We start from the raw sequence: 57,671 nt of genomic DNA, 5'->3' as shown, positions 1-57,671 counted from the left end.
CAATGACATTATCGAACTCATCTAATAGTGCGCGGTTGTTACTCTCAGGACTATACTCGATATAAGCTTCATCTAGTACCACCAAGACTGAGCTTGGTACACTAGCAACGAACTGATACAGCTCTTTTTGCTCTAGCTGCGTACCCGTTGGATTATTCGGATTGGCAATAAAGACAATTTTGGTATTCGGATTATCTTGTACCGCTTGGCTCATGGCTTTTAGATTATGGCCGAAGCGCTGAGCAGGCACTTCAATGCCCGTGGCACCTTGCATCTTCGCTAGCATAGGATATACCACAAAAGCATACTGACTATAGACGATGGCATCATCAGCACCCACAAAGCTGCGTGCTAAAATATCGAGCAAATCATCAGAGCCATTACCCAAGGTAATCTGATTGGCATTGACATCGTTAAAGTCAGCCAGCGCTTGCTTTAGATAGTAACCATTGCCATCAGGATAGCGCGACAACTGCCCTAACTGCTCAGTCACTGCTAGCGTCACTCGTGGGGAGCATCCCATTGGATTCTCATTGCTAGCCAACTTGACCACATCTGAGACACCATACTCACGTGTCAGCTCCTCAATTGGCTTACCGGTTTGATAAGGTGCCAATGCCAAAATACTGTCGTAAGCTGGCGTTAACGGCGATAGATCTGATGCGGTCAATTGAGTAGTCTGCATGGTTTATCCTTAGATGGTGTCTGTAAATGCTTTTTTTGAATACTATCTGTAAAAGCTAAGACCCATCTATTATGTATGAATACCAGTGAGTAAGCCTGTAATTATCTATAGGTGGTCGTCTATAGGACAGCTTTTGGATATGAGCCTAATATGCGCAAATCTTTGACCAATGGACGAATATCATTGATGGCAGCGCTAACGTTTGGATCATTAACATGACCATTCATATCAATAAAGAATACGTATGCCCACTTATTAGGACGCTCAGGACGCGTCTCAATACTGGTCATCGATACGCCATGATATGACAAAGGTTTCAATATTTCGATCAGTGCGCCTGCTTTATCATGAGCTGAGACGACGATAGAAGTTTTGTCTTGACCAGATGGTGCAATCGCTTCATGACCGATAATAAGGAAGCGTGTGGTGTTGCTTGGATTGTCTTCGATATTTGAGTAAAGCTTATGCAAGCCGTACTCTGCAACAGCGACGTCACCTGCAATCGCAGCTGAATGCCATTCGTTTTTAAGGCGGCGAGCGGCTTCACCGTTGCTTGATACAGCAACGCGTTCAACATTAGGGAAGTTTACATCTAGCCAATGACGGCATTGAGCAAGCGACTGCTGATGCGAATAAATACGGCTCAAGCCATCAATCTTAGTATGCTCAGCAACCAAGAAGTTTTGATGAATTGGCAGTTCAACTTCGCCAATGATTTTCAAAGTAGAAGATAAGAAACCATCTAGAGTATGGTTGACTACGCCTTCTGAAGAGTTTTCGACAGGAACCACACCGTACATCGCTGTACCCGCCTCGACTTCGCGGAACACATCAGTAATGGTTGTCATTGGCACAGTATCAGCGGCTTTACCAAAGTGCTTGAGCGCAGCGGCATGCGTAAAGGTACCGACAGGGCCCAAGAAGGCAATACGCTGCGGCGCTTCTAAATCCAAGCATACTGACATGATTTCACGGAATAAACGCGCCATTTTCTCATCAGCAATGGGACCCGCATTACGCTCCATGACAGCTTTTAGCACCTGTGCTTCACGCTCAGGGCGGTAAAAGATAGGATTGCTATTGTCATCAGCAGCGGTATGATTTTTCTTTACCATGGCTACTTGCTGAGCCAACTTTGCACGGTCGTTGATTAACGTTTGGATCTCACAGTCTACTGCGTCAATATTTTGGCGAATATTGTCTAAAAACTCTTTTTCAGTTGCGGTATCGCTAGCGCCTGTAGTGGTTTGATTTAGATTATCCATTGTTTGCTCTGGTGACTGCTCGCTCATTACCGCCCATCCTTTTTAGATTTTATCGCTGTTAGATATTACTATTATTTAAATATTGTTATTACATTGCTATTACTTAGGTAGCACTATTGCCAAATCTGACTGTTTTTTTTAGTTAGAGCCTGATAGTAGAAACTATATTCAAAATCAACCTCAAAACAGTCTATCAAAAACACCCTATATTGCTAGTGCCATTTGGCGTTAATGCTATATTTACTGCCAAATACAGCAGCTTGATACATAGCCGGCTCTACTATAGCAAAAACTAAGGTCAGTGCCCATGCGTAAATGCGTATAAATATACCAACTGTTATTAATATTAGCACAGTTGAGCCAGATAACAGCGACGCATAGCATAACTATGAGGCAACACCTGCCCAAAACTGTGTTACAGTTCCAGTTCAGCTCCCTACCCTGTTATATATAAGAGGAGCATCATGTGATTAATAAAAAAAAGGATACCTGATGAGCGCATTACAACAGCTACGCACTATGACTACGATTGTTGCTGATACTGGTGACCTTGCCGCTATCGCCCGTTTAAAACCTATCGATGCGACCACCAACCCGAGCCTTATCACCAAGGCTCTGATTCATCCTGACAACCAAGGCATGTTGTCAGAGACCATGAGTCGTCACAATGGTGATGTGGATGCCGTGATCGATGCGCTGACCATTCAAGTTGGCTGCGATATTTTAGAGCTGATTGAAGGCCGAGTCTCTACTGAAGTGGACGCTCGCTTATCTTATGATACTCAAGCGACGATAGATAAGGCACTGGCTTTTATGGATGCTTACCAAAAAGCGGGCGTCGATTCAGAGCGAGTATTGATCAAGATGGCGGCAACTTGGCAAGGTATTGAGGCGGCGCGCTATCTTGAGACTCAAAATATTCACTGCAACCTGACCCTACTGTTTGGACAACACCAAGCGATTGCCTGTGCAGATGCTGGTGTAACCCTGATATCACCTTTCGTCGGCCGTATTCTAGATTGGCAAAAACGACAACAAAGTCGTCAAAACATACCGGCTTCTGATGACATGGGCGTACAGTCAGTCAAGCTCATTTACCAGTATTACAAACAGCACGGTTACCAGACGCAAGTAATGGGCGCTAGTTTCCGCTCTACCGAGCAAATTTTGGCATTGGCAGGTTGTGACTTGTTGACGATAGCTCCCAACCTCATTGATGAGTTGGCAGCCATGGATACCGAGGTAACTCGCCAACTGTCTCCGAGTATGTCGATGGATATGAAGGCGATGACTCAGGTAAGCTTAACGCATGAAGAGTTTAGTGCTGCGTATCAGCAAGACAAGGTTACACAGGACTTGTTACCTAAGGGTATTGACGGTTTTATCGGGGCGCGTGACGAGCTGGCTAAGACATTAGCAGCCATTCGCGGACAATAATAGCCACACGACAGAGCGCGACGGATACTGAGCTGGCACAAAAGATATTTGCCTACTAATAGTAAGTTGGCTATCATTACCTACTTCAAATGACAAGAAGCAAGGCTTATATGAAACGGCTATCAATATTATTGGCAGGCAGTGCTTTAGCGATCAGCGCCCAGGCAGTCAACTGGGTAAAGGTGTCCGAGAGCGGCTCTGGATCAGTTTTTAGTATAGATTTGGATTCTATTGAAAGCTCTGACATCAGTATCATAGATGAAAAAGACGTCGAAAATATCACAGTATCTATCCTTAGAACCTATCCTAAAGACAAAGATGCCGATAAAGATGACTCGAAGGAAGAAAAAAACAGTATTGACCATAGTGAGCAACAACTACTCATTTCATGTAAAGACGCCAGTTACTATAGACGAGCCTTTGTTAACTACGATGCTGAAGGCAAAGTAACCAAATCATGGCAGTCAGAAAAACCAATATTGACTACAAAAGACTTTAAAGTCACTACCCCAAAGACAGTCGGTCGTACGGTGATAGAGCAGTCTTGTAAGGACTACGAACAAGACGAAGAGCAATAAACACAGCCTACTTAACACAATACTAAAAAACATTAATACAGTATCAAAAAAAGCGCCCTGACATAGTATCAGGGCGCTTTTTTATTTGGAGAATCGTTTAACTATAGTCAAAGAACTCTAAAATGGGTACAAGGCAGCCGACTGCAGATTGTACAAATAATACATCTAAGGAGGGTAACGCCGTAGCGATTTAGTAGTTCACCGACTATATATCGACTATATATCGACTATCCAACGTGTCTAGTAGTCAAAAACATAGCAATTCATTTTAAGCTTTTAGTACCGTATAAACAGGTACTGGGAACTCGCCATGCAAGTCGACCAAGTCCAGTAACACTAACGCACCGACCACAGTATGGTCAGCTGATTGACATAGCTCGTAAGCAGTGGTCAACGTACCACCAGTCGCCAAGATGTCATCAACCAATAGTACGCGCTCAGGCGGTAGGTTGTTTTGCATCTCAAGCGTGTCTTTACCATACTCCAGTGCATAGGCTTTGTTGGCAACTGGTGGCGGCAGCTTACCTGGTTTACGTAGCAAGATCATGCCTTTGCCCAGACGACCTGCTAGCATACTGGCAAATACAAAGCCGCGTGCTTCTACTGCGCCCAGACAATCTACCTCGTCCATAAGCCCTTCTGGCAATGCGGCAAGTAGCGCGTCAATGACAGCGTCAATATGACTGCGCAGTAACGGGGTAATGTCATAAAAATCAATGCCAGCTTTTGGAAAGTCTGGTACTGTGCGAATAATCTGCCAAAACGGATGGTCAGTATTGAGCACATGAGACGTCTCATTGTTGGTGGCGGATGTGGCGGCGGCATTGGTACTCATGATGACCCTTAACTTATGTATTTAGATGGTTTGGTTAGTTTAGATAAGACAACAACTGGATGATATATCAGCGATAAATGCTAAGCATTACTGTGAATTTAGCGGCGATTATTATAGCATAATTGGTTTTCGTATGGCGGGCTGGCGTCCAGTCTTGTTATCAAGCGCTAATAAGGTCACATATGTGATTGACTTGATAAAAGAAAAGTCATCTCAATATACAAGTGTAAACTTAACTATGAAAATTGCGGTTATATGCTAAACTACGTGCGTTTTTGCAGTCTAATATAATAGCTGTAATATTAAAAATGAGCGTTTATAGCACGCTGTAACTGTAATACTGGTAATGATCGATAGGACTATTTATGAAACGTTATGAATGTATTGTCTGCGGCTGGATATACGATGAGGCGCTTGGCTGCCCAGAAGAAGGTATCGCACCTGGTACTAAGTGGGAAGACATCCCTGATGACTGGACTTGCCCTGAGTGCGGTGTCGGTAAGCTTGATTTTGAGATGCTTGAGCTGTAGTAGATGACCCTCTAATTAGGACACTTCATGACAAAATCAAATGACATCAATAGTGCCAAATTGCCTGAAACGCTAGATAACAATCTAGAAGATCATCTGAATAACTACCCTACTCCTGAGTGGCGCAAGTTTGGGGAGCATCAATGGCGCGACTCTGACTTGAGTAAGCACCTTCGTCAAGCAATGATTGACATCGGTGATGGTATTGAGTTGTGTGTCGAAGCTGGCGGTAATCCTAATAATCCGCCGCTACTGATGATTATGGGGCTAGGCTCACAAATGATATTTTGGCCAGACAATTTTATTAAGCGCTTTATCGATGCTGGTTTTTTTGTGATTCGTTTTGATAATCGAGATATCGGCTTGTCTTCTAAAGTGCAGATAGAAGGCTTGCCGCGTATTAGCCAGCTCAAAATGATGGTACGTCTACAGACAGGGCTGTCTAATAAAAGCACGCAGGTTGCTTATAACTTGACGGACATGGCTGAAGACACCGCGCGTTTGATTAAAGCACTAAAGCTTGGTAAAACACACCTGCTTGGGGCTTCGATGGGCGGTATGATTGCACAAATCGTGGCAGCACGTTATCCAAGCTTAGTACAGCGAATGGCGCTCATGTTTACCACGACCAATCGTGCATTTTTGAAGCCACCCAAGCCCAAACAGCTATACACCCTTATCAATCGTCCAGAGAGTCACTCTGAGCGTGATATCGTGCGTCATAGTGTTTGGTTTATGAAGACCGTTGGTACACCAGGTCATGTGAATGTGCGTATGGTGCGTGAAATCGCTAAGATTCGCTATCAGCGTAATTTTCACCCGCTTGGTACAGTACAGCAGCTCAATGCTATCTTAGCGTCAGGTTCTATCAGCCGGTTTAGTAAGCAAGTCAAAGCACCAACGATTGTATTACATGGTAGCGCTGATGGACTCCTCCCTGCCTCGCAGGGCCGAGTGGTTGCCAAGACCATCCCTAACGCTACGTTCCATCTCATCGAAGGTATGGCACACGATATTCCAGAGTATTATCAGCCTTATATGGTTGACTTAATCAGCAATCATTTATCGAGCAACTAGCTTTAAACACATCAATGTCAAAAAAAAGAGTGTAAAACCTAGCGAAAAATCACGGATTTTACACTCTTTTTTATTGTCTATTTAATCCTAGGGCGTGTCCTCAATTCAATCGATAGTTATCTAAATGGGTTAAAAATGGCGTCAAATAGCTGACTAATATCTCGATATTATCTGCGCTATTTTCCTTGTTTGACTGCGATTTATCTCATTTTTATCACCACTTTTAAAATGAGGACACGCCCTAGTAATTGCATCAATCACAAGCAACACCAGCGCCTTCCTTATCAATACACATTTTATTCCCATTCTTTAGGTTACCAATCCACGCCTTACCACCGGTAAATACAAAGGATGGTTTGCCCTGATAGCTATCGTTAGCGTTCACACCATTATTAGCAAAGCGAAAAGGGATCGCTAGCTCACCGCCTAAATTGACAAAACCCCACTCTTCACCGATACGCACGCCAGCATATTCCTCAGAGAACGGACGCACTTCGTCAAATGAATACGTAATCATAGTGACATTATTGTCATCGACGAAACCCCATTTACCATCTTGCTGACGCGATTGAAGCGTCGTAAAACGCGTTGGTACAGACTCTAATGCTGCGCTAGATTTTTCGTTAGAAGAAGTAGATTTATTTACTGCCTGAGTGTCAGTCTGGGCATTTGGATCATTCGCTGCATTACCATTTCTATCTACCCAACTGGTTGCACGGCCTTTGCGTACACGCGCCACCCCATTACGATAATTGTCGATATCATCAATCGCTGCAGAAAATGAGACAACGGTACTATTGGCTGTATTAATCACACCATAGTTACCCTCTTTTTTTACCACGATACGCCCATCCGATACAGGCCGCGCCCAACCTTGACTCTCTGTCAATATATCGTACATGGCAGGCACGACTTCGCGGCCCTGCATATTGAGATAACCGACGCGACTGTTACGCAGTACAGGCAACAGACCGCCTGACAGTTTATCGGCATCGACTTTTTGATAACGTGACAAATCAACGACTCGTTTGCCTTTTTTATCGATTAAAGCCACTGGCGCACCAAAATCTTTGATCGCCAAAAAGTAACTACTACTGGCTGTGCAGGAGACGTTTTTGTAATAACTTTTTGGGATTTTACAGCTGGCGGCATGTGCGCTAGGCATCAAAAACAATGCGCTAGATAGCATCGTCACGACGATACTGTATTGCGATATTTTTGGTAGCAAGCCATACAATGTATGTGGCTGTTTTTTTGATAGCAATCGTTGAAGCATAAATAAACCTAGACAAATAATATAGATTGATTGGTATAACCAATCAGACGTTAAGTACATTATATCGTCAATCTACTATACATGTGTTGCATCGTTAATGTCGCTTAAAGTGTTACACACATATTCTCCGTACAGAAATATCACTTGCATACATTATGCTCTTTCCTACTCCTACGAATCGTCGCCCTGATACAAATATTTTGATATAAGTACTATTATCCAACTGTCATAAGCCTATTATGAAAAACGTAGCTATATCAGATACTTTGGTCATTTATTTGCGTCTAACGTGCCCAATAATTTTCCTTACAGCGATAGCATCTGCATTCAGCATAATAAATTGTGGTTTTGCCATTTCATTTTGCGTTTAAAACCACGACAATATGGCTCTATGTCAACATAAGTTCTGACATGATGCAATGATAATAAGAGTGCTGTTATTCAAATACTGTTATAAGGATAAATTATGGCTATTGCTTCAACGCGATCTGCACCTATTGGCTTAGTCATTGGTTGTATCATTTTTGGATTGGGCAGCTTAATTGTCGCTCACGTCGATATTGGTGGTTGGGCCATGTCGTTTTGGCGATTGGCTGTTTCTGGTATTGTATTTGCGGCATTGGCTAAGATAATGGGCCAACGAATGCCCAAATCAAGACGGGCTATTTTTTATGCGCTATTATCAGGAGCGTTTTTAGGATTAGATTTGGCGCTGTGGCATGAGAGTATTTATGCGGTTGGGCCTGGTATTTCGACGCTGCTTAATAGTCTGCAAATATTTTTCTTGGCCGCGATTGGGTTTATGTATTTCAATGAGCGTCAGTCTATCGTACAGCTTATTAGTTTGTTTTTAGCCATGATAGGCGTGGCAATGATAGGTAGCCCTGAATTCGCACACAACACCGCTGCGACTTGGGGCTTTGTCACTGGTATTGTATCGGGTGCCATGTTAGCGGCTTCAATGACATTTATCCGCAAAACGCACGACACTGAACCGACGCCTATATTTATGTTAATGCAGCTAATCAGTATCGGCGGCGTCTTAGCCATGATTGTACCGATGTTTGTATTTGATACAGGTAATATCCTACCCAATACATGGTCTGAGATTGGCTGGGTGCTTATCTATGGTACGGTAATGCAGTGCTTGGCATGGGGGTTGATTGCCTACTCTATTCCTAAGCTTTCGTTGGCACTGACTGGACTGCTATTATTGACTGAACCTATTGCAGCCCTTGTCATTGACTATAGCTGGCTGGACAAGCCGATTAACACTTTACAGTGGAGTGGCGCACTATTAACGATGTTTGCTATTTACTTAGGCTCATTGAAGCCAAAACCACGTGCACTTCGCCGCTATCGTTTTTTTTCAAGATTTTATAAGCGAGATTATAAATAGTTCCGATACTGTTGTTCTATACTACTGTTGCTCAACACTGCCATAAAAAAGCGCCCATGCTATCGGTAGCATGGGCGCTTTTTGTTAGATGAGATATGCTTTGACTATCTTTATTTGATAAGCTCAAACTTCAATCTCATCAGTATTACTTATTTCGCTTCAGAGCTTTGGTTAAACAAAGCATTCAACACGATAGCGGCTAAAGTAGCAGTACCGATACCGCCTAAATCAAAGCCGCCTAAGTGCAAGCTAAAATTACCAGTACCCATAATGACCGTCACTGCCGCGATGATTAGATTGCTGTTTTTACTAAAATCAATATGGCTATCGATCCAGATTTTTATCCCAGCAACCGTGATAAGCCCAAAGACAACAATAGAAGCACCGCCCAATAGAGCCGCTGGTATGGTCTGAATGATCGCACCAAACTTTGGTGACAGTCCCAATATGATAGCAACCAAACCTGCTACGACAAATATCGTCGTGCTATACACTTTGGTAACCGCCATGACACCGATGTTTTCAGCGTAAGTAGTAACACCTGTACCACCAAATCCTGCTGAAAAGGTCGTGGCTAAACCGTCCGCCAAAAATGCTCGGCCCATATAAGGAGTTACACGAGCCTTGGTCATGCCCTCTACTGCCTTAAAGTGCCCTAGATTTTCAGCCACCAAAATAAAGGCCACAGGTGCAATTAGGATAATAGCGCTCATCTCAAAGCGCGGCGTATGAATGCTTGGTAGTCCAAACCATGAAGCGGCGGCTACCGTACTAAAATCAATCGCAGTACCAAAGCCTAAAATATTGGTCATGACGAAATAAGCAACGTACGACAGAACCAGACCGACGAGTAGCAACAGACGACGCAACATACCGCGAGTAAATACTGCAACACCACTAATGAGCAATACGGTCAAGGTAGCCATCCAAGCATCAAACTGATTGGCAGACACGCCTTGAATGGTCACTGGCGCCAAGTTAAGACCGATAATCATGACAATCGCACCTGTCACGATAGGCGGCATCAAACGCTCAATCCAACCTGTACCTGTCTTCATCACTAGCAGACCAATCAATGCATAAATAATACCGCAGGCCATAATACCGCCTAGCGCAACATTTAGATTGTCATTGAACCCTGCCCCTGCATACGCAGTCACCGCAATCACTGGACCAATAAAAGCAAAGCTTGATCCCAAGTAGCTCGGCATACGCCCACCGGTAATCATAAAGAACATTACTGTACAGATACCGGACATCAAGATAGCTAAGTTAGGATCAAACCCCATTAATAAAGGCGCAAGCACAGTTGCACCAAACATGGCAAACGTATGCTGTATGCCGAGCAATACGCTTTTTGATGGAGGTAAATAGTCGTTGATACCGACTGGATCACGATCCAAGTCGCCCTTATAAGGACGCCATGTCGGAAACCAACGGCCGTTTTCAAAATCTGGATTGTGCGGATAATTGATAGCGGCTGAATCAATGCCTGCAGACTCCAAGGCATTTTGAGTCGATAGATCTTGAGCGCTATTGTCTGACGTTGATGAAGGGTCTTTTTGAGATGGCATGCGCGCTTGTCCTATGTGAGCTAAGCTAAAGTAATAGGCTAGAATAACTGATAAAATAAGTATATTAATAAATGGATATATTTCTAAGGGCTTGTATAAATAGCAAAACGTTAAGTCTTTCTATCTATAATATGTCATCCTAATTCATTCATTTATGTTGTAATATGACAAACCAAAAGTATTATTTGGTATGATAGCCATATCTTGCTAGATGTATGAATACGGATATGTCTGACTGAAAAATTTAGTCTTTTTTAATCCGTCTTATTTTACGATGATAACCAACTTACAGGATGTTACATAGTTGTTGACTGCGAGCATGATAACGGAGTTTCAAAATAAATAAAAGTTATTATTCGATTGCCCTCAGTGCTCATTTACCTTATAACCTTCATAAATAGTGTCTCGCGCCCACCTATCAATGGTGACTAGGAGCGATAGCTGTCTATTATATTTTTCATAAAAGCGCCCAATGCCATAGATAAAATAGGCTAAAGCGCTTAAAATTTTTGGTGACTTATTATGATCAGTGTTTTTGATTTATTTAAAATCGGCATCGGCCCATCCAGTTCGCATACCGTCGGACCGATGGTCGCTGCAAACTTATTTTTGACCTCGCTAACTGAGCAAATGGAACTGACTGCAGTTAAGACCATTGAGATTGAACTGTATGGCTCTTTGGCGGCGACCGGAAAAGGGCATGCAACAGATACCGCTATTTTACTAGGCCTACTTGGACATACACCTAGTACGATAGACACACGCATGACCAGTAGCTACCTATCTCCTATCTTCTCTGACAAAATTCTCAATGTATCAGGCACGCATACGATTGCTTTTGATACAGAGCAAGACATCTACTGGTATGACGATACTGTGCTGCCTTATCACCCCAATGCATTGACGCTACGCGCTATCTCAACTGAAGGTGTTCGCTATCAGCAGACTTATTATTCAGTTGGTGGCGGTTTTGTCATTAATGAAGAAGATGCAACTAACCCAGACGAAGATCATGCCAGCCCGACCATCGATAGAGTTCCCTACCCGTTCAATAACGCAGCAGAGCTACTAGAGCAATGTCGTGAGCATGACTTGAGCATCAGCGAATTGGTACTGGCAAACGAATGTCACTTCCATGCCAAAGAAGAAGTATTTGCTTACTTAGATAGCATTTGGGAAGTCATGCAAGACTGCGTCAAACAAGGCTGTGAAAATGGCGGTATCCTGCCGGGTGGATTAGATGTAAAACGCCGTGCTCAAGATTTGCATACACAGCTGTGCGCTGAAAAAGACCAACCTATCACCAAGACTGATAAGTTAGCCGCTATGGACTGGGTCGATTTGTACGCGCTCGCCGTCAATGAAGAAAACGCCAATGGCGGCAAAGTAGTCACAGCGCCAACCAATGGCGCAGCAGGTATCATTCCTGCCGTACTGCACTACTATCGTGATTTTTTGCCCAACTACAGCCAAGATGGTGTTCGTAAGTTTTTGCTAAACGCCACTGCTATCGGTAGCCTTATCAAACAAAATGCTTCAATCTCTGGTGCTGAAGTTGGTTGCCAAGGTGAAGTTGGTTCTGCGTGTGCAATGGCAGGCTCTGCACTGGCAGAAATCATGAATGGCACGCCAGCCAAATGTTTAAATGCGGCAGAGATTGGCATTGAGCATAATCTAGGCCTTACTTGTGATCCTATTGGCGGACTGGTACAAGTGCCTTGTATCGAGCGTAATGCGATGGGTGCAGTTAAAGCAATCAATGCAGCACGTCTAGCCTGTAGAGGGAATGGTCAGCACTTCGTCTCTTTAGACAAAGCGATAGAGACGATGAAGCAAACAGGTGCCGATATGTCTGATAAATATAAAGAGACGGCACGAGGCGGCCTGGCGGTTTATGCTGATAATAGAATCCCTACAGCAACGCGCGGCGTCAGTGTCAACTACAGTCAATGCTAATCCGACTTCTCGAGAAATAATTTACTAACAATAAACACGTAAAAAGGCCTCTAATTCGTTAGAGGCCTTTTTGTCATGTATAACTGCTTTTATAACTGGTTTATCGTCTATATATTGCTATCAATATTATTCAGCAGTTTTTGATACCACTTCGTTTAGAATCCATACTGGCTGCACTACGTTTGAGCCTTCTGCTGTTACTGCTTCTTGGCGTACATCTAGGACATAACGATAGTTCGGCTCATAGGTAAAGCCCTGAATATTACCGTTTAGCGTGGTGTAGTTTTTCTGATAGGTTTGGCGATACTGCAAGCACTGTGATTCAACCATGCTGCCATCAGTAGCAGTCAAGTCGCATACTGCTTTACGCGGTGCGATTTCTACTTCAAAACTTGGGATGTTTACTACTTTTACATTCATAGGTTGTCCTTCAACAACCATCGTGCGCTCATCATCCATACTCATCGTAGAGCAACCAGAAAGGGCAAAAGTCGTCATCAATGCTGCAAGTGCTAATTTCTTCATTATTCAATCCTCAGATAATTGTTATTGATTCTTTATTGATAGCTTAGTTACTGGCTTATTTATTGATTTAGCTAATAATTCATTGCTACTTAGATAAACTTATTGTTTTGAACACCTTATCTTGCTTTGCTACAGCTAACAAGGTCATTTGCTTTTTACTGAAACCAGTATAGGCCGCTATTCGTCTTACCCTCTATAACTGCTTTGTAAAGTAACGTCAGCTTTTGCAACTGATGTTAATGAAGCGTATTGAATAGCAGAGTTATTTGCTACTGAGCAGAAGTTTGACACTAAAGAGCCAGAACAATATTTGTTCTGGCTTTGATACAACTATGCACATTCTGTTTTGCTAAGAATGACTAGCTACGATAATCAGCGTTTATTTTGACGTAATCGTATGATAGATCGCAGGTATATACGGTATCGCTAGCATCACCACGTGCAAGATCGATATGAATGGTAATCTCAGGTCGGCTCATGACTGTTTTGCCCGCCTCTTCTGTATAGTCAGGTGCAACACCGCCATTTTGGCAAATCATTACCTCGTCTAGGTATACATCAACTTGCTCTGTGTCTAGATCTTCGATACCAGCATAGCCCACTGCTGCTAATATGCGTCCCCAGTTAGCATCACTGGCAAAGAATGCCGTTTTTACTAAGGGTGAATGTGCGACTGCATAAGCCACATCGCAGCATTCTTGCGTGGTTTGACCGCCAGTCACTTTGACCGTCATAAATTTAGTAGCGCCTTCGCCATCACGTACGATTAATTGTGCCAGACGGACAAACACATCAGCCAATGCATCGAACACAGGCTGATAATGTGGATGCTCTGGACTATCAATCACCTCTGAGCTAGCAGCACCTGTTGCGATTAATACACAACAGTCATTGGTTGAGGTATCACCATCGACAGTAATGCGGTTGAAAGACTGCTCATTGATAGCGCTTAGCATTTCTTGTAATAAGTCAGCAGCGATATTAGCATCTGTCGCCACATAGCCCAGCATAGTCGCCATATTTGGGCGTATCATTCCTGAGCCTTTAGACATACCAGTGACATGATAGCTAGTACCTGCCACATCAATCTTTTGGCTGGCTAATTTAGGAATGGTGTCTGTCGTGCGAATGCCATTAGCAGCGGCTAGCCAGCTATCAGACGCTAGATTAGCCAATGCATTATCCAGACCTGCGATGACCGCATCACTATTTAACGGCTCACCAATCACACCGGTAGAGAATGGCAATATCGTATTGGTATCTACACCGGCTTTGTCAGCTAATGCTGTACAGATATCAATAGCGCGGCGCTTACCATCAGCGCCCGTACCTGCATTTGCGTTACCTGTATTGGTGACTAAATAGCGCGGACTAACCTTAGCAAAGTGCTCACGCAATACTCGCACTGGCGCTGCACAAAAGGTGTTTTTAGTGGTTACAACCGCAGTAGTAGCTTTGTCAGATATTTCGATAACTACTAGATCATCGCGGTCCTTATAACGGACACCTGCCGCTGTGGCACTGAGTTTAATACCATCGATAGGATAGATAACGTCAGGTACTGATACATTTCCAACAGCCATAATAAAATCCTTATTTTTCAATTTTTATCGTTATTTACGGAATACTAAGTGATAAACACTACAGTCAGTTCAGATACAAGAAGAACTAGCTGCAGCACTACAATAAGCAGACTGAACAAGCTAATCATCGTATCTAATTGACATGATAATTGACTATATGTAGGTATCACGGTATATAAGTATTACGGTTTCTTTAGGTCAAATGCTGACCAAATCGGTGCATGGTCAGATGGTTTTTCCATAGCACGTAGCTCATAACTGATACCAGCATCGATACATTTATCGATTAAGTCTGAGGTACATAGAATATGATCAATACGTAACCCGCGCTTAGGTTCATCATTGAAGCCGCGACTGCGATAATCAAACCAGCTGTATAACTCGGTGCTCTCTGGATAATGCAGACGGTAAGTATCTGTCAGCTCACGTGACATCAATGCTGAATACCATTCACGCTCTTCTGGCAGAAATGAGGTTTTTCTATTTTTCAGCCAACGCTTAGCATTAACTTCACCAATACCAATATCGATATCTTCTGGTGCAATATTCATATCACCCATGACGATAATCGAACGACCTTCCGCTTTTAGCGTATCAATATAAGCCATCAAATTGGCATAATAAGCGCGCTTCATTGGAAATTTGGTCGGGTGATCTTGGCTCTCTCCTTGCGGAAAATACCCGTTAAGTACATCTACTTCACGACCTTCAAACTCATAACGTGCATGGATAAAGCGCTTTTGGGCTTCTTCATCTTCGCCAGGAAAGCCCTTTTGTATGAATACAGGTGCAGCTTTGGATAATAGTGCAACGCCGTAATGCCCTTTTTGTCCAAAGTACTCTACGTGGTAGCCTAGACTTTCGATATCGCTAAGCGGAAATTGATCATCATGAACCTTGGTTTCTTGTAGGCCCATGACATCAGGATCGATTACCTCGCGCACTGCCTCGAGCTGATGCTGACGTGCACGGATACCATTGATGTTAAAACTGACAAAACGGGTCATAAACTGTCCTATACTGATTGGTTAGAATATAGCGCTCTATAAATGGGTGAAATATAAACGACTATGATAACAAATGTAAGCGGTTCTAGCGGTTGCATGGCCTGATATCTTGAGCTAGAGTAACTCTATTATAAGCACTATCTATTATTGGTCTATCTGAAACACTTTTATTCAACAATACTTATTAAAAATATCGAGCATCGCTATGACAACAATTAAGCAAAAAAATACGACATCAGCCATGAATGATGACCCCAAACCATTATTTGCTAAAGATTATAACGTCTATATTAACCATACTGATGCTGGCGGTATAGTCTATCACGCCAATCACTTGGTGTTTTTTGAAAACTGCCGACGCGACTGGTTTACTGAGCTTGGCTTAAATGGCTATTTTTTGCAGACTGACAGTGGTGAAGTGCAGCATTTTGTCGTGAGTCAGGCCGACTTGCAATACAAAAGAGCCATTCTATTAGATGAGGTAATTAGCGTACGTATTGATAAAGTGGAGCTAAAACCTGCCAGCATCATATTTTATCAAAGTATCTATCGCAATCTACCAAATCATAGTACTAACGAAACAGATGATAGCCAGCTACTAAGCAGTACCAAAATTGTCATTGCCTGCGTACAAAACCTCGTCAAACCAGAGCCAATGAGTAATGACGAGATAGGCAGCGATAAACCAGATACTTCAGCGACAACCCCACCAATGCGTCCTATTCGTGTACCAAAAAAACTGCGCGTTACGATCGAACAGGCTATCGACGAGCAAGTAAATGGTCAGCAGTAGAATGCTATGAGCATAGATACGGATAGGGTGTTGTTTGAATTTGATAACCTATGGGTACATAGCCAACGGACGATAAATGCTCAAAGCATTAAAAATAGCAAAGAAGCCTCGAATAAAGTCTCTATGCCGTATAGCATTTATCAAAAATGGACAAGCAAGCTAACCGCAAACGCTTCACTGGATAAAGAGCCATCAACTCCTGATCGAATGCTAATAAGTGGTGCGAGCGGTACGCTATTGTCAGGGCAGGTCACTGTTTTGACAGGAGCGTCTGGTAGCGGTAAATCATTACTGCTGCGAGTATTGGCAGGATTATTGCCAATGAGCAGCGGCACTGTTCGTTTGAGCGATGACACGTCAAGTAATGTTTATCACGATATTCATGAGACTTCACCTGTACTGTGGCGCCAGCAAGTTGCCCTACTCGCTCAGCACCCACAGTTGTTAGACGGCAGTGTCCTTGAAAACTTACAAATGCCTTATCAATTGCACGCTCACCAGTCGCAGACTTTTGATAGAGACTGGCATATTGCTCAGCTTGAACATTTGGACAGAAGTGCAGACTTTTTGCAACAAGACGCCAAGCACTTATCTGGTGGCGAGCGTCAACTGGTCAATACATTGCGTCTATTGCAGCTTAGTCCACAAGTTCTATTGCTAGATGAACCAACTGCTGCTTTGGACATGGACACTTCAGCACAGCTAGTCAACTTACTTATCAACTGGTTGCACACAGATGCACAGCGCACACTCTTATGGGTGACTCACGACACAAAAGATATTATGCCTTTGGCAAATAGACATTGGCATATGCAAGCAGGTGTGCTCATTGCAGACTCTTGAAGAACTTTTATACAAGAATATCTAATCAAATGAGTAAGTCGTCGTATAGTTGCTCAGACAATTTAGCACGTTAATAACCTTAACCCTCACCTTGTATTATTACTATAATTACTTTCTAAATAAGCTCATATGAGTGGTACGAATGATATGCAAATATTTCTCACTTATAGTGATATTGCTCTTGCCAGTAGTTTAATTATTATCGTGTTACTCATCTCTTGGCGGTTACGTTTAAAGCTAAGCAAGACCCTTTTAATAGCGGCACTTCGTACGATTATACAGCTTAGCTTTATTGGGCTGATACTGGCGTGGATTTTTGCACGTGAACAATGGTATGAAGTACTACTTATATTAACAGTCATGACTTTAATTGCAGGAAGTGCCGCCAAAAATCGCGTTAAACGCAGTTATAAGGGGTTATTAACAGATACGTTATTGGCAGTCAGTATCTCAGCAATACTAGTAACCGCGATTGCGATTATAGCGATTTTGAATGTGCAGCCTTGGTATACACCGCAATTCATAATTCCTATATTGGGTCTGATATTAGGGAACTCTCTGACTGCCATTTCGTTGACGAGCAATCAATTGATCGAATCTTTTCATGAGCAATCAGGACGTATCGAGATGATGCTCAGTTTATCTGCTAAGCCACTCGAAGCCGTCCATGAGCAGATAAAAGCCGCTATTACTAATGGTATGACCCCAACCCTGAACTCTATGCTAGTCGTCGGTATTGTTAGCTTGCCAGGCATGATGACGGGTCAAATCCTAGCGGGCGCCGATCCCACTCAAGCCGTACGCTATCAAATAGTTACTATGTTCCTGATATGTGTCAGCAGCACGCTTGGCTGCACTATCAGTGCATTACTCATTTATCGACGTTTCTTTAATAAAAAAGATCAATTTATTTTACCGCAATAATTTTGGCATCTACATTCTTTTGTGTTTTATCAGCTCACCAATATTAATTATCTAATCCTTCTTTTGTCAGCCAGCAAAGTCACTATATTCTTATAAGTTAATATATGTACTGATCAGTATCGCTTACTGTTATTGTTTTAGACTAAATTCATGCTAATGTATTGCTCAAATGTATCGTTTTTTTGATACTCTATTTGTAAGCTATAGATAAATAGTTTTAGAACGAGCATTATTTTTATTACTGAACTTTTTATTTATTTGTTCTATTTAATGCTTTATATAAATACTCATTGAATAAAATGCTGTGACAGCAGCAAAAAAACTAGCTATTAATCAATAGACAGGGATGCTATTGAAGATGGTATATACCACCTAAATAAGTGGTGTTTTGTACTATTGATAAATTGACAACTACCTTTTCAAAATACTTTAGCCTATATCAAATCGCAAGGATGCTAACTATGATATCGAACAAACCTTGGCTTTCTCAATATCCAGCCGGTGTGCCAAAAACCATTAATCCCGATAGATATAGCAGCATCATGGAGCTGTACGAAGAATGCTTCGATCGTTTCCGTGGGCACCCAATGAGCATTTGTATGGGAGTGACTCATACCTATGGTGATATCGATAATGCTTCGATGGCAGTTGCTGCTTGGCTACAGAACCAAGGCTTGCCAAAAGGCAGTGTCGTCGCTCTCATGATGCCAAACGTTCCACAGTATCTGCCCACCATGATTGGGATACTGCGTGCAGGCTATGTATGCACCCCTGTCAACCCACTATATACTGGCCGAGAATTACGCCATCAGCTTAACGATTCTGGTGCTCAAGCAATTTTTGTGGTCGATAATTTTGCCCAAGCGCTTGAGCAAGTCATTGAAGAAACGGCTATCAAACGTGTCATCCTATCGAAGATGGGCGATATGATGGGTTTGAAAGGTATTTTGGTCAATACAATTATTCGTCAGGTCAAACGCTTAGTACCCAAGTACAACCTTAATGACCCTAAGTACCATGTCACTAAATTCCCTGAAGTATTGAAAAAAGGTAAAAACCTACCTTTTCAGCAACCAAAAATGTCTTTGGATCAAAAAGCATTTTTACAATATACAGGCGGTACCACAGGCCTTTCGAAAGGCGCTATTTTGTCACAGCGTAATATCGTAGCAGCAGCGATGCAATCAGAAGCATGGACTCGCCCTATCACATCAGAAATTAACGAAGTGTATATCAATATGGTGATGGCACTGCCGTTGTATCATATCTTCGCATTCATGCTTAGCCTACTTGGTATGCGCTCAGGCTATACTTTTATACTAGTACCTAATCCACGTGATATTCCTGGATTTGTTAAAACCTTATCAAAACAACCATTCCATATTTTCCCTGCAGTAAATACCCTCTTTAAGGGGCTGCTCGATAATCCTAATTTTAAAGATTTGGACTTTAGCTCTTTACGTATCTCACAAGCTGGTGGTATGGCGGCTACTGAGCAAACTGCGAATCGCTGGTTAGAAGTAACTGGCTGCGCGATGATCGAAGGTTGGGGTATGACAGAAGGCGTTGCAGTCGGCACCGCCAACGTTATTACCAATCGTGAGTTTAACGGTACTATCGGTGTGCCAGCACCTGGCGTAGATGTTATTATTATCGATGAAGACGGCAGGCATGTAGATCTAAACGAAGGGGGCGAGCTATGTATTAAAGGCCCTAACGTAACCTCTGGATATCTGAATAGAGACAGTAGTGCTGATTTTACTAGTGATGGTTATTTCCGCACTGGTGATATCGTCAGCATGGATGACAAGGGTTATATTAAACTGCTAGATCGCAAAAAAGACATGATCTTGGTTTCAGGCTTCAATGTATTTCCAAACGAAATTGAGTCCGTGATGCTTGATTGTGATGGTATTCTTGACTGCGCGGTAATTGGCATTCCTGATAGTCATCAAGGTGAAGCGGTCAAAATATACGTAGTACCTGAAGACAATAATGTTACCAAAGAAGTGATTACAGATTTTGCGTTAGACAATCTAACGGGTTATAAGTGTCCACGTCACATTGAGTTTGTGAGCGACTTACCAAAGAGTAATGTCGGTAAAGTACTGCGTCAAAAATTGCGTGAAAAACACAATGCAGACTACCCTCAAGTATAAATAGAGACAATTTTTAAAAAATTCTAAAAACATGAATTTATTTTTACTAAAGGCATCTTACAGTAATTGTAAGATGCCCTTTTTGTATATTTATTTTCTGTCATTCAACTATAAAATTTCTCTATTATAATTACTATAAATCTACCTTTATGTTCAGGTATATGACATTTTTTGAATAAATTCCATGTTAATTACTTGATAAGAAAGTAAATTATTTGTCTAGGTATTTTCTGATTATTCAACATATATTATTTCATTTATCAAATTTAACTGTAAACTATCAAGTTCTTGTATAAGAATAACAGGCACGGTTGTAGTTATGTTAATGTATTGCCAAAATGTGTCACTATACTTTCTGTTATTTTGATCTTATATAATTATGATTCATATCGATTGATTAGCAGCATTACTAGTAGCTATTTTCATTACCAAAACATTAATTGGTTTTTTAATCTGATGAGCTATTTATGCTCTGTGATTAAATCAAACTTTATAAGGGCCCCGTATTTTAGCAGTATGTGAACATATAGGATAGCACTCGACAATTTCTTGCTAACGGAACAGCGATTTAAATTGTTGACATGGATGTGACTACTTTTTTATAGAGCCTTAATTTATTTTAATATTTAAGGACGCTAATCATGACTGTAGATAAACCTTGGCTTGCTCAATACCCAGAAAATGTACCCAAGACGATTAATCCTGATCAGTATGAAAGCCTCATAGAGTTATATGAAGAGTGTTTTAACCGCTTTCGTATGCATCCGATGACTATCTGTATGGGTGTGACGCATACTTATGGTGATGTTGATAACGCTTCACTGGCAGTAGCAGCATGGTTACAAGCTCAAGGTTTACCTAAAGGTAGCGTAGTGGCTCTCATGATGCCGAACGTTCCACAATACCTACCGACTATGATTGGTATTCTGCGTGCAGGTTACGTTTGTACACCTATCAATCCGCTATATACAGGCCGTGAGCTACGTCATCAATTGAACGACTCGGGCGCTCAGGTTATTTTTGTTGTGGATAACTTTGCGCAGGCTTTAGAGCAAGTCATTGAAGAGACCAATATCAAACGTATCGTGCTATCGAAAATGGGCGATATGATGGGTCTAAAAGGTATTTTGGTCAATACGGTCATTCGTCAGGTCAAACGCTTGGTTCCAAAATACAATCTAAATGATCCTAAGTACAATGTCACTAAATTCCCTGAAGTATTGAAAAAGGGAAAAAACCTACCGATTCAAGCACCAAAAACCACCCTACAACAAAAAGCGATTTTGCAATATACAGGTGGTACGACTGGGTTATCTAAAGGTGCTGTCCTAACACAACGTAATGTCGTTGCTGCTGCTATGCAATCAGAGGCATGGTATCGCCCTGTGACCTCAGGTATCAACGAAGTATACATCAATATGGTTATGGCCTTACCGCTGTATCATATTTTTGCCTTTATGCTGAGTTTGCTCGGTATGCGTTCAGGTTATACCTTTATCCTAGTACCTAATCCGCGCGATATGCCAGGGTTTATTAAAACGTTATCAAAACAACCATTCCACATCTTTCCTGCAGTCAACACTCTATTTAAAGGGTTACTTGACCAGTCAAACTTTAAAGACTTAGACTTTAGCTCGTTACGTATCACTCAAGCTGGTGGTATGGCGGCAACTGAGCAAACCGCAGCACGTTGGTTAGAAGTGACTGGCTGCCCTATGGTTGAAGGTTGGGGTATGACTGAAGGCGTGGCTGGTGGTACTGCCAACGTTATCACTGACCGCAAGTTCAACGGTACTATTGGTATACCTGTACCGAGTGTCGATATTATCGTGATTGACGAAAACGGTGAGCGTGTTGGCATGCATCAAGCAGGCGAGATGTGTATCAAAGGTCCAAACGTCATGTCAGGATACTTTAATAAAGACAATAGCAATGACTTTACTCGTGATGGCTACTTCCGCACTGGCGATATCGTTAGCATGGATGAAAAAGGCTACTTTACTCTACTAGATCGCAAGAAAGACATGATCTTAGTTTCAGGCTTCAATGTATTTCCGAATGAGATCGAATCTGTCATGCTTGATTGTGATGGTATTGTCGATTGTGCTGTGATCGGTATTCCTGATGAAAATCAAGGTGAAGCGGTTAAAATTTATATCGTACCTGCCGATAATAACGTCACTAAAGAAGTCATCAAAGAATTCGCACTTGAAAATTTGACTGGTTATAAATGTCCACGTCATATTGAGTTTGTCAGTGAACTACCAAAGAGTAATGTTGGTAAAGTACTACGTCAAAAGCTGCGTGAACAGCATATGTCAAATAATCCTCAAACGTTGTAATACTTGCTCTGCTATTTCAGAGCAAATAGAAGAAGCCTACTATTATTGTAGTAGGCTTCTCCTTTTCTACCTTAGGAAACCAATTTTATTAACTTAGTTTATTCATTACTTGTAATGGCAAGTGCTTCATCGCATGGCTGACCATAGACCAAGGCAGGCTCGGCACACAGGCTTCATCCACACCCGCTTCGATAGCTGCGACAATTGCTTTAGTACCCGTATCTGTATCGACTTCGAACGGTAATGGCTTAGAGCCTTCGTTGATTTCGGTGCGAATATAACCTGGGTAAATCGTAGAAACTTTAATAGGTAAATTGGTCAGAAGCATATCAGCACGAATGCCTTCTGCTAAGTGAGCCAAACCAGCTTTACTTGCCCCATAGGTCGTCAGATGCCTAGGCAATCCGCGCATGGCTGACATGCTCGATATCACGACCAAATGGCCATTGTTCTGAGCACGGAAGATATTCATGGCGGCTTCACACTGTGCCAGTGCGGCGACAAAATTGACATCAGCAGTGCGACGATTGGTTTCAAAATGCCCTTTACCAATGCGGCGACTATCACCAATGCCAGCATTGACCACTACTCGCTCAATGCTACCAAAGTCATCTGCAAAAGCATCAAATACTTGAAAAACCGTATCATAATCACTCACATCTAGTGCTTGGTATTCGACTCGGATATCAGGGTACTTGTCCATCATCTCCAATTTTAAATGCTCTAAACGATCAGTGCGACGCGCACATATAGCCAAGTTGTAGCCAAGGCTAGCAAACAATCTTGCCATACCCTCGCCCAGACCTGAACTGGCACCTGTGATAAGCACCGTTTTACCTGTGCCTACTTGCTGCTTACTCAGGTCTTTTAGATAGCTTGTAGGTCGAACCGCGCCTACTATCTGGTTTTTGCTATGGCGCGCACTTTTAGCAACCAATTTTATTAATTTATTTTGCATGTACCGTCCTTTGTATATCGATATTACACAGAATCAAATCGGTATTTCTTAGTATAAACGTCGATAAGGTTTATACTTTAAGCAGATATGACACTACATTATCCGCAAATCATGTGTAAATTTACCGCCATGTCACAAACGGTTTACCATCAGAGAATAAATGACTGTATTCATTTAAAGACAACAAGCGAGAACTTTGATTTTTTAAAGTAATAGAGGTCACACCCGTATTAACCAAGCTTTTATTCAGCTGATAAGCGGTCTGACTGCCTTGTCGCAATAACTGTGCAGTGATTGCAGCGATGACACCACCTGAAGTGAATACGAGCACGGTGCTGCCCTGATCTAAGCTCATACTTGCTACTTTTGTACGTACTTGTTCAAGGGCTTGCTGTGCACGATTATTAAACTGTGGCCAGCTTTCAATATAATCTTGGTCATTGTCACCAGCATGCCAGCGTTGCATCGCTTGATCAAATAGCTCAGCCAGTCGGGTAGCTGGCGATTCTGCTTTGGCGATTTCAGCTGAGATGTCAGATCGATTACCAGATGCCTCTGCTGACTTAACGAACACGTCTTTATGATTAAATTCATCAAACTGCGGCAGAATATAACTATCTGGCTGATCAAAGTTGATTGCGGGCGCAGTAGCTGTGCCATTGCTATTATTGGCATGTACAGACGATTGGTAACGCTCCCAAAAATGACGTGCTGAGTCTTGCTGCCGAACCAACCTACCGGTAAATATGGCATCAATACGGCGCTGTGTGGCTGCATAGTGCTGACCTAACATTTGGGCTTGGACAGTACCTAGCTCTGAGAGTTGATCATAGTTTTCTTGTCCAAAAGACGCTTGGCCATGACGTGCTAAAAGTATGGTTGTCATAAATTATTACCTTTTATCATATTTGCTAAAGTACGGTTTGCTGAATGCTTACGCTTCAGGAGAGTCAGGTGCTTTTGCAAAATAACCTTTTGGTAAAATACTTTTGACCACTTTTTGAACAGGGCTTGGTAACTGCTCGATAGCAGCAGCATCTACGCCTATGTCTTCTAAATGCGGCTGAACATGCGCATTGAATAAGGCTTCGCCTTCATATTGCGCAATTAGTTTCAAACATTTAGCATGCATGACATGTATAACGAGCCAAGCATTTTTGAATGCTGGATTGGTGGTTTGCTTATGATAATAACGGTAGTAGATTTGCTGAATAATGCCTGAGAGGCGGAACAATCCAAACACTTCATAAAAGGTCCAATTATCTATCTCTAAACCTGACTGTTTTAGATAATATTCAACCACTTCATCACGCGTCATCATGCCTTCTAAATGTGTTGGCTGACGACGGAATTGCTGCATGATGATATTGTCATCTTCTTCAATCCAGTAAGCCAACGCACTACCCAAGTCCATTAATGGATCGCCAAGGGTTGCCATCTCCCAGTCGAGCACGCCAATAACTTTGGTCGGCTCATCCGCATCAAGTATGACATTGTCAAAGCGCCAGTCATTGTGAATGATACAAGTTTTGCTATCAGCAGGCGTGTGCTTAGCAAGCCATTGTCTGACCAGTGCAAAGCTTGGTACGTTTGGCGTCTTTGCTTTAACATAACGTTTGTCCCAACCACTGATCTGGCGTTCACAGTAACCTTCACCGCGGCCTAAATTAACCAAATCAGGATGCTCGGTATAGTCTATCTGATGTAGCTCTACCAAAGCATCTAATACATTGGTGCAAAGCAGACGCGTTTGCTCAGGATTTAGATCGATACCTTCTGGTAATTCTGCACGAGGGATAATACCTTCCATACGCTCCATCACATAAAAATCAGCGCCGATAACAGCTTCATCCGTACATAGCGCAATCATCTCAGGTACATAAGGATAAGCATCTTTTAATGCTTTTTGAACAGTGTACTCACGCACCATGTCATGGGCAGATTTTGCTTTGGTACCTTTTGGTGGACGACGTAATATGAGATCTTGGTTTTTATCTTTACCTTCATATTGTAGTCGATACGTCCAGTTTGATGCGCCGCCTGAGAACTGAGTGACTGTAGGCTCGCCTACTACGCCGACACCTTGACCGCGAAGCCATTCACTGACTGCTTTGGCATCAAGCTCTTCACCCTCGCGTACGGCACCGCCTTTGTCTAGTACTTTATTATCAGTTGCCATGAGACATTCCTTATCATGTGGTCATTTATTTTTATAACAAATATGCGAGCTAGTTCTCAATTCAATTTATCTCATGCTTATTACCATTTTTGAAATGAGGACTCGCTCTAGTGATGAAAAATTCACTACTAAATCATTAATAGTGAATTCTTAATTAGCATGTTGATTGGCTTATTTTTGATAGTTGCGTGAGCAAATCAAAACTAACTCACACAACCGTTTGTTAAGATTAAACTTAAGGCTAAGCTTTATCAGATTTAGCAGAACGACTAAAGCCCTGACGTTTTAGTTCCAGCTTAGCAATCATGGTTTTATGCACTTCATCTGGACCATCTGCTAAACGTAGTACACGAGCTTGGGCATAGAACCCTGGCAGCATTGTGTCTTGACATACACCCATACCACCATGAATCTGAATCGCCATATCGACGATTTCTTGTAGCACAGTTGGCGCCACTACTTTGATAGCAGAGATTTCCGTCAATGCGGCTTTGGTGCCTTGAGCATCCATTTTTTGGGCGGCGTACAATGTGAGCAAGCGTGCTTGGTCGATTTTGATACGGGCTTCGCTGATACGCTCAAAGTTACCACCCAATTGTAGTAATGGCTTACCAAAGGCAGTACGTGACATACCACGCTTGACCGCTAACTCAAGAGATTTTTCGGCAGCACCGATACAGCGCATGCAATGATGAATACGGCCTGGCCCTAGACGACCCTGTGCAATCTCAAAACCTTTACCAGGTCCACCAATAAAGTGGCTGACTGGCACACGCACATTCTCGAAGCTAATCTCACCATGGCCGTGCGGTGCATCATAATCACCAAACACTTTAAGCATACGTTTGATGTTCACACCTGGTGTGTTGACTGGCACAAGCACCATCGAATGCTGATGATGACGGTCTGCACTTTCATCCGCGGTATATGCCATCACAATCAGGACATCAACCGCTGGATCACCAAGACCAGATGACCACCACTTGCTACCATTGATGACAATCTCATCACCATCTACTACGGCGGTTGCTTGCATATTGGTTGCATCACTTGACGCCACGTCAGGCTCAGTCATACAGAATACAGAGCGTGTCTTACCTTCTAGGATTGGGGTAAGCCACTTGTCTTGCTGCTCTTGAGTACCGTAGCGCCATAACAGCTCCATGTTACCGCTATCAGGTGCATTACAGTTAAATACATGAGGTGCTAGCAAACTACGACCAGTCAATTCTGCAATAGGCGCATAATCAGTGACTGACAGTCCTGCACCTAGTGTGTCATCTGGCAGGAATAAATTCCATAAGCCTTCTTCACGTGCTTGTTTGCGCAGGTTTTCGTAGGCTTCTGGCCATTCCCAGTTTTCCCAATTACCATCAGGGTTTTTCTTATGACAATCTTCCCAGAATTGGGCTTCGATAGGCTCAATATTCGTTTCGATAAACGCTTTGACTTTGGCATGCATGGCTTGACCATGTTCTGTTGCGGTAAACATTAAATTGTCGTTAGACATAAATGACTTCCTTTTCTTTATTGATTGTCTAAATCAAATGTTGATAAAAAGCTCTACTAGAGCTTTAGTGCACGCACGTATACTGTTTTCCGTGTGCTACATTTATAACACAGCAATTGTCAATAAACAGCAAAAAGGCGCGACCAGCTAGGCCACGCCTTTTACAAAATATAAACAATGTATCCAAAAACTTCTGAGCGCTGAAATACCATTATTTAACTATCATAATGATAACTAACATTATTTCAGAATATTTAGGCGGCTGTTCAAATCAAAACGTGCAAGTGCATCAGGTAATTTATCTACAGCCATGCTCAGTGTCGCTTCTGCTGCTTGAGCCAATCCTAGCTTTTCTGCTAACGTCGGCTTCTGACGTGAATAAAGTGCGTACACTTCGTTGTCTTCCATACGTTCCAAAATATAGCTGTCTGAAGTTTGTAGACTGTCAATTAAGTTAAGTTTTAGCGCATCTTCGCCATACCAATGTTCTCCAGTGGCCACTTTTGCCACATCTAATGTTGGGCGATAGTTATTGACAAAGTGTTTAAATAGCTCGTGTGTCTGCTCCAGTTCTTCTTGGTACTTGGCACGATCTTCAGCATCGTTCTCACCGAACACAGTAACTGTGCGCTTGTAGTCGCCCGCAGTAAACATCTCATAATCGACGTCATGATTTTTTAGCCATTTATGGAAATTTGGCAGCTGTGATACCACACCAATTGAGCCAATAATAGCAAATGGTGCTGCTATTACCTTGTCTGCAACACAAGCCATCATATAACCACCGCTTGCCGCCACCTTATCAACACAGACTGTCAGTTTTAAACCAGCATCTTTTAGGCGAACCAATTGTGCTGCGGCCAAACCATAGCCGTGTACCAAACCACCGCCTGATTCGAGACGGACGATAACTTCGTCACCTTTATTTGCGGTACTAATTAGAGTACTGATTTCTTCACGCAAATGTTTGACCGCAGTTGCTTTGATATCACCGTCAAAATCGAGCACAAAAACTTGTGCCTTATCATCAGAATGTTTTTTCTTATTTTTGGTTTTTGCTTTCAATGCTTGCTTGGCTTTTTTGGCCATGACTTTTTTGAACTGTTTGAGGGCAGCTTTGCCTTGGGTAGCTTCCATCAAATCTTCACGGCGCTGCTTTTGAGCATCATTCAAGTGGCGTATTTTAAGCTCAACAAGGTTTTTAGGGGGATGAAATAGCATGGTTACAAATCCTCAAGTCAGTAAATATATTGATATGGCTGTTTTTATTAGCGTGCGGTTGATATGTGCACACTAAGCGGTGTTTTCAAGCATGATGACAATATTTAACCCAATATAAATATCACTGAATAAACACCTCAGATACTTGCAGACTCCCGTTCTTTGATTGAACTCAGCCGGTTGTATAACAAAGGCAGATTAGGCATAATATGCGTTTATATCAAATTTTCTGCAGCCAACGTGATGACCATATGTCTTAATCGCGTTGTTTGTGTGTTTTTTTTGCAAATAGCTTGAAACGCACAACAATGGCTGCATTATTGTACTTCGAATTGGGCTGATAACTGGATAACCATATTATGACGCAAAGCACTATGACGCATAGCGAATACCGAGACGAGTATTGCGGAGCCGTAACCGAGAGCTTGCTTGAGCAAACCATTAGTATCGTAGGCTGGGTACATCGTCGTCGCGATCACGGTGGCGTGATTTTCTTAGACATGCGTGACCGCGCTGGTATCTTACAGGTCGTGGTCGACCCTGATACCCCAGAAGCTTTCGCAGCAGCTGATGCTGTACGTCCTGAATACGTGCTAAAGATAACTGGCCGCGTACGTCGCCGTTATGAAGGTACTGAAAATAATAATATGACCAGTGGCCAGATTGAGCTATTGGGCAAAGAAATTGAAGTACTGGCTAAATCTGAAACGCCGCCATTCCCATTGAATGACGAAAAAACGACTGTATCTGAAGACTTGCGTCTGAAGTATCGTTATCTTGATATGCGTCGTCCGCAAATGCAAGAGCGTATGGTGTTCCGTGCCAAGGCAACTTCAGCGATTCGTCGTTATTTAGACGATCATGGTTTCTTGGATGTTGAGACACCTATCTTGACTCGTGCAACGCCTGAAGGTGCGCGTGATTATCTTGTACCATCACGTACTCGTCCAGGTAACTTCTTTGCCCTGCCGCAGTCACCACAGCTATTTAAGCAATTATTGATGGTATCAGGTTTTGACCGTTATTATCAAATTGCTAAATGCTTCCGTGATGAAGATTTACGTGCCGATCGTCAGCCTGAATTTACTCAGGTGGATATTGAGACTTCTTTCCTGAACGAAGAAGAAATCATGAACATCAACGAAGGTCTTATCAAGCATTTGTTTAAGACAATGATGGACGTTGAGTTCGAACAGTTCCCACGCATGACTTACGCTGAAGCAATGCGCGACTATGCATCAGACAAGCCTGACTTACGTATTCCTCTAAAGTTGGTTGACGTTGCAGATTTGATGAAAGACGTTGACTTTAAGGTATTTGCCGGTCCTGCTAACGATCCTAAAGGTCGTGTGGCTGCCCTACGTATTCCTGGTGGCGCATCATTAAGCCGTAAGCAAATCGATGCTTATACCAAGTTTGTTGGTATTTATGGCGCACGCGGTTTGGCTTATATCAAGGTCAATGACGCTAGCAGTATCAACAATGGTGTGGATAAAGAGTCTGGCCTACAGTCTCCAATTATCAAAAATATGACTGATGACGTACTTGTGAGCTTGATCGAGCGTACTGCTGCAGAAGATGGCGACATTATCTTCTTTGGTGCGGATAAAGCCAGTGTCGTGAATGATGCGATTGGTGCATTACGTCAAAAAATCGGTCTAGATCTTGAAATGACAACTTGTGAATGGGCCCCACTTTGGGTAACTGACTTCCCAATGTTTGAAGAGACTGACGATGGTCGCTGGACGTCGATGCATCATCCGTTCACTAAGCCTAAAGGCTCAGTTGAAGAGTTGAAAAATAACCCAGAGTCTGCCCTTTCTATCGCTTATGACATGGTATTGAACGGTACTGAGATTGGTGGTGGTAGCTTACGTATCAATACTTACGATATGCAGCAAGCTGTACTTGAAGCCTTGGGTATCGGTGAGCAAGAAGCTGAAGACAAATTCGGTTTCTTACTTGATGCTCTAAAATTCGGTGCGCCACCGCATGGCGGCCTAGCGTTTGGTTTGGATCGTTTGATTATGTTGATGGTAGGCGCAAGCTCTATCCGTGACGTTATCGCCTTCCCAAAAACTAAAACGGCTGATTGCCCACTGACCCAAGCACCTGCTGGCGTTGATAGCAAACAACTACGTGAGCTTGGTATCCGTGTGCGTGAAAAAGCACAGGCTGATACCAGCAAGCCTGCTGAATAAATCGTTTGATGATGCGCGGTTGCTGTCTACAGTGCTTGTTACGTGATTCATTACCATGTGAGTGGTCATGAATCCGTATCATATTTTCAAAGTTGTGCCATTGTCTGTACTGCAGATGCTGGCACGTTTTGCCGCTTGGGTTATCATTAAGATACCCAGTCTAAGTATCATGCGTACCATTCAGATCAATATGGCGCTGATTACTCATACACTGTCTGAGCAGCAAAAGCGTGCATTGACCAAAGACATTATTTATCATCAATGTCTGACCAGTATTGAATCTATAAAAAGCTGGGCGATGCCACCTGAGTGGAGTATCGCTCAGATTCGTGATGTCCATAATAAAGACATTCTTTTAGAAGGTCTTGCCAATCCAAATGGCATGCTTGCTATCGTACCGCATCTCGGCACTTGGGAGATGATGAATGCTTGGCTCAACCAGTTTGGTGCGCCAACTATTATGTATAAGCCAGTTGACGGCAAATTCGCTAATGAGTTTATCCTTCAAGGTCGAGGCCGACTCAACGCGACTTTAGTCCCTACTGATGGTAGCGGCGTTAAAGCCGTGTTTAAGACGCTCAAGCAAGGTGGTTTTAGTATTGTATTGCCAGATCACGTTCCAGAGCCATCAGGCGGTGTTGTTGTTCCGTTCTTTGGTATCAAAACATTGACCAGTACCCTTGCCTCAAAATTGGCGAGCAAGACCAAATGTGCGCTGGTTGGCTTATCTTGTATTCGCCGTACCGATGGACGCGGTTTTGATATTTACTGCTACAAACTCAACGATCCAGCCTTGTATGACCGTAATGCTGAAGTGGCAACTCATGCTCTCAATCAGGCCATGGAGCGTATGATTACAGACAACTACAGTCATTATATGTGGGGCTATCGACGTTTTAAGCGTATACCAGACTTAGGCAATCCTTACCGAAAAGATAAAGAGACTTTAGCAGCCTTTATTCAATCTCACCATTCTAACGTTTCTAGTCGCTCTGATAGTAATATCAACGATAGCGTTAAAAATGACAATGTTGAAAGCGACAATGTTGAAAACGATAGTACTGTTAAAAATGATAACACTAAGCTCGACAATCATTAGTCATAACCAACCTAGCGTTGCACTATTTAGACGTACCATCAGTCACAGCTATGCTAATATTGGCTGAACTCTATATTCTTTTACTTTTATTAGTCCTTCATTTATCTGACTATTATCTCAATACGAGTGCATTATGACATCTGACGTAACTAAGACCTCATCTATAGACCCTCATCAAACCATCACAAATGCTGCTGAACAGCGTTATATCATCTGTATGAAATGGGGCGACAAATATGGTCCTGAATATGTCAATCGTCTCTACAACATGGTTAGTCGACATCTAACCTTGGATTTTAAAATGGTTTGCTTGACCGATGACAGCACAGGTATTGACCCTGCGATTGCGTGCTATCCGATACCTGACATGGATTTACCAGCAGGTCCTGAACGTGGTTGGAAAAAACTGACTACCTTTAAGCCTGAGCTGTATGATTTAAAAGGTGTGGCCCTATTTTTAGATATTGATATCGTCATTGTCGATAATATCGATGCGTTTTTTACTTATCAAGCTGAGCATGAGGACAGTGTCGTCATCATCCGCGACTGGAAAAAACCTTGGCGCATGATTGGCAACAGCTCCGTCTACCGCTTTAATATTGGCATGAATACCTATCCTGATTTGCTGTCCAATTTTGAGCGGAACTTTGAAACCATTCGCACCCAAGTACGTCACGAGCAGGCTTACCTCTCTAACTATTTGCGTGAGCATCATCACCTAGAGTATTGGGACAAAACATGGTGTGTCAGCTTTAAGTACCAATGTATTGCGCCGATTCCTTTTAACTTTGTGCGCACACCTACTCTGCCGGATGATGCAAAAATCGTTATCTTCCACGGTGAGATTAACCCGCCCGATGCGATTGCTGGTAGTGGCGGTAAATGGTATCGGCATGTGAAGCCAAGCCCATGGTTGAAAGACCATTGGCAATAAATGCTTAGTAATTAACCATATGTAGGCAATTTATAATTAGCGTAAAGGCAGTGTATTAAGATATAAGATAGGTGAAATAAACGACTGGAAAATAGTATGGCGCTATATTTGAGATTACCTGCTACCGCTGGGTTCAACATTGATAATGAGCTCATCATTATCAATGCTTTTAATGCCAATGAACCTGAACAGAGCTTGCATGGAAAAGACGTCAATATTATCGCCTCAGGACCATCTATACAGCAGCTGCCGTTAGCAGAGCTCCTAGATACGCCTACTATTTTTGTTAATGGCAGTATCAGCCTGGTTGGGCAGCATCAGTTTACCGATATTGCTGGTTACGTCATCAGTGATGCGCGCTTTATCAATCATCAGCCTGAGATTTTACAGCAGTACTATACAGGGCAACCTCTATATGCAACGTTAGCCGTCTTTGAAGCGATGGCCACCACGCACCCTGATATTATGCGAACGTACCATCATGCCATGCGAGTGTTGTACCCAGTAGATAGGCCATGGGGAGTGAAGTCAAACAAGCTATCTTTTAATAAGCTGATCTTTAAGAAAAAATTACTCAATAAAAAAATGCCGCTATCCTACTTTATCAATAATCCAAACTTTATTATTGATAGTAATCATAAAGCGGCTGACATCGGCGTCTCTCTTAACATTACTCATGGATTTGTGGAAGCAGGAACCGTTGCTTATGTCGCAGCGCAATTGGCGTTTTCGCGTCAAGCAGCGTGTATTCATCTATATGGTATTGACCTGCTTAACAGTAAGCAACCACGGTTTTATGAAAATAAAAACAATAGTGCACCAAGTATGCTCAGCAAAGTCATGAACGAGCGCATTGTGCCTTCGTTTAACTTGCTCGGCAGAATCTATCAATCGCATGGTGTTCCTGTCATCAATCACTCTCCTATCTCTAAATCGCTATTCGACACTTTCTAGTTAATGACTCGCAGTTAATAACCTTTACTTAATTGCGTTTAATTAAGAACCACTACAAGTTATAAACCCTCATTTTTATCTGAATCTAAAACATAACCAAACGCTAAGTACTGTCTTGCAATATGTTCAGGCAGTAACTGCTGGTTTAGCGGCACGATATAATCTGTAAGGTTGTCTATGGCTTGATCGATGAGAGTGGCCAAGCCATCAATATCACCTACCGCAATCAAGTTCTGCTCGGGTAATAGCTCTCGTGGACCAAAAGGACAATCCGTACTGATTACTGGTACGCCCAGTGCTTGCGCCTCTACGATGACATAGCCAAAGCCTTCAAACTTAGAGGTGAGTACCATCAGTGCAGCTGATCTAATTAATGGATAAGGGTTGGTCTGGAAGCCTAAAAACTTAATACAATCGCTAATATTTAGTTGGACAGCCAACTGTTCAATCTCTGCTTCAAGCCTACCTTTACCTACTAGCACTAATGGCAGCTTTCGTTCTGTTTTGGCATACGCCTGTAGCAAGTCTCGATGACCTTTCATGTCATCAAATGAGGCGACATGTATAATGTACTCTTTATCTACTAATCCGAAATGTTCAAGATGGCTAGATGCTGCTGCTTTGGTCTTTATACCAGTAGCATCACAAGGATTATAGATTGTTGTGGTTTTGGTGATATTTCCTATAAGAGCAATCAAATCTTGGTGTGCACCCTTACTCACACAGCTACAAGGATGAGCGCCATAGACCAGTTTCAAATGATTTATAGTCTGTACTGGCGACTCTAATAACTGGTTTTGGAACTGCTTAGATAGCGCCGTATGCAGTACATTTACGATGTTTGGCAACTGGCTATATGCCATCATCCAGTTTATTTTATAGATATTAGCCAGTATCAAATCTGGCTTCCCTATTTGGCTAAGCACGTAAGTGTCAATACGCTTAGCGACTGATTCGTAGGCTTGTGCTTGCGTAGATTCTGGGTCGAGATTCTGCTCAGAAAACACCTCATCATATGGCACGATGTGATATTGCACACGAGCGTCTAGTAGCATATCTTGCGTCGCTTCCAAACATAGAATATGAGTACGATAGCCCATATCTGCATAAGTGCTTGCCAACGTCGCAACCATACGCTCAGCACCGCGACCTTCAAGCGCTTTTAAAATAAATAGAATAATAGGTGGCATTGGTGTCTCAGCTTGGCTTTTTAACGGTATAGGCATGATAGGTTAGCCAAATGAATGCATCTATGGTCATAATTATTGCAGCGTTCTAACTTTATATGCTAGTCTCACCTACCGCTGGTGCTCGGCATTTACTCAGTAAAGTACGAGCAGGATTTAACGGTATCTCTATAAAAATTATAATTAGTCTAACTATCTAAATCGATTAAACCTTGTTAATAATCGCATCAGCAAATATCATGGCTGATCTAATATCGCTACTAAAATAGATGCATATCCGATGAGAGCAGGATCAGTTATGAAGCAGCCTAGTGAAAACACATTAGACATCGTCATTGCTTGGGTAGATGGTGCAGACCCTATACTCAAACAAAAGCGAGAACAGTACAAGCCAAGTAAAGAAGTGGCATCTGATGCCATAACTGACACGCGTTTCGCTAGCGACGATGAGATATATTATAATATTGCTTCTATCATCAAATATGTGCCTTTTTGTCGTCATATATATATCGTCACAGATCAACAAAAGCCAGCGTTCGTCGATGAGTTTGCCAAGCAAGGTATTTGCTCAGCAGATAAAATACGCATCGTTGATCATAAGGAGATATTTTCGGGTTACGAGCAGTTTTTGCCTACGTTTAATACCCGATCGATTGAGTCGATGATATGGAATATTGGGGGGCTGTCTGATTACTTCATCTATATGAATGATGATTTCTTTTTTAACCAACCAGTAAAAATAGATGACTTTTTAGACGGTAAAAAGCTAAACATTCACGGCCACTGGCGTAAAAGTGCGGCATTAAATGCTAAGCTTAATTTCCGAAAATCGCGCTTTAAATTGTTTGGAACACCGATTCAGCCAAGGCATACTATCGCCCAAATGCTAAGTGCCAAAATACTTGGTATGGATCAATTTTTTGAAATTCATCACTATCCTCATATCGTCGATAGGAACATATTGAAAGATTATTTACTAAACCATCCTCAGCTACTGACAGAGCAGATTAGATATAAATTTAGAGATGTGGCGCAGGTGAACCCAATAACCCTGATGAATCATCTGAAAATTCAAAAGGATGAAGCGCATCTAAAACCCGATACCTCTGTCAACTATCTAAAAAATGGAAGTAGTGTCGAGGATTTTATTACTGCCTTAGAAGATAAATCTATCAAGTACGGTTGTATCCAAAGCCTAGACCTTCTTGAATCAGATTTACACAAAAAAATTAGCCAAGCTATGAAGCATAAATTTTTAGCGTATCTCCCCGCTTCTATGACGGGAACACTAGCTAGCTGAGCTGACACAGTATCATTATTTTGAATCATATTTAGCACAAACCAATTTCGGATTAGATCCATCAAAGCATAAACATTAATTGGATATATTATGAAAATAGCAGTAGTAGGTACAGGCTACGTAGGCTTATCAAATGCAATGCTATTGGCACAGCATAACGAAGTCGTCGCTGTCGACATTGTTCCTGAAAAAATCGATTTATTGAATGCCCAACAATCCCCTATTGAAGATGAAGATATTGAAGACTTTTTATCAAATAAAAATCTCAACTTTTCTGCGACACTTGATGCGTCGGCGGCCTATGAAGGCGCTGATTTTATTATTGTGGCGACACCAACTGATTATGATGCCAAGACCAATTACTTCAATACATCAACGGTAGAAGCAGTGATTGAGCAAGTACTTTTGGTCAATCAACAAGCAACCATTATTATAAAGTCTACCGTACCAGTAGGATATACGGCTAGTATTAGAGAGCGTTATGCAACTGACCGTATTATCTTTTCACCCGAATTTCTGCGAGAAGGTAAAGCGCTACATGACAACCTTTACCCTTCTCGAATCATTGTAGGTGAACAGTCAGAACGGGCTCAATTATTCGCTAACTTACTCCTTGAAGGTGCAATCAAAAAGGACGTACCGCTACTATTTGTAAAGCCCACTGAAGCTGAGGCAATCAAGCTGTTTTCTAATACTTATTTAGCAATGCGCGTGGCCTATTTTAATGAGCTTGATACTTACGCTCAAACATTTGGGCTCGAAACCAAACAGATTATAGAAGGTATTGGGTTAGACCCGCGTATTGGTGATCATTATAATAACCCTTCCTTTGGCTATGGCGGCTACTGTCTGCCCAAAGATACTAAGCAGTTATTAGCAAATTACGATGAAGTGCCAAGCAACCTGATAAAAGCCATTGTCGATTCTAATAGAACCCGCAAAGACTTTATTGCCGATAAAATCATCGAAAGACAGCCAAAAATCGTGGGAATACATCGCCTAGTAATGAAAAGTGGGTCAGATAACTTTAGAGCATCTGCCATACAAGGCATCATGAAACGTATCAAGGCAAAAGGTATCGAGGTTGTTGTCTACGAACCTGTGCTAAAAGAAGACAATTTCTTTAATTCGCGTGTGATTCAAGATTTAGAAACCTTTAAATCAGTGAGTGATGTCATTGTCGCAAACCGCCTATCTGACGATATAAAAGATGTCGCAGACAAAGTATTCACTCGCGATCTGTTTGGGAGCGACTAATGAAAATACTGGTCACTGGTGCGGCAGGTTTTATTGGTTTTCATTTAATCAAGGCGATACTAGAAACAGATCTATCTGCTAGGGATTACTGTATCGTTGGTATCGACAATATCAACGACTATTATGATACAGATCTAAAAGAAGCGCGTTTGAGAATATTAGGTGAGATATCAGATCCAGAAATTTTTACATTTATTAAGTTAGATCTGGCTGATCGTGAAGCCATATCTGAGCTTTTTGCAACCTATCAATTTGATACAGTTGTTAATTTAGGTGCCCAAGCAGGTGTGCGCTATTCTATCGAAAACCCTAACGCGTATATCGACTCAAATGTGGTTGGCTTTGTTAATATTCTAGAAGGCTGTCGTCACCACGATATTAAGCACTTAATCTACGCAAGCTCTAGCTCTGTTTATGGTATGAATATAAAGCAGCCATTTACCACTGCTGATTGTGTTGATTTTCCTATCAGCTTATATGCAGCCACCAAAAAATCAAACGAGCTCATGGCGCATAGCTACAGCCATTTATATAATATCCCTACGACAGGATTAAGGTTTTTTACCGTTTACGGTCCTTATGGTCGACCTGATATGGCCTATTTTTCTTTTACCAAAAAAATTCTAGCTGGTGATCCAATCAATGTCTTCAATAATGGCGATATGCAGCGTGACTTTACCTATATTGATGATATTGTAAAAGGTATCATTCGAATAATAGATAAAGCCCCCTCTCCTCAATACTCTACTATCACTACAGCGACCGCCCCTTATAAAATATATAACATTGGCAATAACCAACCAGTGACTTTACGCCGTTTTATCACTGCCATCGAAAACGCTTGTGGCAAAAAAGCGCAAGAGAATTTATTGCCGATGCAAGCAGGTGATGTGCCTATTACTTATGCAGATATAGACGAGCTAGTAGATGATATTGATTTCAAACCTGATACCAGTATCGAAGATGGAATCAAAAAATTTGTCGAATGGTACAAGCAATACTATTCAGTTTAAACAAAAGTATTTCATAAACCACTTTGGTATCAATTTTTTCGACAGACGTTTAAGCTCTAATTGCATCATACTTGTTCAAAGGATTTTAGTGACATGACTACACCTTCAAACTGGCAAAGAAAACTGCTATTGATATTTCTAAGTGAAAAAAGATTGAATGCGGGTAAGATTGTCAAAAACTATGATGGTAAAAGCTTTGATGAGATGAAAACGACAATAATCACCGAGTCATCGTGTGATCTTGAATCACTGACAGATGAGCGTAAAAGTACAGACTTAGAAATCCACTTAAATAATTTAAAGTATCAATCATTAGGAGATTCTGAGCTCTGCTTTTATCACAATACGCTTATCATATTGATGCGCCGCAAATACAAAATAGATAAAACTTTTGCTGAATTTGAGAGGCTTTGGGAGTCAGAAAGCGACTATTTATTAGAGCATCTTTCGCTGCGCTGGATTGTTTCAGCCTGCGATACTTTCATTGATCACTCAAATAACAGTATTAGAGCTGCTATTTTGATGAATGTCATCACTCTAATGAATACCTTAAGGGTTCATGAGACCAAAAACTTTTTACAACTGAGCACTAATGCTGAACCTATGCCGTTATTAAACGAAAAAACCGACATACTTTATGCCGGCGATTTGCCTCTATACGATGGGCTTACTTATTTCCGTATTGGTACCGATGATAGCTTAAGAAATATGCGTAAACGCTATAATAAATTTCAGAAAGTCGATAAATTGGCTACGACTATACTGCTTGCTGTATTCGAAAAACTACAGAATAACCAGAGTGCTTTCGCTACTCTACGGCAATTGCATAGAGATGATTGGTCCAAATGGTGGTTAGATTAAGACCTTTTATCTATATTCTTAACATTCGATGCAAATTCAATATACTTCTTGGCTATTGTGACAGGAAGGAGTGCTTCGCTAAATTCAGAGTGGAATTGCTCTGGATCTTTCATAGCTAGGCTTAATTTAGCTGCAATAGCATCTATGTCTCTCATAGGCATTAGGTTTTTTTGAGGTAACAACTCACTTGGCCCGGATTGGCAGTCAGTACTGATAACTGGTGTTCCTAACACTAAAGACTCTGCAATCACTAAAGCAAAACCTTCCCAATCAGAAGTCAATACTTTAAATTTCGCATGCTTTATATACGGAAAAGGGTTTTCATGGAAACCTAAAAAGACAACTTTATCTTCTAGATTGAGCTCTGATACCAGCGCCTCTGTATTGCTTTGAAGCTTCCCTTTACCCAAAAGAAGCAACGGCAAAGACTGATCTGTCTTCGCGTAAGCTCTCAATAGCACATCATGACGCTTTGCTTCTTTAAAACTGCCAACGTGAATAATATAATTTTGATATTCTGGAATGAAAGCATCAGCTAACTTTTGAATACCATCTCTATCAATAGGATTATGTATTGCTGTAGTTGAGGTAACATGACCAAAGTTTTCTACAAAATCCTTTTCTACTCCGTTACTGACACAGGCACAAGGATTTTTGGAATAAATTCTCGTAAAGTTTTCTTTTCTCTGATGACCAACATCTGTTTTTGCAAACTTATACAGTAATGACAAAGTATTATGAATCACGTAAATGATGTTCGGCAGGCTACTGTAGCTAAAAATACTGTCTGAACGATCAAGATTAGACAAAATGATATCAGGCTGTCCGATATTTTTTTTGACATAACGATCTACCGCATGAGCGAAAAATTTATCGCGACGCTGTGTTCCTGGTATCATCTTGTAGGGTTTGAATTTGAGCACATGATAAATAAGGTTTGGATTAAGATCATATTCAACCCGTGGTTTGAATCTTAAAATATGTACTTCGTATCCTAATTCGTAAAACCCCTGCCCCAAAGTAAGAACGACTCGCTCTGCCCCTCCACCTTGTAAACAATTAATAGCGAGCAACGCTACTTTTTTATCCTGCTTCATAAACGACAACCTATGGATGAATTTCTATTCATTTAATGTGTGAAATATTATTATATTAAATGAATCAACGTTTAAATAATTTTGCAAATAGTGATTTAGAAGCCTTTGGTCGAGTCACTTTATTGCCTATATATCCTTGTTGTGATTTTTTTGGAAAACTACCAAATGGCTCAATTCGATAACTTTCTAAATCATATCCAGCAGTAAGCGCTTCATTATAGTAGGTATCGAAAAGATCGACCAAATCCTGTCTTGGATGTGGTAATACTTCACCATCAAACCAATGCTCAATCCCTTCCTCACTCACTCTAGGTAAGGAGTACTTATGGCTGAATTGTGTGCCCATATCCGAATAATGCAAAATTTTGATTTGTTCTATTGCTAAGTCTTCACCATCGATACAGTTATAGCTATTTTGATAAGGCTCAATCAGTTGCGTATTTTTCTTAAACAAAGCCATCATTTCTTTGTGACTTTTGGGATCTTTTTTAAGTTTCTCAATAGGCAAAACCACATTTTTTGCAGCATCGCAATCCCAAACACAGGTACATAGACGAGTCATATCGGCATTTGCTTTAGCGGCTACTATAGACTGTCCTTTGATAGGATGCTGCCATAGCTTTGCTAGATCGTCTAAAATAACAACATCAGCGTCCATATAGATCGCACGTCCAGAGTAATTGCAATACTCTGGAATCGCCCATCTAAAACCAGAAAAAGGCGTTGACCACTTAGTAGTATCCCAGCCCTTACCAGTCTCAGGATTTGAATACCAGTAGCTATCCGGATCGCGCGATAACTGCATCCATACTATTTCCACTGGCATACTAGTATGTTTATGAATACTATAATCTAGAACCATCATCTGCTCTAAATCACAGTTATTTGGGTCACAGCCAACAAAGACTCTGATGGTATCATTTGTTTTCATAATTCTATCCATTCACTGGGTCATGCTTCTATCTTCACGAATATAAAGATAGAAAGCATCAATACTAACGTTTGCTAATATGGTAATAACTATAAAGTTAAATCTATTCTTTCCAGTACTTTTCAATCCACCCTACTGGTAAGATAAAATGACGCAAATGGCGCAATGGGCGTTTCAAGTTTTTAGGCTCAGTAAGTCTTTTTAGATGGTCTTTAGCATTATTGGCGGCGTTTTTATTGTATCTGCCTTCAATAGCATGCGTAGGATACAAATCACCTGGGAAAATGACAATACGAGCGCCTTTAGGAATCTTCGGTTCTTTGATGTAGTTAAGCGGAAATGGTTGGCGACATTTGCGTCTAAAGTGCGCAACCCATGCTTTTGGAAACAGCTTGACACCACCTGGCGCATTACGAGTCACAAAACGCTGCTCAAAACGATATTCATCAGCGATACCTTGCGGATCGGCTTTGAATTTTTCTTGTAGTGAGACAAGCGACCCTACCTGAAAGCGGAAGCAAGAAGTCTGGCCGAGGCGCTCTAGCGGGTTACTTGGGTTATAAGATAAAATAACATCGTCCGGCTCGCCGTATTCAAAGAAAGGATCGAGGCTATCTACTATAATCACATCCAAATCTACAAATAATACTGTCCCTGTCAAATCACCTAACTTCTCACCCCACAAACGTGATTTTGGCCACTTGCCAAGTGTGTTGGTTGGCATGGTGACATCTAATGGTGGCAACTCTTGGCATTCGATTTCTGGACGTACATCGGTGGTATCATCGGTAAAACAGACGAAGCGAAACGGTGGCGTGATATTGCGAGATACCATGCCATACAGTTTATTGGCGTAATCAGCCCCGTACTTTGTACCCCATTTAATACAAATAATTTGTTTGATATTGTTATTATCTGCTGTACTAGAATCTATTGGCATGGACTGCTCACTTTAATCTTAAGAATAAATATGATGGCTATATTAGCATAAAAAAAAGACTGAACAATTATGTTCAGCCTTTTTGGTCTTTAAACTAACGACTTTATTAGTCAATAAAGCTTAACCAATCCATATATTGCTCGTTACGACCATGAACCACATCAAAGTATAGGGTTTGGAGTTTCTCAGTCAATGGTCCTCGGCCGCCATTCCCGATAGTACGATCATCGTATTCGCGGATAGGTGTCACTTCAGCAGCGGTACCTGTCATAAATATCTCGTCTGCTAAGTAGAACTCATCACGAGTGATACGGCGTTCAACGACTTTGATGTCTAGATCAGCCGCGAACTGAAGGATAGTACGACGAGTGATACCATCAAGTGCACCGCCCGCTAAATCTGGCGTATGTAGCACGCCATCTTTTACCAAGAATAAGTTCTCGCCAGCACCTTGACACACATACCCTTGCGGATCCATCAAGATAGCTTCGTCATAACCATTACGCGTCACTTCTTGGTTGGCCATGATAGACACAGGATAGTTGCTTGAAGCTTTTGCCTTACACATAGTGACATTTGGCATATGATGCGTAAATGAAGAGGTTTTTACACGGATACCATTTTTGATACCTTCCTCACCAAGATATGCACCCCAGTGCCATGCAGCAACCATAGCATTGATGCTATTGTCACGTGAAGATAAGCCAAGCTTTTCTGCACCTACCCAAATAAGCGGACGAATATAGGCTTCTGCCAAGTTGTTTTGCTTTACCACATCTTTATGTGCTTGCTCTAGAGTGGCCGCATCAAACGGTACGTCCATTTGAAAGATTTTTGCCGAACCAAGTAGACGTTCAGTGTGTTCCTTTAAGCGAAAAATAGCCGTGCGGTTATCAGCGGTTTGGTAAGCACGCACGCCTTCAAACACAGCCATGCCATAATGCAAGCTATGGGTAAGCACATGAACTTTAGCATCTGGCTGTTCGATCATTGTGCCATTCATCCAAAGCTTACCATCTTGTGTTGCCATATTCATTTTATAATCCTTATGCTAGCACTGACGTCTAACTTTTTTTAGGTAGGTTTTATTTAACAGTAGTGATCAACATCGTATGATAACACCGCAGTGCCCATTTTTATTGCTTAAAGCACAGCTTGATTATGACGAACAGCTAACAGTATTAAGATGATGTGTGACCGATTATATCACTGGCCGTATTGGCAAATGAAATCTTTTGGTTTGAGACCCTATAGTTTTTAATTACGCTTTTTAATTATCACAAGGCCTTACAGTTTAAGCGTCTCTTGGACTATCGGCAAGGCCTTAATCATACAAGTTACGATATTACTCGTCGTCTGTCTCCACACCCATAAGATGCTGCCATTGTGACTGTACTAACGCTCGCGTCTCCTGCCACAATGACTCATCAACGAGCAAAGACTGCTCTGATAGTGCCAATTGATGCGTGGCAGCACGTATTCTTAGATAGGCATCGGTCAAATCCTGACAGACTTGGTCATCCCAAATACCAAGCAAGGCAACTTCTGCAAAAATTCGCACATTATCGCTCCATTTGGTCAAACTCGGATATTCATGCGAGTAGGCCAATACGGCAAACTGTGCTAAGAACTCAATGTCTACAATACCGCCTGCATCTTGCTTAAGATGAAATTTGCCCGCTTCCTGCTGCCATTGGCTCGTGCCTAGATGCTTTTGCATTTTGATACGCATGCTAGTAACTTCACTACGTACTTGATCCAGTGTCCGTGGCAACGACAAGACATCGCGGCGAATATCACAGAAGCGTGCAGTGACTCGTCTGTCTCCACAAATCGCACGAGCACGTACCAACGCTTGATGCTCCCATGACCATGCTTTATCCATTTGATAGGTTTCAAATGCATGACAAGACACTACCATCATGCCAGCATTTCCTGAGGGTCGCAGACGCATATCAATCTCATAGGCACGGCCATCACGGGTTTGAGTATTGAGATAATTCATCAGTTTTTGTACAAGACGCGCGGCAAACTTCATGCCACTGACTGATTTTTCACCAGTGGTCATGCCCTGCTCTTTTATCTTGTGTAGGAATACCAAGTCCAAATCTGAAGAATACGATAACTCTAAGCCACCAAGCTTGCCATAACCGATAATCGCAAAGCCGCAGTCCGCTTCAGTGACCGGATCGCCATCTTGGCCAATAGGATACCCATAACGGTTAACAATCTCTGCAAAAGCACGCTCCAATGCCGCTTCTAGTACCACTTCAGCGATATAAGTCAATGAATCTGACACTTTCATAATCGGGCGTTCAGCCAATACATCGCTAGCAGCAACCGCCAACACTTGATTCTTTTTGAACAGACGTAGGACGCTCAATAGCTCTTCTTCATCGTTTGGCTCGACGCGTAGCAACTGTTGACGCAAGATATCGCGCAGCTCACGCTTATCTGGCAGATGGCGATAACGCTGCTGCAAAAATGTATCCAATAACACGGGATACTGAGCCAACTCTTTTGCGATCCATGGGCTGGCAGATAGCATTGGAATCAGCTCAATCGTTGCATTGGGGTTTTCAGCAATCATGACCAAGTAAATAGAACGGCGACAAATCGCTTCAAGCAGTGAGATCAATCTCGGTAAAGCAGTATTGGCAAGTTGCTGCTGTTCTTGATGCGCTAACAACGCATGGACAATGACAGGATATGCGTCGTCTAAACGCTCTCTGGCCTCATCACTTAAGTTAGCCACCATTTTTGATTGCCAAAAATTCTGTAGTACCTCGCGATTTTCTTCCGTCAGCACTTCTTTTAAACGGGCGATTTGCTCATCTAAGTGCTCTGGTTCTAGATCGGTATCTTCGTTGTCAGGTACTTGGCGCTCAGTGACCATACGCTCAAACGGCACATTGACACTCTCGCGATGACGATTAAGCTGATCTAATAAGGCATGCCAGTTTTCAAAATTCAGCGTCACTGCTAGATTATGCTGCCACTGCTCATCGTGTGGTAAGCGCTGGGTCTGTTGGTCATTAATCGCTTGAATAGCATGCTCAAGCCGGCGTAAGAACCGATACGCTGCCTGTAGCTGCTCGTAAGTTGAATGCTCCAGATAGCCAAGCTCACACAATACTTGCATCGCTTGCAAGCAAGGTTTGATTTGCAGCTGTGGATGCCGGCCACCATAGATAAGCTGAAAGGCCTGTACGATAAACTCGATATCTCTAATACCGCCCGCACCAAGCTTGATATTGTCCAAGTCTTCACGCTGTGCAACTTGGTTTTGAATAAGAGACTTCATTTCTCTCAATGCTGAAAACGCACTGTAGTCCACGTAATAACGAAACACAAATGGCTTAATCAGCGCTTGTATCTCTTCATAAAATGGCTGGTCTATTTGTCCGACCACGCGTGCTTTTAACCAAGCAAAACGCTCCCATGCACGCCCATGCATCGTAAAGTACTTTTGTAATGCGGATAGATGAATGGCCAAATCACTTCCATCACCCCATGGACGTAAGCGCATATCTACTCGAAAGACAAAACCGTCAGCGGTCTTGTTATCAAGCAGTTTAATAATGCCTTGGCCCAATCTGGTCATAAAGCGTTTGTTATCTATGCTACGTGTGCCTTTTGCTTTATTGCCATTGGTCTCGCCGCGCGCTTGATGTATAAAGATTAGATCAATATCACTTGATAAATTCAGCTCTTGCGCACCAAGTTTACCCATGGCCATGATTGCCATATCATCGACTTGTATATTGCCTTGTTCATTGATAAAGGTCGGCTCGCCATATCTAGAAACCAAGTGCTGATAGGTATAATCTTTAGCAAAAGAGATACAGCCATCTGCAAATTCAGACAACTCATCGGTCAGCTGCTCCAGACTGATCGTCTGCAAAGCATCTTGCCAAATCCAACGCATCATCAGTAGCGTGCGCAAGTGACGCAAACCACTCATGACCTTGGTTTCGTCAGCGAGTTGATAGTTCTCATCTAACGTATAATCTTGTATCAGATCATCGATTTGCTGGCGGGTCAGCGTACTATTCAATGGATAGCTACGCAAAAACGTCTGACATGAAACGGTCCGACTTTCCCAAATCTGATAAGCAAATTCGCTCGCTGTCTGCAGGACTTGCAGTTGTTCTACGGTAGGCTGATAATCTGTACCATTGTTCACACGTGAGGGCATAGCAGGTAACATAGTGACAAAAACTCCTTACATAGAATGGTAAGACTACGTGAACCTAGCTCATAAGTTTATTGTTTTTTCTTACGAGGCAGTCACAGCATCAGATAATAATACTCAGTGTGCCTATACTTGAGATAAAACCACGTTAAATAACAGTGACTCTATTTGGTTTGCGGCGCTTTATGTTAGCATAAACATCTTTGATAGAGACGACGCACCGCTCTTTTATGACATAACGATATTTGATGTGACAGTATGATCCGCTGTACGTCGCATTATCAGTATAAATTCTGTTTTCTGTCACGCAAATTTGCACACAAGCACTATAATAATAACGACCAAATTACTTTATACAAAGCATTTATAGCAACTCGGCCATAATTTTTAAACTCTTATTTACAATATGTGATACCGCGCCCTATGACGACCACTCCCCCGTTACTACTGATTACTGCTGACCCTAGTCACCCATTCGCACACTTGGCGTTACGCTATGCACGCGCTTACCTGAATGGCGCAGCGAATAGTCATGATATTGATAACAATGACACTAATAGTACAGGTACAGGCAGCAGCGATAATGCTACCTCTGAACAACCCCTGCTCAATGTCTTCTTTTATGGCGACTCGGCTCACATAGCCAATCGATTGCGTTGGCAGTCAGCCGATCAATTAGACTTGACCAAAGAATGGCAGTCATTGGCTGAGCAGTATCAATTACTCCTACCTGTCTGTGTCAGTACAGCCCTTAGCCGCGGCGTGAGTGATGTAGACAACAGCTCACGCCATCAGCTTGACGGTGCCAATCTTGCGACAGGGTTTACCTTAGTGGGACTCAGTGAGCTTGCGATGATGATGCAAGATGACAGTCGTTTGATACAGTTTTGATAGCATGTCGTTTGATAGTTTGTCTATTGAGATCACTGGTAGCGGTAACTATTTTTAGGAATACATAATGAGATTATTAATTCAGCTGCACACGCCCACTGAAGCAGTAAGCTACGAAGGTTGTGCGCTTGCGCTAACTTTAGCGACATTTGGTCATGAGGTGCAATTGTTCTTAGATGCGCCGGTCTTTGGATTATTGATGCAATCTGACTCGCGGCTACATGGCATGATTCAGTCACTTGAGCTTTACGATATGCCCGCAGCTTGGCTACCCGATGACGTCTTTAGTGGCTGGGTCACCGGTATGTTGCCGACAGATCTGGCATCACAGCTCACACTTGTGCCAGAGGTTATTAACTCGCAAGACTTTGAGCAGATACTTACCTTTTAAATCGCTATATAACTTAGATTTATAAAATAATAAAGCACGTAATCGGATACCTTTATGGCAACTTTATATCAATTGCATAGCACGATGGCTACCCTTAGACGCAGCACCGAAGAGATGTCTCGCACTTGGCGCACGGGCGACAGCATCCTTCTGCTTGGCAGCACTCCTGCTTTTATCGATTGGCTCAATGCTTATTTAAATGATAGCGATATAGATGGTATTGCTGGTATTTACGCATTAGCAGATGACATCGCACAGCTAACAGCAAATACAACTGGCAAGCTTAATTTAGAGACTAAGTTGACTGCTATTTTAACCGACGCAGAATGGGTCAATCTGACTCAGAGCAGTCAGATTGACAAAGTGGTAACGATTGCCTTATGAATAATGACATGACCACTCACAACGCTGCATTATCAGCGGCTGATATCGAACTAGATCAAGACGGCCATCTGTGTGACCATACGATTTGGACACCTGCTATCGCACAGCAATTGGCAGACACGTTAGAGGTTAATCTGAGCGATGAGCATTTAGAAATTTTGCAACAAGTGCGCGCGTTTTTTGACAAATTTAATCACGCGCCAGCAACCCGTCCATTAATCAAATGGCTACAAAAGACTTTGCCAGAACTCGATATTAGCAATCAAAAGCTACAGCAATTGTTTAATACAGGTTTGGTCGCGCGTCATGTCAATCGCTTAGCAGGACTACCCAAACCACCAAACTGTTTATAAGTGCTTTATAGTCGATAAGATACAATCGATAGCGCACTAGAAATTTATCATAGATTAATGAGCAGTGTATAACTGCTCATTAAGTACGCAAATACTTTTAAATCTATAGCTATTGTTTAAACACATAGCTATTTTGGGTCATAGACTGTCAATGTCTCATACCCAATACTACGACCTTCATCGCCTGAAAATCCTTGCTGTCGCCATATCTCGTACAGACAAATGGCTACGCTATTTGATAAGTTCAAACTACGAGAGTCAGCTAGCATGGGTAGTCTTAGCCAATTATCAGCACCGATATCTTCACGTATATCATCTGCCAAACCTGCTGTCTCAGAACCGAAAACCAGCGCGATATTGGGCATAGCAGCCTTATCAGATGCTTCAGAGTCCGAGTGCTTACCAAAGTCATAATCGTAGAATGGTTTGCTTAGCTTGGTTGTCAATGCGGTAACGACATGGCAATCGGCGGCTTTTAGAGCTTGTCTCGCAGCCGTCCAATCATCATGCACTTGCAAATGAGCATATTCATGATAATCAAGACCTGCACGGCGTAGCTTTTTATCATCAAGCTCAAACCCTAACGGTCTTACTAAATGCAGCTGTGCCCCGCTATTGGCACACAGTCGAATAATATTTCCAGTGTTACTCGGCATTTTTGGTGCTACTAGCACAATATGGATGGTCATTCTTACTCCAAAAATATTCAGCACTCTATTATTTAAGTTTATGGACGGTAGGTAATTGAAAGTTACAGTTTACTGCCAATAATTACATTTTGATACTGTGCAGCGTTTTTAACTTTCATTATGATGTCTGTAATGGATAACGCGATAGCATTTATGTATGACTGTCTCATCCAATACCTCTTCAGTGAATCTTGAGCACGATGCTTAGCATCACTGTTGTTACTTATAATCACTCATTTATTTTTGGGAATACTATTATGAAAAAAGTAATCATCGCATCTTTAACTGCTATGTTCGTTTTAACTGGTTGCAACACGTTTAAAGGCCTTGGCCAAGACGTATCAAGCGCCGGAAATGCTGTAACTGGCGGCGCACAAGACGTACAAGATAAAATCTAAGGTCTACTTTTTTTAGATTTTTAAAAAGGCTTATCATTCATTTGATAAGTCTTTTTTGTGTTCTTACTTCGCTGCTGTTAAACAATTACTCAAGCACGATTTTATAAAAACGCGCGTAATATCTGATTGAGATAACGCTGACCTAATACGGTCGGTTGCAACTGCGTATCGCTATCTACCAACAATCCTTGTTTGACCAAACTGTTTACTTGTTCAGCAATACTATCAAGCGTTAATCCAGTTCTCTTTTCAAACAGTGACCAAGCGACACCGCCATGTAAGCGCAGTGCGTTTAGCATAAACTCGCTCACCAATTCTTCTTGATCAATCGCTTGCCAGCCAACCATTTTTGGTGTGATTTGCCGTATATCAGACATCTCTGTGGTATCTGGATTTATTACTACATAATCTTTTGGCAAACGTGATTTACTAAAACGATAAATACCTGACTCTACTAATAAGCCCTCTTCCATTTTATCTTTTACGTCTGATGAATTGCTATCATCACGACCAATCGTCACCTTACCATGAGCTCCAGCGCCAATGGCTAAATAGTCGCCAAACTGCCAATAGTTGATATTATGACGACATGGTTTGTCTAACGCACCTGCCCATGCTGATACCTCATAATTGCTATAACCTAATTGCTGCAATAGCGACTGACCTGCTTGTTCAATATCTGCCAAATTGTCTTCATCGGGTAAAATAGGCTGGCTACGGTAAAACACGGTATTTGGCTCAATAGTTAGTTGATACCAAGAGATATGCGTTGCACCAGCATCATGCGCCATTTGGATATCTTCTAGCGCTTCATTCATGGTTTGCTGCGGTAGACCGTGCATCAGGTCGACGTTGACCCGTGCAAATCCAGCCGCTTTGGCAGCGCGAATTGCTGATAACGCTTGTACAGGATCATGGATACGCCCAAGTACCTTTAGCTTGTCAGCGGCAAAGCTCTGTACGCCGATAGACAAACGATTGATACCAACCTCTAAATACTGAGCAAATGGTGCATGCTCAAGCGTGCCGGGATTGGCCTCCATCGTGATTTCGATGTCTTCTGCAAATTCAAAACATGTACGCAACCCAGTAAACAATCGCTGATACTGAGCAATGGGTAATAGAGACGGCGTACCACCACCGATAAATATCGAACCAATCTCTCGGCCCTGAGTTAAAGGTTGCTGCATTGCGGCGTCTAACAATAATGCATCGACGTATTCCTCATACATGGATAGCTCACTGTCTATCGGTAGCTCATGCGAATTAAAATCGCAATAAGGACATTTCTTCACACACCACGGGATATGAATGTAAAGAGACAATGGAATGTCGGTCACGTCTACCGCGATAGTATCCGTCGTTGGTTCAGTAAGACTTAACGTATTCAGATCGTTTGGCATACTGTCTGTATTCACTTTAGGCATAAATAAACTTATTTTGTAGTGAGCAATAATGATCGATATCAAAAGTAACGCTAGGTTGACATACTCCCACCACTTTCGCGAAGCTCAAGTGGGGGATTCTAAAAGCAGATGCTCTTAGGCGACTTTCTCACGAAGGTCGCTTGCTTTCTGTTTCAACGGGCGACCTTTACTGCATCCTCCCTCCGCAGACAAAACGGCATGTCCTGCCGCTAATATATTACGAGCCGCATTAAAATCAGCGTTCGCAACATACCTACATTTGACGCACTCAAATTTTGACTGAGTTTGTCTGTTATCGACAGCGATATGCTGGCATTCAGAGCAGGTTTGGCTAGTGTATCGTGGGTTTACCTTAATCAGTAACCCACCGCGCCATTGCTGCTTGTACTCAAGCATATTGACCATCATGCCCCAGCCTTGATCTAGGATGGATTTATTTAATCCTGACTTGGCTTTGACATGACGACCTTTGTTCTCCACCGTACCGCTGGCTGATTTCGACATATTAGCGACATTTAAATCCTCACAAGCAATCATGGCGTGGCTTTTGCTGATGCTGGTGGTGACTTTGTGCAAGTAGTCATGCCTGATATTGGCAATGTGGCTGTGGAGTTTTTGAATCTTGCGGTTTTGCTTTTTCCAGTTTTCACTGAATTTTACTTTCTTCGCCAAACCACGTTGCAGCTTGGCAAGTTTGAGTTGATTGGCTTTAAAGCTATTCTTAGGTTTAATATATTCACCGTTTGAGGTGGTGAGTAGTTTACTGATGCCCACGTCCAAGCCAATAGCGCTTTTAGAGGGGTGACGAGGGTTCTCTGTCAGCTCGTGCTCTGTGCCAAACGACACATACCAGCGACCTGATTTCTTGCTAATGGTGACATTTTTAATCGTGCCAATAATGTCTTGCGATTTTCTAAACTTCACCAGACCTATGCCATTTGGTAGTTTAACTCGATTGCTTTCAATACGACAGTATTTATCAAACTGAACCAAGCGAATTGAGTCACGCCCATCGGATTTGCGCTTAAATTGTGGCATCAATGGTCGTCGTTGAATTTCTGTGCCATCAGCCAGTTTAAAGAACTTGGGTTTGCGAGGTTTCTTTTTATTTTCTTTCAATCTGGCATGTACTTTAGGATTAAAGAAACGTGACCAAGCCGATGCAAGATCACGTACTTTTTGTTGTAAGGATACAGCGTTTGAGCTGGTTTTTAAGAACTCGAAATCAGGGTTGCTCTTTAGATCCATGATTTTATTAACGAGGTTGGTGGCATTGATAAACTCATCTTTAGCAAACATCTCAAATGAGATCGCTAGCATTTGATTCCAAACAAAACGTGCAGAGCCGACAAGATTATTTAGAACAATCTTCTGCTCTGCATTAGGCTCAAGCCTAAATTTATACGCTTTGTTGATTTTCATAAATGCGTTCTTTATTAATGAGTGTGTGTTTGATATTATGCTTATAATACTAGCATTTAAGAGTTTTTATTACAATGAGTGAGATATATAAAAACCGCCATGCTGCCTTTAATCTCCACGTTCATTTGGTTTTTATTACTAAGTACCGAAAAAAAGTTTTAGGTGAGCTGCATCATAAGTATTTCAGTGAGTGTGTCACTGAGGTATGCAAGAGCTTTGATGCTGAATTAAAAGAATGTAACGGTGGAGCAGATCATATCCACATGCTTATCCAGTACCCGCCAACGGTGCAATTAAGCAAATTGGTTAATAACTTAAAGTCAGTCACAAGTAGACGAATGAGGGGTGATTTTATTGATTTAAGAGCAGCTTATTCCAAGCCTGTGCTTTGGTCACGCTCCTACTTTGCAAGCTCTTGTGGCGGTGCGCCACTAGATATTATTAAGCAATACATTCAGAACCAGCGAGGTTAGCCAGTGATGCGAAATTCACCTCCACCCTAATGTCAGGTGGAGTCCTCTTTGCTTTTTTAAGATAAACTATTCAAGACAAGTTTGAAAGTGAGTTAATAAAAACCTCGATAATTTTAAGAACGAATTGAAAAATAAATAAAAAATCGAAGGACAAATATATGGCGTATTGGTTAATGAAATCCAACCCTAAATTTTTTGGTATTGAAGATTTGCAGCGCTTGGGCACCGACGGTTGGGACGGTGTCCGCAACTACCGCGCACGTAATTTTATGCGTGATGATATGAAAGTTGGTGACAAAGTATTCTTTTATCACTCTAGCGCCAAGCCATCTGGAGTCGCTGGTACTATGACAGTTACTACAGCAGGGTATCCTGATCCTACTCAGTTTCACCCTGAACACCGTCATTATGATCCTATTGCGACTGAAGAGGAACCTCGCTGGTATATGGTCGATCTCACTTTTGAGCAAGCTTTTACAGAGGTATTACCACTATCAGAGCTAAAGTTTTTGCCAGCTTTGGAAGACTCGTTATTATTGAGGAAAGGCTGTCAGCAGTTAACAGTGATTCCATTAGAGCCCAAACATTGGCGAGCAATTATGGACATGGTGGAGACACTTGAGTTGTTGCCGGAGTAAACTTATTAAATCATCTCTGAGCTATTGGCTATTGGCTATTGGCTATTGGCTATTGGCTATTGGCTATTGGCTATGAAATAGAGTACAAAAAACCTAAGATTAATACTTACATAGCGGTGCTAAAGCGTTGACATCATAGTGTGGCTTCTTTACCATCTTACTATGTATATGACCTGTCAATCCACTACTTGGATCGACGGGTTATTTTTATTTTAGTGTCTTTACTTTTATTTTCATACTCTGCCTATCTACTCATGCAACATTATAAGCTTGCTCATATTATTTATCGGAGTATTATCGTCGGCACTACTCTCCTCGCTGCGTCAACCTTAGTCGATTGATAGCAGTGTTTGTTTATTAATAATAACTACCTTAATAACAATTACCGCAAAGAATAAAAAGTTGCTTACCATGGTTTTTCCATTGTCTTTCAAAGATTTTAAAAGCTATAGCTTACGTTTAGGCGTACTTGCCCTCCCTATCTTAATCACTCAGTTTTGCCAAGCCGCACTTGGCGTGGTCGATGCCATCATGGCAGGTCAAGTCTCAGCGCTTGATTTGGCTGCGGTAGCCGTTGGCTCTGGTATTTGGCTACCATTGTTTTTATTGGCCACAGGTGTGCTTATCGCAACCACGCCTCTGATTGGTGAAGCAATTGGTCAAGACCAGCACGGCCAAGTACCGCATATCACGCAGCAGTCTCTATGGACCGCAGGTGTTATTGGCATTATCGGTTTTATCATTGTTAATTTAGCTCCCAATGTTCTTGGCATTATGGGTGTCCCAGAAAACATTCAGCCGATAGCGACGCAATATTTACATGGCGTGTCCTTTGGTTTCCCAGCGCTCGCTGTATATGCCGTACTACGCAGTTATTGTGAAGCATTGGGTCGTCCTGAGCCTGTGACAGTCATTAGTATCATTGGCCTGCTTGCAGATATTCCTTTGAACTATATTTTTATTCATGGGTTATTTGGCATGCCAGAAATGGGCGGTGCAGGCTGCGGGGTGGCGACAGCATTGGTGTTATGGATAAATGTCCTATTATTGGCTGCCTATACTAGCTTCACAAACCGTCGCGAATTTGTGAGCACGCGATTCTTTTATGGCTTCTCTAGCCCTAATCGTACACAGATTAAAAAACTGTTGAAACTTGGTATTCCTATTGGTATCTCTATCTTCTTTGAAGCCAGTTTATTTAGCTTAGGCGCACTCGTTATCAGTCCATTGGGTGAGCTAGCAACAGCATCGCATCAAGTGGCGCTGTCAGTGACCTCACAGCTATTTATGATACCGATATCTGTCGCCATGGCGCTCACTATCATGGTCTCCAATCGATTTGGTCAAAAAAACCTATTGGCACTGCGCCAAGTGCAAGCTACTGGACTGGTATGGACCGTATTGATCGCTTTGACCTGTATGCTTGGAATATGGCTATTCAGACCAGAACTGGCAGCAGCATTCACGGATAACCCAGAGGTTAGAGCTCAGTCTATGCATTTGCTTATCTTTGCACTTGCTTATCAGTTGTTTGATGGCTGGCAAGTTAACGTCGCTGGTATATTGCGCGGTATGCAAGATACCACCATACCGATGTGGGTAACGCTCTTCTGCTATTGGTTAGTGGCCCTACCACTTGGCGTCTATCTGGTGCGTTTCACTGACGTTGGCGCACAAGGATTTTGGATGGCGTTGATTACAGGTTTGTTCTTATCATCTATTTTACTTACTTTGCGTCTACGCTATCAGCAAAAACGCTTAACTATACTATGGGGTTGAGCCAATTGCTTATGGATTGCATTTTATAATCATTGTTAGCGTTATTTGATCATACAGACTATGAAAAATCGTAGATATTTTCTTACTAAAAAGATGGCTTACGTCAAAATATGTAAAAATTCTCAGTTAACAACTGTACATTGATTGCTCATTGCCCTGAATCTAGGTATCATTAGCAATTAATTAGACAATATTTAGTTACACTATTTCTCGAATTTAGTACAAGGCCAGATAAAAACTATGGATATTGAAAAAATACGCACCCTCATCGCCCTTATGGAAGAAAGTGAACTGGTTAATTTAGAAATCAGTTCTGACGACGAGCATATTAGCTTAACTCGTCACTATGACGCGCCTGCGCCAACTATGATGGCTGCGAGCGCTGCTCCTGCTGCCGCTGTTGAAGGCAAACCTGCAGAAAAAGCGGGTAGCGTTGAGTCTTCACCAATGGTTGGTGTTTTCTATTCAGCACCAAGTCCTAATGATCCACCATTTGTGAAAGTCGGTCAAAAGGTTCAGGCAGGTGATACTTTAGGTATCATCGAAGCCATGAAAATCATGAACCCGCTTGAAGCGACTCAAAGTGGTATTGTTGACGAAATCTTGGTAGATAACTCTGAAGTCGTACAGTTCGGTCAACCTGTCATACGCTATAAAGCGTAACGATATTTGCCATACTTTATTTCATTATGGCTGACTTTTGGTATATATACCGCGTCACTGCTAAATAACCTGATGCTATGTATCGAAACTCAGTCAATGACTGACGCTTCGACAAGGATGAACCCATGATAAAAAAATTGCTCATTGCCAACAGAGGTGAAATTGCCCTGCGCATCGTCCGCGCCTGTAAAGCGCTAGGCATCGAAACGGTAGGTGTCTACTCTACTGCGGATGCCAACTTGATGCACTTGCGCTTTGTTGATGAGGCAATTTGTATTGGCAAGCCTAATGCTAACCAAAGCTACCTTGATATCAATACCATCTTAACCGCTGCTGAAATCACTGGTGCAGATGCTATCCATCCTGGTTATGGCTTTTTGTCTGAGAATGCCGAATTTGCTGAACAAGTAGAAGAAGCAGGATTGACCTTCGTTGGTCCTAACGCTGATCATATTCGCCTCATGGGCAATAAAGTTTCTGCCATCAACGCTATGAAAAAAGCTGGCGTACCAACCGTACCTGGTTCAGTTGGCGCTGTGACCCTGCATAATGCTGAAGAGCAAGCTCGCAATATCGGCTTTCCACTATTGATTAAAGCAGCTTCTGGCGGCGGTGGACGCGGTATGCGTGTGGTTGAACGCTTTGACGAACTAATTGGTCAGGTACAAGCGGCCAAACAAGAAGCTGAGCTTTGGTTCGGTGATGACACTGTCTATATGGAGCGCTATCTACAAAACCCGCGCCACGTAGAAGTACAGGTACTAGGCGATGGTAATGGTAATGCTATCCATCTCTATGATCGTGATTGCTCATTACAGCGTCGCCATCAAAAAGTACTAGAAGAAGCACCTGCGCCAGACATCCCAGATGATGTACGTGAGCCAATCTTAAAGGCGTGCGTAAAAGCGTGCGAGCTTGTTAAGTATCGCGGTGCTGGTACGTTTGAGTTTCTATTTGAAAATAACGAGTTTTTCTTTATTGAAATGAACACTCGTGTACAGGTTGAGCATCCAGTGACTGAGATGATTACTGGTATCGATGTTGTCGTCGAACAGCTCAAAATTGCTGCCGGTTACGGCCTGTCTTATCGTCAAAGCGAGATTGAGATCCAAGGTCATGCGATCGAATGTCGTATCAATGCCGAAGATGCAGCGACCTTTGTGCCTTGCCCAGGTACTATCAGTCAATTGTTCACGCCAAGTGGTTCTGGCATTCGTTTTGACTCTCATCTATACCCTGGCTATGAGATACCGACCTATTATGATTCATTGATTGGTAAGCTTATCTGTCACGGTCAAACTCGTCAGCAAGCTATTGCTAAGACAGTACATGCACTTGATGAGCTGATTATCGAAGGCATCAAAACCAATATACCTTTGCATCGTGATGTAATTTTGGCGGATGATAACTTTACTCGTGAAGCGCAAAACATTCACTATCTCGAAAGAGAGCTGCTGACTGCGAATAAAGCAAAAAAAGACTCTTAAGCTGAAATACTTATAAAGCTCACTAAACTTAATAAATTTAGTCGCGACTTT

Annotated in this window: 51 protein-coding genes (1 of these 51 only partly in view); 29 read left to right on the top strand and 22 right to left on the bottom strand. The window is 42.1% G+C overall.

Annotated features, from left to right (window positions below):
• Both hisC and pheA read right to left on the bottom strand, forming a co-directional pair.
• On the bottom strand, positions 1 to 685 hold the 5' portion of the coding sequence (hisC, locus tag CXF60_RS12670; protein WP_102092220.1) for a histidinol-phosphate transaminase. It extends 458 nt beyond the left edge of the window; 685 of the gene's 1,143 nt are visible here — the first part of the coding sequence; its start codon is at positions 683 to 685; its stop codon lies beyond the left edge, outside the window.
• Positions 686 to 804: 119 nt separating this feature from the next.
• Complete coding sequence (gene pheA / locus CXF60_RS12665) at positions 805 to 1,977, bottom strand: prephenate dehydratase (protein ID WP_102092219.1); 1,173 nt, start codon at positions 1,975 to 1,977, stop codon at positions 805 to 807.
• Positions 1,978 to 2,442: 465 nt separating this feature from the next.
• On the opposite strand from pheA, the gene CXF60_RS12660 reads away from it, so the two are divergent.
• Both CXF60_RS12660 and CXF60_RS12655 read left to right on the top strand, forming a co-directional pair.
• Entirely contained in the window at positions 2,443 to 3,387 is a 945-nt protein-coding gene (locus CXF60_RS12660; RefSeq protein ID WP_102092218.1) for a transaldolase, read from the top strand.
• A gap of 110 nt (positions 3,388 to 3,497) precedes the next feature.
• Complete coding sequence (locus CXF60_RS12655) at positions 3,498 to 3,965, top strand: hypothetical protein (RefSeq protein ID WP_102092217.1); 468 nt, start codon at positions 3,498 to 3,500, stop codon at positions 3,963 to 3,965.
• Positions 3,966 to 4,233: 268 nt separating this feature from the next.
• Here the strand turns inward: CXF60_RS12655 and CXF60_RS12650 are convergent, their stop codons facing one another.
• Entirely contained in the window at positions 4,234 to 4,800 is a 567-nt protein-coding gene (locus tag CXF60_RS12650) for an adenine phosphoribosyltransferase (protein ID WP_057759806.1), read from the bottom strand.
• 365 nt (positions 4,801 to 5,165) lie between these two features.
• On the opposite strand from CXF60_RS12650, the gene CXF60_RS12645 reads away from it, so the two are divergent.
• A complete protein-coding gene (locus CXF60_RS12645; RefSeq protein ID WP_057759803.1) occupies positions 5,166 to 5,330 on the top strand; it encodes a rubredoxin in 165 nt (54 codons plus the stop codon).
• Positions 5,331 to 5,357: 27 nt separating this feature from the next.
• Positions 5,358 to 6,407, top strand: a complete 1,050-nt coding sequence (locus tag CXF60_RS12640; RefSeq protein WP_057759800.1) for an alpha/beta fold hydrolase — start codon at positions 5,358 to 5,360, stop codon at positions 6,405 to 6,407.
• A gap of 253 nt (positions 6,408 to 6,660) precedes the next feature.
• On the opposite strand, the gene CXF60_RS12635 is transcribed toward CXF60_RS12640, so the two are convergent.
• The gene (locus CXF60_RS12635) at positions 6,661 to 7,683 is read right to left on the bottom strand and encodes a WG repeat-containing protein (RefSeq protein ID WP_102092216.1); all 1,023 of its coding nucleotides are present in this window, start codon (positions 7,681 to 7,683) and stop codon (positions 6,661 to 6,663) included.
• A 466-nt stretch (positions 7,684 to 8,149) separates the two neighbouring features.
• Between CXF60_RS12635 and CXF60_RS12630 the strand changes: the two genes are divergently transcribed.
• On the top strand, positions 8,150 to 9,082 hold the full coding sequence (locus CXF60_RS12630; protein WP_102092215.1) for a DMT family transporter: 933 nt from the start codon (positions 8,150 to 8,152) through the stop codon (positions 9,080 to 9,082).
• Positions 9,083 to 9,231: 149 nt separating this feature from the next.
• Here the strand turns inward: CXF60_RS12630 and CXF60_RS12625 are convergent, their stop codons facing one another.
• On the bottom strand, positions 9,232 to 10,656 hold the full coding sequence (locus CXF60_RS12625; protein ID WP_102092214.1) for a solute carrier family 23 protein: 1,425 nt from the start codon (positions 10,654 to 10,656) through the stop codon (positions 9,232 to 9,234).
• Positions 10,657 to 11,175: 519 nt separating this feature from the next.
• On the opposite strand from CXF60_RS12625, the gene CXF60_RS12620 reads away from it, so the two are divergent.
• Positions 11,176 to 12,612: an L-serine ammonia-lyase gene (locus CXF60_RS12620; protein ID WP_397477120.1), complete on the top strand. Its 1,437-nt coding sequence runs from the start codon at positions 11,176 to 11,178 to the stop codon at positions 12,610 to 12,612.
• 126 nt (positions 12,613 to 12,738) lie between these two features.
• On the opposite strand, the gene CXF60_RS12615 is transcribed toward CXF60_RS12620, so the two are convergent.
• The 3 genes from CXF60_RS12615 to xthA form a co-directional block, all read right to left on the bottom strand.
• Positions 12,739 to 13,137, bottom strand: coding sequence for a DUF4377 domain-containing protein (locus CXF60_RS12615; protein WP_101204449.1), 399 nt, complete (start codon positions 13,135 to 13,137; stop codon positions 12,739 to 12,741).
• Positions 13,138 to 13,496: 359 nt separating this feature from the next.
• The gene (argJ, locus tag CXF60_RS12610) at positions 13,497 to 14,720 is read right to left on the bottom strand and encodes a bifunctional glutamate N-acetyltransferase/amino-acid acetyltransferase ArgJ (RefSeq protein ID WP_102092212.1); all 1,224 of its coding nucleotides are present in this window, start codon (positions 14,718 to 14,720) and stop codon (positions 13,497 to 13,499) included.
• A 182-nt stretch (positions 14,721 to 14,902) separates the two neighbouring features.
• Positions 14,903 to 15,727: an exodeoxyribonuclease III gene (xthA, locus tag CXF60_RS12605; RefSeq protein ID WP_101204447.1), complete on the bottom strand. Its 825-nt coding sequence runs from the start codon at positions 15,725 to 15,727 to the stop codon at positions 14,903 to 14,905.
• A 205-nt stretch (positions 15,728 to 15,932) separates the two neighbouring features.
• On the opposite strand from xthA, the gene CXF60_RS12600 reads away from it, so the two are divergent.
• The 5 genes from CXF60_RS12600 to CXF60_RS12580 all read left to right on the top strand — a co-directional run bounded on the left by CXF60_RS12600 (position 15,933) and on the right by CXF60_RS12580 (position 22,788).
• Entirely contained in the window at positions 15,933 to 16,520 is a 588-nt protein-coding gene (locus tag CXF60_RS12600; protein WP_102092211.1) for a thioesterase family protein, read from the top strand.
• 6 nt (positions 16,521 to 16,526) lie between these two features.
• Positions 16,527 to 17,363: an ABC transporter ATP-binding protein gene (locus CXF60_RS12595; RefSeq protein ID WP_102092210.1), complete on the top strand. Its 837-nt coding sequence runs from the start codon at positions 16,527 to 16,529 to the stop codon at positions 17,361 to 17,363.
• 147 nt (positions 17,364 to 17,510) lie between these two features.
• Positions 17,511 to 18,287 (top strand): ABC transporter permease, encoded by a 777-nt coding sequence (locus CXF60_RS12590; RefSeq protein ID WP_228707128.1) that lies wholly within the window; start codon positions 17,511 to 17,513, stop codon positions 18,285 to 18,287.
• Positions 18,288 to 18,748: 461 nt separating this feature from the next.
• On the top strand, positions 18,749 to 20,446 hold the full coding sequence (locus tag CXF60_RS12585; RefSeq protein ID WP_102092208.1) for an AMP-binding protein: 1,698 nt from the start codon (positions 18,749 to 18,751) through the stop codon (positions 20,444 to 20,446).
• A gap of 641 nt (positions 20,447 to 21,087) precedes the next feature.
• A complete protein-coding gene (locus tag CXF60_RS12580) occupies positions 21,088 to 22,788 on the top strand; it encodes an AMP-binding protein (RefSeq protein ID WP_102092207.1) in 1,701 nt (566 codons plus the stop codon).
• Positions 22,789 to 22,876: 88 nt separating this feature from the next.
• Here the strand turns inward: CXF60_RS12580 and CXF60_RS12575 are convergent, their stop codons facing one another.
• The 5 genes from CXF60_RS12575 to sohB form a co-directional block, all read right to left on the bottom strand.
• Entirely contained in the window at positions 22,877 to 23,746 is an 870-nt protein-coding gene (locus CXF60_RS12575) for an SDR family oxidoreductase (RefSeq protein WP_102092206.1), read from the bottom strand.
• Between the two features lie 121 nt (positions 23,747 to 23,867).
• On the bottom strand, positions 23,868 to 24,632 hold the full coding sequence (locus CXF60_RS12570; protein ID WP_102092205.1) for a histidine phosphatase family protein: 765 nt from the start codon (positions 24,630 to 24,632) through the stop codon (positions 23,868 to 23,870).
• A gap of 48 nt (positions 24,633 to 24,680) precedes the next feature.
• Complete coding sequence (locus tag CXF60_RS12565; protein WP_102092204.1) at positions 24,681 to 25,925, bottom strand: phosphotransferase family protein; 1,245 nt, start codon at positions 25,923 to 25,925, stop codon at positions 24,681 to 24,683.
• Between the two features lie 241 nt (positions 25,926 to 26,166).
• Positions 26,167 to 27,417, bottom strand: coding sequence for an acyl-CoA dehydrogenase family protein (locus CXF60_RS12560; protein ID WP_228707130.1), 1,251 nt, complete (start codon positions 27,415 to 27,417; stop codon positions 26,167 to 26,169).
• Between the two features lie 258 nt (positions 27,418 to 27,675).
• On the bottom strand, positions 27,676 to 28,656 hold the full coding sequence (gene sohB, locus CXF60_RS12555; protein ID WP_102092202.1) for a protease SohB: 981 nt from the start codon (positions 28,654 to 28,656) through the stop codon (positions 27,676 to 27,678).
• Positions 28,657 to 29,030: 374 nt separating this feature from the next.
• Between sohB and aspS the strand changes: the two genes are divergently transcribed.
• From aspS to CXF60_RS12535, 4 genes are all read left to right on the top strand, one after another.
• Positions 29,031 to 30,857, top strand: a complete 1,827-nt coding sequence (aspS, locus tag CXF60_RS12550) for an aspartate--tRNA ligase (protein ID WP_101204567.1) — start codon at positions 29,031 to 29,033, stop codon at positions 30,855 to 30,857.
• Between the two features lie 67 nt (positions 30,858 to 30,924).
• Positions 30,925 to 31,956 carry a lysophospholipid acyltransferase family protein gene (locus CXF60_RS12545; RefSeq protein ID WP_102092201.1) on the top strand — a complete coding sequence of 344 codons (1,032 nt, stop codon included), beginning with the start codon at positions 30,925 to 30,927 and terminating at the stop codon, positions 31,954 to 31,956.
• A 133-nt stretch (positions 31,957 to 32,089) separates the two neighbouring features.
• Entirely contained in the window at positions 32,090 to 32,890 is an 801-nt protein-coding gene (locus tag CXF60_RS12540; RefSeq protein ID WP_102092200.1) for a glycosyltransferase, read from the top strand.
• Between the two features lie 96 nt (positions 32,891 to 32,986).
• Positions 32,987 to 33,844, top strand: coding sequence for a hypothetical protein (locus CXF60_RS12535; RefSeq protein ID WP_102092199.1), 858 nt, complete (start codon positions 32,987 to 32,989; stop codon positions 33,842 to 33,844).
• A gap of 59 nt (positions 33,845 to 33,903) precedes the next feature.
• Here the strand turns inward: CXF60_RS12535 and CXF60_RS12530 are convergent, their stop codons facing one another.
• Complete coding sequence (locus CXF60_RS12530) at positions 33,904 to 35,070, bottom strand: glycosyltransferase (protein ID WP_228707127.1); 1,167 nt, start codon at positions 35,068 to 35,070, stop codon at positions 33,904 to 33,906.
• 259 nt (positions 35,071 to 35,329) lie between these two features.
• Between CXF60_RS12530 and CXF60_RS12525 the strand changes: the two genes are divergently transcribed.
• The 4 genes from CXF60_RS12525 to CXF60_RS12510 all read left to right on the top strand — a co-directional run bounded on the left by CXF60_RS12525 (position 35,330) and on the right by CXF60_RS12510 (position 39,462).
• Positions 35,330 to 36,331, top strand: coding sequence for a Stealth CR1 domain-containing protein (locus CXF60_RS12525; RefSeq protein WP_102092198.1), 1,002 nt, complete (start codon positions 35,330 to 35,332; stop codon positions 36,329 to 36,331).
• A 90-nt stretch (positions 36,332 to 36,421) separates the two neighbouring features.
• On the top strand, positions 36,422 to 37,588 hold the full coding sequence (locus CXF60_RS12520) for a nucleotide sugar dehydrogenase (RefSeq protein ID WP_102092197.1): 1,167 nt from the start codon (positions 36,422 to 36,424) through the stop codon (positions 37,586 to 37,588).
• Positions 37,588 to 38,601, top strand: coding sequence for an NAD-dependent epimerase (locus tag CXF60_RS12515; RefSeq protein WP_102092196.1), 1,014 nt, complete (start codon positions 37,588 to 37,590; stop codon positions 38,599 to 38,601). Before CXF60_RS12520 ends, CXF60_RS12515 begins: the two co-directional genes overlap by 1 nt.
• Positions 38,602 to 38,694: 93 nt before the next feature.
• Entirely contained in the window at positions 38,695 to 39,462 is a 768-nt protein-coding gene (locus CXF60_RS12510) for a hypothetical protein (protein WP_102092195.1), read from the top strand.
• Here the strand turns inward: CXF60_RS12510 and CXF60_RS12505 are convergent.
• The 5 genes from CXF60_RS12505 to glnE all read right to left on the bottom strand — a co-directional run bounded on the left by CXF60_RS12505 (position 39,459) and on the right by glnE (position 46,640).
• Positions 39,459 to 40,559: a glycosyltransferase gene (locus tag CXF60_RS12505; protein WP_102092194.1), complete on the bottom strand. Its 1,101-nt coding sequence runs from the start codon at positions 40,557 to 40,559 to the stop codon at positions 39,459 to 39,461. The two genes, CXF60_RS12510 and CXF60_RS12505, sit on opposite strands and share 4 nt — an antisense overlap.
• A gap of 64 nt (positions 40,560 to 40,623) precedes the next feature.
• Positions 40,624 to 41,490, bottom strand: a complete 867-nt coding sequence (locus CXF60_RS12500; RefSeq protein WP_102092193.1) for a glycosyltransferase — start codon at positions 41,488 to 41,490, stop codon at positions 40,624 to 40,626.
• A 103-nt stretch (positions 41,491 to 41,593) separates the two neighbouring features.
• Positions 41,594 to 42,430 (bottom strand): glycosyl transferase, encoded by an 837-nt coding sequence (locus CXF60_RS12495; protein ID WP_102092192.1) that lies wholly within the window; start codon positions 42,428 to 42,430, stop codon positions 41,594 to 41,596.
• 106 nt (positions 42,431 to 42,536) lie between these two features.
• Positions 42,537 to 43,466: a branched-chain amino acid transaminase gene (locus tag CXF60_RS12490; RefSeq protein WP_102092191.1), complete on the bottom strand. Its 930-nt coding sequence runs from the start codon at positions 43,464 to 43,466 to the stop codon at positions 42,537 to 42,539.
• 309 nt (positions 43,467 to 43,775) lie between these two features.
• Positions 43,776 to 46,640, bottom strand: coding sequence for a bifunctional [glutamate--ammonia ligase]-adenylyl-L-tyrosine phosphorylase/[glutamate--ammonia-ligase] adenylyltransferase (glnE, locus tag CXF60_RS12485; RefSeq protein ID WP_102092190.1), 2,865 nt, complete (start codon positions 46,638 to 46,640; stop codon positions 43,776 to 43,778).
• Positions 46,641 to 47,048: 408 nt separating this feature from the next.
• Here glnE and tusD point away from each other — a divergent pair, with 408 nt between their 5' ends.
• The 4 genes from tusD (at position 47,049) to CXF60_RS12465 (ending at position 48,644) form a co-directional block, all read left to right on the top strand.
• Positions 47,049 to 47,516 (top strand): sulfurtransferase complex subunit TusD, encoded by a 468-nt coding sequence (tusD, locus tag CXF60_RS12480; RefSeq protein WP_102092189.1) that lies wholly within the window; start codon positions 47,049 to 47,051, stop codon positions 47,514 to 47,516.
• A 67-nt stretch (positions 47,517 to 47,583) separates the two neighbouring features.
• A complete protein-coding gene (locus tag CXF60_RS12475; RefSeq protein WP_102092188.1) occupies positions 47,584 to 47,907 on the top strand; it encodes a hypothetical protein in 324 nt (107 codons plus the stop codon).
• A 54-nt stretch (positions 47,908 to 47,961) separates the two neighbouring features.
• On the top strand, positions 47,962 to 48,291 hold the full coding sequence (locus CXF60_RS12470) for a hypothetical protein (protein WP_102092187.1): 330 nt from the start codon (positions 47,962 to 47,964) through the stop codon (positions 48,289 to 48,291).
• Between the two features lie 8 nt (positions 48,292 to 48,299).
• Complete coding sequence (locus CXF60_RS12465; protein ID WP_180958151.1) at positions 48,300 to 48,644, top strand: TusE/DsrC/DsvC family sulfur relay protein; 345 nt, start codon at positions 48,300 to 48,302, stop codon at positions 48,642 to 48,644.
• Positions 48,645 to 48,772: 128 nt separating this feature from the next.
• On the opposite strand, the gene CXF60_RS12460 is transcribed toward CXF60_RS12465, so the two are convergent.
• Complete coding sequence (locus CXF60_RS12460) at positions 48,773 to 49,333, bottom strand: tRNA (cytidine(34)-2'-O)-methyltransferase (protein WP_102092185.1); 561 nt, start codon at positions 49,331 to 49,333, stop codon at positions 48,773 to 48,775.
• A 257-nt stretch (positions 49,334 to 49,590) separates the two neighbouring features.
• Here CXF60_RS12460 and CXF60_RS12455 point away from each other — a divergent pair, with 257 nt between their 5' ends.
• Positions 49,591 to 49,731 (top strand): entericidin A/B family lipoprotein, encoded by a 141-nt coding sequence (locus tag CXF60_RS12455; RefSeq protein ID WP_101204419.1) that lies wholly within the window; start codon positions 49,591 to 49,593, stop codon positions 49,729 to 49,731.
• A 101-nt stretch (positions 49,732 to 49,832) separates the two neighbouring features.
• On the opposite strand, the gene hemW is transcribed toward CXF60_RS12455, so the two are convergent.
• Both hemW and CXF60_RS12445 read right to left on the bottom strand, forming a co-directional pair.
• Complete coding sequence (gene hemW, locus CXF60_RS12450; protein WP_102092232.1) at positions 49,833 to 51,134, bottom strand: radical SAM family heme chaperone HemW; 1,302 nt, start codon at positions 51,132 to 51,134, stop codon at positions 49,833 to 49,835.
• 138 nt (positions 51,135 to 51,272) lie between these two features.
• Entirely contained in the window at positions 51,273 to 52,580 is a 1,308-nt protein-coding gene (locus tag CXF60_RS12445) for an RNA-guided endonuclease InsQ/TnpB family protein (protein ID WP_102092184.1), read from the bottom strand.
• Positions 52,581 to 52,654: 74 nt separating this feature from the next.
• Between CXF60_RS12445 and tnpA the strand changes: the two genes are divergently transcribed.
• From tnpA to accC, 5 genes are all read left to right on the top strand, one after another.
• The gene (tnpA, locus tag CXF60_RS12440) at positions 52,655 to 53,053 is read left to right on the top strand and encodes an IS200/IS605 family transposase (protein ID WP_102092183.1); all 399 of its coding nucleotides are present in this window, start codon (positions 52,655 to 52,657) and stop codon (positions 53,051 to 53,053) included.
• A 158-nt stretch (positions 53,054 to 53,211) separates the two neighbouring features.
• Positions 53,212 to 53,691 carry an EVE domain-containing protein gene (locus CXF60_RS12435; RefSeq protein ID WP_102092182.1) on the top strand — a complete coding sequence of 160 codons (480 nt, stop codon included), beginning with the start codon at positions 53,212 to 53,214 and terminating at the stop codon, positions 53,689 to 53,691.
• A gap of 411 nt (positions 53,692 to 54,102) precedes the next feature.
• Positions 54,103 to 55,470 (top strand): MATE family efflux transporter, encoded by a 1,368-nt coding sequence (locus CXF60_RS12430; protein WP_102092181.1) that lies wholly within the window; start codon positions 54,103 to 54,105, stop codon positions 55,468 to 55,470.
• A gap of 240 nt (positions 55,471 to 55,710) precedes the next feature.
• A complete protein-coding gene (accB, locus tag CXF60_RS12425; protein WP_101204416.1) occupies positions 55,711 to 56,133 on the top strand; it encodes an acetyl-CoA carboxylase biotin carboxyl carrier protein in 423 nt (140 codons plus the stop codon).
• A gap of 125 nt (positions 56,134 to 56,258) precedes the next feature.
• Positions 56,259 to 57,620 carry an acetyl-CoA carboxylase biotin carboxylase subunit gene (gene accC, locus CXF60_RS12420; RefSeq protein ID WP_057759692.1) on the top strand — a complete coding sequence of 454 codons (1,362 nt, stop codon included), beginning with the start codon at positions 56,259 to 56,261 and terminating at the stop codon, positions 57,618 to 57,620.
• Positions 57,621 to 57,671 lie beyond the last annotated feature (51 nt).

It is taken from the genome of Psychrobacter sp. 4Bb (genome assembly GCF_002836735.1).
GTDB lineage: Bacteria > Pseudomonadota > Gammaproteobacteria > Pseudomonadales > Moraxellaceae > Psychrobacter.
This window is presented reverse-complemented; position numbering and strand designations above follow the sequence as displayed.

Excerpts from the sequence above, each read along its gene's own strand:
- CXF60_RS12515 (WP_102092196.1), top strand. The coding sequence starts at position 37,588 with ATGAAAATACTGGTCACTGGTGCGGCAGGTTTTATTGGTTTTCATTTA.
- CXF60_RS12445 (WP_102092184.1), bottom strand. The coding sequence starts at position 52,580 with ATGAAAATCAACAAAGCGTATAAATTTAGGCTTGAGCCTAATGCAGAG.
- hemW (WP_102092232.1), bottom strand. The coding sequence starts at position 51,134 with ATGCCAAACGATCTGAATACGTTAAGTCTTACTGAACCAACGACGGAT.
- CXF60_RS12455 (WP_101204419.1), top strand. The coding sequence starts at position 49,591 with ATGAAAAAAGTAATCATCGCATCTTTAACTGCTATGTTCGTTTTAACT.
- CXF60_RS12565 (WP_102092204.1), bottom strand. The coding sequence starts at position 25,925 with ATGGCAACTGATAATAAAGTACTAGACAAAGGCGGTGCCGTACGCGAG.
- CXF60_RS12465 (WP_180958151.1), top strand. The coding sequence starts at position 48,300 with ATGACCACTCACAACGCTGCATTATCAGCGGCTGATATCGAACTAGAT.
- accC (WP_057759692.1), top strand. The coding sequence starts at position 56,259 with ATGATAAAAAAATTGCTCATTGCCAACAGAGGTGAAATTGCCCTGCGC.
- CXF60_RS12560 (WP_228707130.1), bottom strand. The coding sequence starts at position 27,417 with ATGTTTACCGCAACAGAACATGGTCAAGCCATGCATGCCAAAGTCAAA.
- CXF60_RS12535 (WP_102092199.1), top strand. The coding sequence starts at position 32,987 with ATGGCGCTATATTTGAGATTACCTGCTACCGCTGGGTTCAACATTGAT.
- CXF60_RS12615 (WP_101204449.1), bottom strand. The coding sequence starts at position 13,137 with ATGAAGAAATTAGCACTTGCAGCATTGATGACGACTTTTGCCCTTTCT.
- CXF60_RS12575 (WP_102092206.1), bottom strand. The coding sequence starts at position 23,746 with ATGCAAAATAAATTAATAAAATTGGTTGCTAAAAGTGCGCGCCATAGC.
- argJ (WP_102092212.1), bottom strand. The coding sequence starts at position 14,720 with ATGGCTGTTGGAAATGTATCAGTACCTGACGTTATCTATCCTATCGAT.
- CXF60_RS12505 (WP_102092194.1), bottom strand. The coding sequence starts at position 40,559 with ATGAAGCAGGATAAAAAAGTAGCGTTGCTCGCTATTAATTGTTTACAA.
- CXF60_RS12540 (WP_102092200.1), top strand. The coding sequence starts at position 32,090 with ATGACATCTGACGTAACTAAGACCTCATCTATAGACCCTCATCAAACC.
- CXF60_RS12650 (WP_057759806.1), bottom strand. The coding sequence starts at position 4,800 with ATGAGTACCAATGCCGCCGCCACATCCGCCACCAACAATGAGACGTCT.
- CXF60_RS12635 (WP_102092216.1), bottom strand. The coding sequence starts at position 7,683 with ATGCTTCAACGATTGCTATCAAAAAAACAGCCACATACATTGTATGGC.
- CXF60_RS12475 (WP_102092188.1), top strand. The coding sequence starts at position 47,584 with ATGAGATTATTAATTCAGCTGCACACGCCCACTGAAGCAGTAAGCTAC.
- CXF60_RS12490 (WP_102092191.1), bottom strand. The coding sequence starts at position 43,466 with ATGAATATGGCAACACAAGATGGTAAGCTTTGGATGAATGGCACAATG.
- CXF60_RS12640 (WP_057759800.1), top strand. The coding sequence starts at position 5,358 with ATGACAAAATCAAATGACATCAATAGTGCCAAATTGCCTGAAACGCTA.
- CXF60_RS12530 (WP_228707127.1), bottom strand. The coding sequence starts at position 35,070 with ATGCCTATACCGTTAAAAAGCCAAGCTGAGACACCAATGCCACCTATT.
- sohB (WP_102092202.1), bottom strand. The coding sequence starts at position 28,656 with ATGCTATTTCATCCCCCTAAAAACCTTGTTGAGCTTAAAATACGCCAC.
- xthA (WP_101204447.1), bottom strand. The coding sequence starts at position 15,727 with ATGACCCGTTTTGTCAGTTTTAACATCAATGGTATCCGTGCACGTCAG.
- CXF60_RS12580 (WP_102092207.1), top strand. The coding sequence starts at position 21,088 with ATGACTGTAGATAAACCTTGGCTTGCTCAATACCCAGAAAATGTACCC.
- pheA (WP_102092219.1), bottom strand. The coding sequence starts at position 1,977 with ATGAGCGAGCAGTCACCAGAGCAAACAATGGATAATCTAAATCAAACC.
- tusD (WP_102092189.1), top strand. The coding sequence starts at position 47,049 with ATGACGACCACTCCCCCGTTACTACTGATTACTGCTGACCCTAGTCAC.
- CXF60_RS12585 (WP_102092208.1), top strand. The coding sequence starts at position 18,749 with ATGATATCGAACAAACCTTGGCTTTCTCAATATCCAGCCGGTGTGCCA.
- CXF60_RS12630 (WP_102092215.1), top strand. The coding sequence starts at position 8,150 with ATGGCTATTGCTTCAACGCGATCTGCACCTATTGGCTTAGTCATTGGT.
- CXF60_RS12655 (WP_102092217.1), top strand. The coding sequence starts at position 3,498 with ATGAAACGGCTATCAATATTATTGGCAGGCAGTGCTTTAGCGATCAGC.
- CXF60_RS12510 (WP_102092195.1), top strand. The coding sequence starts at position 38,695 with ATGACTACACCTTCAAACTGGCAAAGAAAACTGCTATTGATATTTCTA.
- glnE (WP_102092190.1), bottom strand. The coding sequence starts at position 46,640 with ATGTTACCTGCTATGCCCTCACGTGTGAACAATGGTACAGATTATCAG.
- aspS (WP_101204567.1), top strand. The coding sequence starts at position 29,031 with ATGACGCATAGCGAATACCGAGACGAGTATTGCGGAGCCGTAACCGAG.
- CXF60_RS12500 (WP_102092193.1), bottom strand. The coding sequence starts at position 41,490 with ATGAAAACAAATGATACCATCAGAGTCTTTGTTGGCTGTGACCCAAAT.
- CXF60_RS12495 (WP_102092192.1), bottom strand. The coding sequence starts at position 42,430 with ATGCCAATAGATTCTAGTACAGCAGATAATAACAATATCAAACAAATT.
- CXF60_RS12435 (WP_102092182.1), top strand. The coding sequence starts at position 53,212 with ATGGCGTATTGGTTAATGAAATCCAACCCTAAATTTTTTGGTATTGAA.
- CXF60_RS12590 (WP_228707128.1), top strand. The coding sequence starts at position 17,511 with ATGCAAATATTTCTCACTTATAGTGATATTGCTCTTGCCAGTAGTTTA.
- CXF60_RS12430 (WP_102092181.1), top strand. The coding sequence starts at position 54,103 with ATGGTTTTTCCATTGTCTTTCAAAGATTTTAAAAGCTATAGCTTACGT.
- CXF60_RS12460 (WP_102092185.1), bottom strand. The coding sequence starts at position 49,333 with ATGACCATCCATATTGTGCTAGTAGCACCAAAAATGCCGAGTAACACT.
- CXF60_RS12570 (WP_102092205.1), bottom strand. The coding sequence starts at position 24,632 with ATGACAACCATACTTTTAGCACGTCATGGCCAAGCGTCTTTTGGACAA.
- CXF60_RS12545 (WP_102092201.1), top strand. The coding sequence starts at position 30,925 with ATGAATCCGTATCATATTTTCAAAGTTGTGCCATTGTCTGTACTGCAG.
- accB (WP_101204416.1), top strand. The coding sequence starts at position 55,711 with ATGGATATTGAAAAAATACGCACCCTCATCGCCCTTATGGAAGAAAGT.
- CXF60_RS12625 (WP_102092214.1), bottom strand. The coding sequence starts at position 10,656 with ATGCCATCTCAAAAAGACCCTTCATCAACGTCAGACAATAGCGCTCAA.
- CXF60_RS12470 (WP_102092187.1), top strand. The coding sequence starts at position 47,962 with ATGGCAACTTTATATCAATTGCATAGCACGATGGCTACCCTTAGACGC.
- CXF60_RS12600 (WP_102092211.1), top strand. The coding sequence starts at position 15,933 with ATGACAACAATTAAGCAAAAAAATACGACATCAGCCATGAATGATGAC.
- tnpA (WP_102092183.1), top strand. The coding sequence starts at position 52,655 with ATGAGTGAGATATATAAAAACCGCCATGCTGCCTTTAATCTCCACGTT.
- CXF60_RS12520 (WP_102092197.1), top strand. The coding sequence starts at position 36,422 with ATGAAAATAGCAGTAGTAGGTACAGGCTACGTAGGCTTATCAAATGCA.
- CXF60_RS12645 (WP_057759803.1), top strand. The coding sequence starts at position 5,166 with ATGAAACGTTATGAATGTATTGTCTGCGGCTGGATATACGATGAGGCG.
- CXF60_RS12660 (WP_102092218.1), top strand. The coding sequence starts at position 2,443 with ATGAGCGCATTACAACAGCTACGCACTATGACTACGATTGTTGCTGAT.
- CXF60_RS12595 (WP_102092210.1), top strand. The coding sequence starts at position 16,527 with ATGAGCATAGATACGGATAGGGTGTTGTTTGAATTTGATAACCTATGG.
- CXF60_RS12525 (WP_102092198.1), top strand. The coding sequence starts at position 35,330 with ATGAAGCAGCCTAGTGAAAACACATTAGACATCGTCATTGCTTGGGTA.